Source organism: Flavobacterium sp. NRK1 (assembly GCF_024054175.1).
Classification (GTDB): domain Bacteria; phylum Bacteroidota; class Bacteroidia; order Flavobacteriales; family Flavobacteriaceae; genus Flavobacterium.
Map to the genome: position 1 here is coordinate 1533772 of NZ_JAMXLA010000001.1, position 57671 is coordinate 1591442.

General features: G+C 37.6%; 48 protein-coding genes and 1 tRNA gene (1 of these 49 running past the window's edge). 19 read left to right on the forward strand and 30 right to left on the reverse strand.

Annotated elements, in window-relative coordinates; genetic code table 11:
• Positions 1-5319, forward strand: a 5319-nt coding sequence (locus NHE85_RS07150; protein WP_252811090.1) for a T9SS type B sorting domain-containing protein, incomplete at its 5' end; no start/stop codon positions are given.
• A gap of 76 nt (positions 5320-5395) precedes the next feature.
• Complete coding sequence (locus tag NHE85_RS07155; RefSeq protein ID WP_252811092.1) at positions 5396-6340, forward strand: type IX secretion system membrane protein PorP/SprF; 945 nt, start codon at positions 5396-5398, stop codon at positions 6338-6340.
• A 124-nt stretch (positions 6341-6464) separates the two neighbouring features.
• On the opposite strand, the gene NHE85_RS07160 is transcribed toward NHE85_RS07155, so the two are convergent.
• The 22 genes from NHE85_RS07160 to NHE85_RS07265 form a co-directional block, all read right to left on the reverse strand.
• Positions 6465-7712, reverse strand: a complete 1248-nt coding sequence (locus NHE85_RS07160) for an MFS transporter (RefSeq protein ID WP_252811094.1) — start codon at positions 7710-7712, stop codon at positions 6465-6467.
• Positions 7693-8721, reverse strand: coding sequence for a cytochrome d ubiquinol oxidase subunit II (locus tag NHE85_RS07165; protein WP_252811096.1), 1029 nt, complete (start codon positions 8719-8721; stop codon positions 7693-7695). Before NHE85_RS07165 ends, NHE85_RS07160 begins: the two co-directional genes overlap by 20 nt.
• A 5-nt stretch (positions 8722-8726) precedes the next feature.
• Positions 8727-10028: a cytochrome ubiquinol oxidase subunit I gene (locus NHE85_RS07170; RefSeq protein WP_252811098.1), complete on the reverse strand. Its 1302-nt coding sequence runs from the start codon at positions 10026-10028 to the stop codon at positions 8727-8729.
• Positions 10029-10145: 117 nt separating this feature from the next.
• Positions 10146-10598 (reverse strand): LexA family transcriptional regulator, encoded by a 453-nt coding sequence (locus tag NHE85_RS07175; RefSeq protein ID WP_252811100.1) that lies wholly within the window; start codon positions 10596-10598, stop codon positions 10146-10148.
• The gene (locus tag NHE85_RS07180; protein ID WP_252811101.1) at positions 10589-11860 is read right to left on the reverse strand and encodes a Y-family DNA polymerase; all 1272 of its coding nucleotides are present in this window, start codon (positions 11858-11860) and stop codon (positions 10589-10591) included. The genes NHE85_RS07175 and NHE85_RS07180 overlap by 10 nt, the downstream gene beginning before the upstream one ends.
• A gap of 129 nt (positions 11861-11989) precedes the next feature.
• Positions 11990-13363, reverse strand: coding sequence for an NADH-quinone oxidoreductase subunit N (locus tag NHE85_RS07185; RefSeq protein ID WP_252811103.1), 1374 nt, complete (start codon positions 13361-13363; stop codon positions 11990-11992).
• A gap of 12 nt (positions 13364-13375) precedes the next feature.
• The gene (locus NHE85_RS07190) at positions 13376-14818 is read right to left on the reverse strand and encodes a NuoM family protein (RefSeq protein WP_252811105.1); all 1443 of its coding nucleotides are present in this window, start codon (positions 14816-14818) and stop codon (positions 13376-13378) included.
• Between the two features lie 10 nt (positions 14819-14828).
• Entirely contained in the window at positions 14829-16709 is a 1881-nt protein-coding gene (gene nuoL, locus NHE85_RS07195) for an NADH-quinone oxidoreductase subunit L (RefSeq protein WP_252811107.1), read from the reverse strand.
• 6 nt (positions 16710-16715) lie between these two features.
• Positions 16716-17036: an NADH-quinone oxidoreductase subunit NuoK gene (gene nuoK, locus NHE85_RS07200; RefSeq protein ID WP_252811109.1), complete on the reverse strand. Its 321-nt coding sequence runs from the start codon at positions 17034-17036 to the stop codon at positions 16716-16718.
• A gap of 1 nt (position 17037) precedes the next feature.
• Positions 17038-17541: an NADH-quinone oxidoreductase subunit J gene (locus NHE85_RS07205; protein WP_252811111.1), complete on the reverse strand. Its 504-nt coding sequence runs from the start codon at positions 17539-17541 to the stop codon at positions 17038-17040.
• A gap of 1 nt (position 17542) precedes the next feature.
• Positions 17543-18088, reverse strand: coding sequence for an NADH-quinone oxidoreductase subunit NuoI (nuoI, locus tag NHE85_RS07210; RefSeq protein WP_252811112.1), 546 nt, complete (start codon positions 18086-18088; stop codon positions 17543-17545).
• A 39-nt stretch (positions 18089-18127) separates the two neighbouring features.
• Positions 18128-19168 carry an NADH-quinone oxidoreductase subunit NuoH gene (nuoH, locus tag NHE85_RS07215; protein ID WP_252811114.1) on the reverse strand — a complete coding sequence of 347 codons (1041 nt, stop codon included), beginning with the start codon at positions 19166-19168 and terminating at the stop codon, positions 18128-18130.
• A gap of 2 nt (positions 19169-19170) precedes the next feature.
• Complete coding sequence (locus NHE85_RS07220; protein WP_252811116.1) at positions 19171-20214, reverse strand: 2Fe-2S iron-sulfur cluster-binding protein; 1044 nt, start codon at positions 20212-20214, stop codon at positions 19171-19173.
• Positions 20215-20301: 87 nt separating this feature from the next.
• The gene (gene nuoF / locus NHE85_RS07225) at positions 20302-21669 is read right to left on the reverse strand and encodes an NADH-quinone oxidoreductase subunit NuoF (RefSeq protein ID WP_252811118.1); all 1368 of its coding nucleotides are present in this window, start codon (positions 21667-21669) and stop codon (positions 20302-20304) included.
• A 25-nt stretch (positions 21670-21694) separates the two neighbouring features.
• Positions 21695-22219 (reverse strand): NAD(P)H-dependent oxidoreductase subunit E, encoded by a 525-nt coding sequence (gene nuoE / locus NHE85_RS07230; RefSeq protein WP_252811120.1) that lies wholly within the window; start codon positions 22217-22219, stop codon positions 21695-21697.
• 5 nt (positions 22220-22224) lie between these two features.
• Entirely contained in the window at positions 22225-23460 is a 1236-nt protein-coding gene (locus NHE85_RS07235; RefSeq protein WP_252811122.1) for an NADH-quinone oxidoreductase subunit D, read from the reverse strand.
• A gap of 30 nt (positions 23461-23490) precedes the next feature.
• Positions 23491-24012, reverse strand: coding sequence for an NADH-quinone oxidoreductase subunit C (locus NHE85_RS07240; RefSeq protein ID WP_252811124.1), 522 nt, complete (start codon positions 24010-24012; stop codon positions 23491-23493).
• A 7-nt stretch (positions 24013-24019) separates the two neighbouring features.
• Positions 24020-24571: an NADH-quinone oxidoreductase subunit B gene (locus tag NHE85_RS07245; protein ID WP_252811126.1), complete on the reverse strand. Its 552-nt coding sequence runs from the start codon at positions 24569-24571 to the stop codon at positions 24020-24022.
• A gap of 59 nt (positions 24572-24630) precedes the next feature.
• Entirely contained in the window at positions 24631-24996 is a 366-nt protein-coding gene (locus NHE85_RS07250; protein ID WP_252811128.1) for an NADH-quinone oxidoreductase subunit A, read from the reverse strand.
• A 295-nt stretch (positions 24997-25291) separates the two neighbouring features.
• A complete protein-coding gene (locus NHE85_RS07255; RefSeq protein ID WP_252811130.1) occupies positions 25292-25486 on the reverse strand; it encodes a cold-shock protein in 195 nt (64 codons plus the stop codon).
• Positions 25487-25745: 259 nt separating this feature from the next.
• Positions 25746-26984, reverse strand: a complete 1239-nt coding sequence (gene odhB, locus NHE85_RS07260; RefSeq protein ID WP_252811132.1) for a 2-oxoglutarate dehydrogenase complex dihydrolipoyllysine-residue succinyltransferase — start codon at positions 26982-26984, stop codon at positions 25746-25748.
• A 56-nt stretch (positions 26985-27040) separates the two neighbouring features.
• Positions 27041-29836: a 2-oxoglutarate dehydrogenase E1 component gene (locus NHE85_RS07265; RefSeq protein WP_252811134.1), complete on the reverse strand. Its 2796-nt coding sequence runs from the start codon at positions 29834-29836 to the stop codon at positions 27041-27043.
• 116 nt (positions 29837-29952) lie between these two features.
• Between NHE85_RS07265 and NHE85_RS07270 the strand changes: the two genes are divergently transcribed.
• Positions 29953-30489: a hypothetical protein gene (locus NHE85_RS07270; protein ID WP_252811137.1), complete on the forward strand. Its 537-nt coding sequence runs from the start codon at positions 29953-29955 to the stop codon at positions 30487-30489.
• 145 nt (positions 30490-30634) lie between these two features.
• Positions 30635-31009, forward strand: a complete 375-nt coding sequence (locus NHE85_RS07275; protein WP_252811138.1) for a hypothetical protein — start codon at positions 30635-30637, stop codon at positions 31007-31009.
• Between the two features lie 63 nt (positions 31010-31072).
• Here the strand turns inward: NHE85_RS07275 and NHE85_RS07280 are convergent, their stop codons facing one another.
• Together NHE85_RS07280 and NHE85_RS07285 are read right to left on the reverse strand one after the other, a co-directional pair.
• Positions 31073-31426, reverse strand: a complete 354-nt coding sequence (locus NHE85_RS07280) for a hypothetical protein (RefSeq protein WP_252811141.1) — start codon at positions 31424-31426, stop codon at positions 31073-31075.
• Positions 31426-32400 carry a polyprenyl synthetase family protein gene (locus tag NHE85_RS07285; protein ID WP_252811143.1) on the reverse strand — a complete coding sequence of 325 codons (975 nt, stop codon included), beginning with the start codon at positions 32398-32400 and terminating at the stop codon, positions 31426-31428. Before NHE85_RS07285 ends, NHE85_RS07280 begins: the two co-directional genes overlap by 1 nt.
• Before the next feature lie 139 nt (positions 32401-32539).
• On the opposite strand from NHE85_RS07285, the gene NHE85_RS07290 reads away from it, so the two are divergent.
• The 7 genes from NHE85_RS07290 to NHE85_RS07320 all read left to right on the forward strand — a co-directional run bounded on the left by NHE85_RS07290 (position 32540) and on the right by NHE85_RS07320 (position 43543).
• Positions 32540-33139 (forward strand): TetR/AcrR family transcriptional regulator, encoded by a 600-nt coding sequence (locus NHE85_RS07290; RefSeq protein WP_252811145.1) that lies wholly within the window; start codon positions 32540-32542, stop codon positions 33137-33139.
• Between the two features lie 80 nt (positions 33140-33219).
• The gene (locus NHE85_RS07295; protein WP_252811150.1) at positions 33220-33816 is read left to right on the forward strand and encodes a TetR/AcrR family transcriptional regulator; all 597 of its coding nucleotides are present in this window, start codon (positions 33220-33222) and stop codon (positions 33814-33816) included.
• Between the two features lie 27 nt (positions 33817-33843).
• Positions 33844-35220: a TolC family protein gene (locus tag NHE85_RS07300; RefSeq protein WP_374676555.1), complete on the forward strand. Its 1377-nt coding sequence runs from the start codon at positions 33844-33846 to the stop codon at positions 35218-35220.
• A gap of 5 nt (positions 35221-35225) precedes the next feature.
• Positions 35226-36284 carry an efflux RND transporter periplasmic adaptor subunit gene (locus NHE85_RS07305; protein WP_252811153.1) on the forward strand — a complete coding sequence of 353 codons (1059 nt, stop codon included), beginning with the start codon at positions 35226-35228 and terminating at the stop codon, positions 36282-36284.
• Positions 36285-36346: 62 nt separating this feature from the next.
• On the forward strand, positions 36347-39526 hold the full coding sequence (locus tag NHE85_RS07310) for an efflux RND transporter permease subunit (protein ID WP_252811155.1): 3180 nt from the start codon (positions 36347-36349) through the stop codon (positions 39524-39526).
• Between the two features lie 290 nt (positions 39527-39816).
• Positions 39817-42264: a TonB-dependent receptor gene (locus NHE85_RS07315; RefSeq protein WP_252811157.1), complete on the forward strand. Its 2448-nt coding sequence runs from the start codon at positions 39817-39819 to the stop codon at positions 42262-42264.
• Between the two features lie 94 nt (positions 42265-42358).
• Positions 42359-43543 (forward strand): PepSY domain-containing protein, encoded by a 1185-nt coding sequence (locus tag NHE85_RS07320; protein WP_252811160.1) that lies wholly within the window; start codon positions 42359-42361, stop codon positions 43541-43543.
• A 52-nt stretch (positions 43544-43595) separates the two neighbouring features.
• On the opposite strand, the gene NHE85_RS07325 is transcribed toward NHE85_RS07320, so the two are convergent.
• Positions 43596-43955: a toxin-antitoxin system YwqK family antitoxin gene (locus NHE85_RS07325; protein ID WP_252811162.1), complete on the reverse strand. Its 360-nt coding sequence runs from the start codon at positions 43953-43955 to the stop codon at positions 43596-43598.
• A 298-nt stretch (positions 43956-44253) separates the two neighbouring features.
• Positions 44254-45243 (reverse strand): TlpA disulfide reductase family protein, encoded by a 990-nt coding sequence (locus NHE85_RS07330; RefSeq protein WP_252811164.1) that lies wholly within the window; start codon positions 45241-45243, stop codon positions 44254-44256.
• Between the two features lie 118 nt (positions 45244-45361).
• On the opposite strand from NHE85_RS07330, the gene aspS reads away from it, so the two are divergent.
• On the forward strand, positions 45362-47110 hold the full coding sequence (gene aspS / locus NHE85_RS07335) for an aspartate--tRNA ligase (protein ID WP_252811166.1): 1749 nt from the start codon (positions 45362-45364) through the stop codon (positions 47108-47110).
• A 65-nt stretch (positions 47111-47175) separates the two neighbouring features.
• Here aspS and NHE85_RS07340 read toward each other — a convergent pair whose 3' ends face one another.
• The 4 genes from NHE85_RS07340 to NHE85_RS07355 all read right to left on the reverse strand — a co-directional run bounded on the left by NHE85_RS07340 (position 47176) and on the right by NHE85_RS07355 (position 51408).
• Positions 47176-48207: a hypothetical protein gene (locus NHE85_RS07340; protein WP_252811168.1), complete on the reverse strand. Its 1032-nt coding sequence runs from the start codon at positions 48205-48207 to the stop codon at positions 47176-47178.
• 310 nt (positions 48208-48517) lie between these two features.
• Entirely contained in the window at positions 48518-50224 is a 1707-nt protein-coding gene (locus NHE85_RS07345) for a T9SS type A sorting domain-containing protein (protein WP_252811169.1), read from the reverse strand.
• Between the two features lie 218 nt (positions 50225-50442).
• Positions 50443-50826, reverse strand: a complete 384-nt coding sequence (locus NHE85_RS07350; RefSeq protein WP_252811171.1) for a hypothetical protein — start codon at positions 50824-50826, stop codon at positions 50443-50445.
• Between the two features lie 144 nt (positions 50827-50970).
• On the reverse strand, positions 50971-51408 hold the full coding sequence (locus NHE85_RS07355; protein ID WP_252811176.1) for a retropepsin-like aspartic protease: 438 nt from the start codon (positions 51406-51408) through the stop codon (positions 50971-50973).
• A gap of 98 nt (positions 51409-51506) precedes the next feature.
• Here NHE85_RS07355 and NHE85_RS07360 point away from each other — a divergent pair, with 98 nt between their 5' ends.
• The 7 genes from NHE85_RS07360 to NHE85_RS07390 all read left to right on the forward strand — a co-directional run.
• The gene (locus tag NHE85_RS07360; protein ID WP_252811177.1) at positions 51507-52274 is read left to right on the forward strand and encodes a TatD family hydrolase; all 768 of its coding nucleotides are present in this window, start codon (positions 51507-51509) and stop codon (positions 52272-52274) included.
• A gap of 68 nt (positions 52275-52342) precedes the next feature.
• A complete protein-coding gene (locus tag NHE85_RS07365) occupies positions 52343-53479 on the forward strand; it encodes a 1-acyl-sn-glycerol-3-phosphate acyltransferase (protein ID WP_252811179.1) in 1137 nt (378 codons plus the stop codon).
• The gene (locus NHE85_RS07370; RefSeq protein ID WP_252811181.1) at positions 53469-54497 is read left to right on the forward strand and encodes an asparaginase; all 1029 of its coding nucleotides are present in this window, start codon (positions 53469-53471) and stop codon (positions 54495-54497) included. Before NHE85_RS07365 ends, NHE85_RS07370 begins: the two co-directional genes overlap by 11 nt.
• Positions 54498-54550: 53 nt before the next feature.
• Positions 54551-54638: transfer RNA gene (locus tag NHE85_RS07375), tRNA-Ser, on the forward strand.
• Positions 54639-54919: 281 nt separating this feature from the next.
• The gene (locus NHE85_RS07380; RefSeq protein WP_252811183.1) at positions 54920-55075 is read left to right on the forward strand and encodes an Arm DNA-binding domain-containing protein; all 156 of its coding nucleotides are present in this window, start codon (positions 54920-54922) and stop codon (positions 55073-55075) included.
• Between the two features lie 820 nt (positions 55076-55895).
• The gene (locus tag NHE85_RS07385; RefSeq protein WP_252811185.1) at positions 55896-57419 is read left to right on the forward strand and encodes a hypothetical protein; all 1524 of its coding nucleotides are present in this window, start codon (positions 55896-55898) and stop codon (positions 57417-57419) included.
• Positions 57420-57429: 10 nt separating this feature from the next.
• Positions 57430-57671, forward strand: partial view of a hypothetical protein gene (locus tag NHE85_RS07390; RefSeq protein ID WP_252811187.1) — the start only. It continues 316 nt past the right edge of the window; 242 of the gene's 558 nt are visible here — the first part of the coding sequence; it begins with the start codon at positions 57430-57432; the stop codon falls past the right edge of the window.

A 57671-nucleotide genomic window follows, 5' to 3' on the forward strand; every position in this document is an offset into this window, starting at 1 on the left:
TCAACTGACGAGATCTGTATCAATGCTAATGATGGTAGTATTACAGTAACCCCAACAGATGGTACAGGCCCTTATGCTGTAAGTCTAAACGGAGGTACATTTACAACACCGCCATCTGCAGGCCCTATTACGATATCTAATCTTTCGGATACTACTTACACAATTGATGTAAGGGATGCTAACGGATGTACTTATACTTTACCTGCAGCTATAACAATTGCAGAGGGTGTGGATATTCAGGGTGATTATCAAATTTTCCCGACATGTACTAATAATGTAATTGGTAATATAGTATTCCCTACAGTTAATCCTAATATTCCTGCTAGTGATTTTGAGTGCGCTTTAGACGGAGGTATTTTTGAGCCTGCTGACAGTACTTTCTATCAGGATCTTAGTGCAGGCTCACATACTATTACTTTCAGATATATAAACGGATGTACACAGGATGTAACTTTTACAGTCCCGGCTCTGTTGCCAATATCAGCTTCGATAGATTCTCAAACTAATGTACTTTGCTTTGGCAATATCACAGGAGAGATCACAGTAATGGCTACAGGCGGTACAGGCACATTAAGCTATGCAATTTCAGATCAGACACCGCCTGTATTTGGTACATATCAAAGCACAGGAGTATTTACAGGCCTTGCAGCAGGAGATTATACAATCAGTATAATGGATGATAATGTTGGATGTGAAACTCAGTTAACAACAACTATTACTGAACCAACAGCAGCATTAACCGCTACAGCGAGTTCAACTAATGAGATCTGTATCAATGCTAACGACGGTACTATTACTGTAGTCCCTGTAGGCGGTACAGCACCATATGAAACAAGCCTTAACGGTTCGGCCTTTGCATCGCAGTTAAGCTACACAGGCCTTGCAGATGCTGCTTACACAATAAATGTAAGGGATGCTAACGGATGTACTTATACTTTACCGGCAGCTATAACAATTGCAGAGGGTGTGGACATGCAGCCTGTAGCAACGGTAACTCCAACGTGTGTATCAAACACACCGGATAACGATGTTACCATTGCCATTAATCCGGCAGTAGCTGTATCTGATGTAACGTACTCAATAGACGGAACGAATTACCAGGCATCGAACACCTTTACAGGGGTTAATCTTGGCGGAGGTACTTATACCGCTTATGCACAGTATGTAAACGGCTGTATCCAGACCACTACGTTCACGATCATCGACAGACTGCCTGTAACAGCTACCGCAGCAGTAACAGCAGATGTGTTGTGTTATGGTACTACAACAGGAGAGATAACGGTAACGGCATCGGGCGGTACTACACCACTTGAGTATGCTATCTCTACTGCTACACCACCGGTATTCACAACTTACCAGCCATCAAATGTATTTGCAGGCCTTGCGGCAGGCGATTACACGATCAGTGTAAGAGATGCTATAGGCTGTGAGGTTGTAACAACAGTGCTTACGGTAACCCAGCCAACAGCAGCATTAACCGCTACAGCGAGTTCAACTAATGAGATCTGTATCAATGCTAATGATGGTACAATAACCATAGTCCCTGTAGGCGGTACAGCACCATATGAAACAAGCCTTAACGGTTCGGCCTTTGCTGCACAATTAAGCTACACAGGCCTTGCGGATGCTGCTTACACAATAGATGTAAGGGATGCCAACGGATGTACTTATACTTTACCGGCAGCTATAACAATTGCAGAGGGTGTGGACATGCAGCCTGTAGCAACGGTAACTCCAACATGTGTATCAAACACACCGGATAACGATGTTATTATTGCCATTAACCCGGCAGTAGCTGCATCTGATGTAATGTACTCAATAGACGGAACGAATTACCAGGCATCAAACACCTTTACAGGAGTCAGCCTTGCAGGCGGTACTTATACCGCTTATGCACAGCATGTAAACGGCTGTATCCAGACGACCACATTCACGATCATAGACAGACTGCCTGTAACAGCTACCGCAGCAGTAACAGCAGATGTATTGTGTTATGGCAATACCACAGGAGAGATCACGGTAACAGCAACCGGCGGTACTACACCACTTGAGTATGCTATCTCTACTGCTACACCACCGGTATTCACTGCTTACCAGCCATCGAATGTATTTGCAGGCCTTGCGGCAGGCGATTACACGATCAGTATAAGAGATGCTATTGGCTGTGAGGTTATAACAACAGTGCTTACGGTAACCCAGCCAACAGCAGCATTAACCGCTACAGCTACTTCAACTAATGAGATCTGTATCAATGCTAATGATGGTACAATCACTATAGTCCCTGCAGGCGGTACAGCACCATATGAAACAAGCCTTAACGGTTCAGCTTTTGCAGCACAGTTAAGCTACACAGGCCTTGCAGATGCTGCTTACACAATAGATGTAAGGGATGCTAACGGATGTACCTACACTTTACCGGCAGCTATAACAATTGCAGAGGGTGTGGATATGCAGCCTGTAGCAACGGTAACCCCAACGTGTGTATCAAACACACCGGATAACGATATTACCATTGCCATTAACCAGGCAGTAGCTGCATCAGATGTAACGTACTCAATAGACGGAACGAATTACCAGGCATCGAACACCTTTACAGGGGTTAGCCTTGCAGGCGGTACTTATACCGCTTATGCACAGCATGTAAACGGCTGTATCCAGACGACCACATTCACGATCATAGACAGACTGCCTGTAACAGCTACCGCAGCAGTAACAGCAGATGTATTGTGTTATGGTACTACAACAGGAGAGATCACAGTAACGGCATCGGGCGGTACTACACCACTTGAGTATGCTATCTCTACTGCTACACCACCTGTATTTACAACTTACCAGCCATCAAATGTATTTGCAGGCCTTGCGGCAGGTGACTATACGATAAGTGTAAGAGACGCTATAGGCTGTGAGGTTGTAACAACAGTGCTTACAGTAGCCCAGCCAACAGCAGCGTTAGCAGTTACAGTATCTAAAACAGATGAACAATGTCTTAATGCCAATGATGGTACAATTACTATAGTTGCAACAGGCGGTACAGCACCATATCAATCAAGAATAGATTCGGCTGCAGCCTTTACAGCTCAGATGAATTATACAGCTCTTGCAGATGGTATATATGATGTAGAAGTAGTAGATGCTAACGGATGTTCTTACACAGAACAGATTACCATTGCAACAGGTATACAAATTCAGCCATCACTGCTTGTAACACAGCAATGTACTGAAACTACAATTGAAGTAAGTGTTAATCCTGCAGTTGTTACAGATGTAATGTATAGCCTGGATGGTGGAACGCCACAGTCATCAAATACTTTTGTAGTAGATGGTCTTGATCCTGCGGTTACACATACAATTACGGTTACGCACATTCAGGGATGTAGTGAAGCGGTAGACTTTAACATAAATCCTGTTATTCCGATTGTAATGAGTGCACCAACAGTAACAGATGTTGCCTGTCACGGTAAAGCTGTTGGAGCTATTCAGGTTAATGCAACAGGAGGAACCGGACCATTACAGTATGCGATTACCTGGAATATCTGGCCAACACCTATTTATGGGCCGTCAAATAACTTTACCGATCTTTTAGCGGGTCAATATACTCTTTGGGTAAAAGACGCTATGGGTTGTGTGGTTACTACAACAGTAGATGTTTCAGAACCGGCCGAAGCTTTAACATTATCTGCTGTGGCAACAGCCGAAAGCTGTATTAATGCACATGATGGTACTATTACTATAACGCCACAAGGCGGAGTAGCGCCATATTCTACAGCGATTGTTTCGGCGGTTAACTTCCAACAGGATGTACTAACATATTCAAGCCTGTTTGGTGGTACTTATGATGTGTATGTAAGAGATGCTAATGGCTGTTATGCAAAAACAACTGTTACTATAGAAAAAGGTGTTAACCTTAACCCTTACATACAAACAACCTTAAGCTGTGATAATAACAATCCGGTAAATACAGTAACTGTACTGCTTAATCCGGTTGTTCAAAACCTGGAGTATTCATTAACAGGTGCAACGGGTTCATATACGGCTAATAATGTATTTGATATTGCCCCAGGCTCTTACACAGTATATGTTAAGCACATAAACGGATGTACAGCACAATTAGACTTTACAGTTCAGGATCGTCCTGCGGTTGTAGCAACAGCATCGTCTGAAGATGCAACATGTAACGGCGTTAATAACGGAAGTATAACAGTAACGGCTTCAGGAGGAACAGGAACTCTTAAATATGGTATATCACCAGACTTTGCAATGACCCAGAATCCGGTGTTCAATAATCTGTTGGCAGGCAATTATACCATAAGGGTAGAAGATGCTTACGGGTGTTATACAGAAGTTCCTGTGGTGGTAAATGAGCCTACAGCTATAGCTGTAACAGTTGTAGATGTACTGCAGGAAATATGTGTTAATGATGACAACGGTGTTATAGAAATAGGCATAACAGGAGGTACAGGACCTTATGCTACGAGTCTTACGCCTAATGGTGTTTTCGTAGAAGATCAGATCTTGTTTGATAATCTTGACGGAGGTGTTACTTATACTATTTATGTTAAAGATACTAATGGATGTACCACAACAATTGATGTTCCGCTTGATGCGCCAATGGACATTAATGCAACGTCACAGGTAGTATATAATTGTAATGAAAATACAGTAACTATAGTAACAGATGGTAATATAGATCCTACTGAGCTTACGTATACTATAGAAGGTCCTAAAGGGAATAATCCTCCACAGACATCTAATGTATTTGCTAATCTTCAGGATGGTACCTATACTGTAGAAGTACTTCATATATCCGGGTGTACTGATACAACTTCATTTACAATCGAAAGTACGGACGAATTAACCCTTTTACTTGCAGAAAGCGGACTGAACCAGTTCAAAGCATCTACATCGGGTGGTAAAGGACCTTATACTTACACTTTTGAAGGTAATGATATGGGAACCAAAAACACCTTTGTGTATGACCATAGCGGAACATATGTGGTAACTGTAACTGATAGCAGGGGCTGTACTACAGAAGCATCTATAGAAGTTAAGTTTATAGATATTATAATACCGGATGTTATTACTCCTGGTGGAGACGGACAAAACGATACCTGGTCACCGGGCAATACCCAAAACTATCCTAATATCAATACCGATATATTTGACCGTTACGGTAGAAAAGTGGCAACACTTAGACAAGGTCAGGTATGGGATGGTAAGTATGAAGGAAATGAACTTCCTACGGGAGATTACTGGTACCTGATTAAGCTGGGAGATGCTGACAACAGGGAATTTGTAGGACACTTCACTATTTACAGATAAAAATTAATAACGGCCACGCCTGTTAAGGTGTGGCCTGCATTAAAAAAATCAATTTGGACAAAAACACACGCACAAAATGAAAAAAATATATACCCTGTTAGTATTAGTTTTAGCTTTTCCATACTTAAATGCGCAGGAGCTTAACATTCCTACATTTACACAATACCTTGCAGATAACCCTTTTGTTATTTCTCCCGCTTATGCAGGTATCGGAGACCACGTTAAAATAAGGGCTAACGGACTTACGCAGTGGGTAGGAATTAAAGATGCACCTGATAACCAGTCGCTCGCTGCAGATATGAGAATATCAGCAAATAGCGGTATAGGAGTATTTTTATATAATGATAAAAACGGCTATACAAGGCAGTATGGTGGCAGGCTATCTTATGCTCACCATATTATTCTTGATCCTTACTATGATCAGTACCTTTCATTTGGTATATCCTATAACCTTAACCAGTTTAAAATTGATACGGAAGATATACAAACTCCCGATCAGTCTATTACAAATAACAGATATACAGTAAACCATAACTTTGATGTGGCATTGCTTTATCGCTTTGAAGATTTTTATGCCAGCTTTACGGCGGGTAATATACTAAACAAGAATATAGACCTTTTTGCTACTAATGAACCTAAGCGGCTTAGAAATTACCAGTTATATACAGGTTATGTTTTTAAAAGCGGTGATGCTCTTGAAATAGAACCGTCGGCTTATGTTCAGTATTTTGAAAGTGACGGAAGGTCCAGTACCGACTTTAATATGAAGTTTCGTTTTCTTGATGGTGAAAACTATTACTGGGCAGGTATAAACTACCGTTTTCTTAACGACCAGTTTGGAGACCCATTAAATATTGGGCCAATGGTAGGTTTAAAAGTATCTAACTTTTATTTTGCTTATTCATATCAAATAACTACTAACGAATTACTGGCTACAAACAGCGGAACCCACATGGTAACGCTTGGTATTGATATATTCCAGGGTGTAAGTGACTGTCCTTGTACACACGGAGCTCATTAAGATATTTATGATTCCCCTCTGAGCTTACTAATCTAAGCTCGTCACATTGTTGTGATTGTTTGTAAAAACCCTTAGGATGCCAATACTAAGGGTTTTTTGTAGATATGTATATTTGAAAAGTTCATTATTTTTCCTTCAGGCCCCAAACGGCAATTGCTAAACAGAAGATACCCCATGATAGTAATTGCCAGGTAACAAAATGCCACCCTCCTGCCTGCCAGCATTGTATGCCTACAAATGTACCCAAAGCGCCACCAATAAAATAACTGGTCATATAAGCTGTGTTAATACGGCTGTGGGCTGTGGCATCAAGCGTATAAATAGTTGCAACATTAGTAACCTGTGTTGCCTGTACACCTACATCAAGCAATAATACGGCTACTGCAAAAGCAACAGTAGAAAGCGGATAAATTTGCACCAATACAATGCCAACCAATACAAGTGTTACAGAGAAAACCTGTGCACGGGCAGGACTGCCTTTATCGGCCAGTTTTCCAAAAAGGGGAGCCAGTAATGCGCCACCAATAGCTAATAAACCGAAAAGGCCAATAACATCTGAGCCATAGTTAAACGGTTCTCCGCTTAGGTGGAAAGTAAGCGTTGTCCAGAATGAACAGAAGATACCAAAAGCAAGGCCGCCTAAAAGTGCTGTTCGGCGTAATAAAGAAAAGCGTCTTAATTGTTGTAATGATGAGCCGAGTAAGCGCAGATAATTACCTTCAAACATTACCTGCTGTTTATCAGGCAATGTAAAATATAATAATAGCGAACTTATCATTACCAAGCCTGAAGATATACCATATACATAACGCCAGTTAAACCATTCGGCAATAAGCCCGCTAAAAACCCTTGCGGCCAATATGCCTACCAGTATTCCTGTAAAAATAATGCCCACATTATGCCCGCGTTTTTTACTGTCTAAACTGGCTGCCAATGGCAGTATAACCTGGGCGGCAACACTAAGCAGTCCCATAATAAGGCTAAATGTACACATCCAGAAAAAATTCTGAACGAATGTAGTGCCTACAAGGGCCAGTACTAATATTATTTGTAACGCCAATATTAATTTCCTGCGGTTTATTTTATCTCCCAAAGGAGTAATAAAAAATAAACCGAGACCATAGCCTGCCTGTGCAAGTACAGATATTATGCCCGCACGGCTTTCGGTAACGCCAAAATCAAGGGCAATATCTTTAAGTATGGGCTGGTTATAGTAAATGTTGGCAACACAAATTCCGGCAGCTGCCGACATAACGGCTATCTGTGTCTTTGTAATAGGGATATCCTGCATGAATGAGAATGTTTTTGGAAATGTAAATTTCGGAATTATTCTTTTACGCTGATCCAGCTTCTTAGTTCCTTTCGTCCTCAAGAATTTTGATCATTTTAAACGACTTTAATAAATGAAATAACCCGGGTATAATAAGCAATCCGCCAATTATTAATGATATGCCAAGTACATCAATAACACTATCGGGTGCTTTGCCGTCAAGAAGGCTGATAGGGCCATTTTGTGTAATGATAAGATTAGGAAAATGTGTACCTACAGCAGCCCATAATATTAGTATCACCTGTATTCCTGCATATAAGCGACAGGTTATGGTATATCCTTTTTTAATGCTTTGCCAAAGTGGAAATAACAACAATCCGGATAATATTACTGATCCGACAGCATAGTAGTTATGCAAAAAATCGTTAATAAATTTCATGTTTTCCACATATCCGGTAATAAGTACTGCCATACCTAATATAACTACTGCAAATGTGGCTATTCCGGCTTTACGCATATACATACGTTTTTCATATGTTGTAGCCTCGCCAATTAAAAAAGTAGCTGAAAGAAAAACACATAGCGCACTAAAAAAGCATCCTGCCAAAATAGGGAAGGGCTGTAACCATGTATGAATGTATATGTCGGCAAAACTGGCAGTAGTAAGTTCTTCGGGAATAATGATATTGCCGCTAATAAGTGTACCAAAGCACATTCCTAAAAAGATGGGGGTTACAAGACAGGAAAATTCGAACATACGATCGTAAAGTAACTGCGATTTATCTTTTACAGCATCATAATGTCTAAAAACAAAAGCCACACCGCGCAGGGTAATGCCAAGTAGCACAAGCGTTAAAGGGATATGCAGGTAAATAATGATAATATTATAAAAGGCAGGAAATGCAATCCATAAAATTACTATTAGAATTATGATCCATATATGATTGGCCTCCCATACGGGTCCCATAACACTATATACTGTTTTCTTGATCGATTTTTTATGCTCGGCAGAAGAAAATAACTCCAGTATGCCGGCACCAAAATCGGCACCACCTAGCAGTACATACAGGAAAAATGAAAACACGGTAAAAAACAATACTACATACAGCATAGGGCTTAAATTTTAGTACGGTTAAGCGTTTTTATCTGGCGTACCATAAGCCAAGTTACCGCTATTGAAAGTGTTATATAAAGCAAAACATACATATAAAAACTATATACCATTCCGGGCATAGGGGTAACAGCATCTTTAGTACGCATTACATTATATATTATCCAGGGCTGGCGGCCTACTTCGGTTACAATCCAGCCTGACTCCAATGCGAGGAAACCTACAGGACTTAATAAAGCAAAGTAGAGCCAGAATTTTTTGTTTTCCTGCCAATGCTTCTTTTTTATGCTTATAAAATATACAATTGCCGAAAACATAAGTAGTGTGCCTAACCCTACCATCATTTGAAAAGCGTAGTGGGTAATTGCTACAGGAGGGCGGTCTTCTTCAGGAAAATCATTTAGGCCTTTAACTTCAGCATTAAAATCGCCGAAAGAAAGGAAAGAGAGAGCTTTTGGTATTTCTATTTTGTGGGTCACTTCTCTTTTTTCTTCGTCAACAATACCTGCTATATAAAGAGGCGCGCCGCGTTCGGTTTTATAATGCGCTTCCAGTGCGGCAAGTTTTGCAGGCTGGCGTTGTGCAATATCTTTGGCCGATAGGTCACCGCTTAAAGGTTGTAATACGGCTGCAATTGCTCCAAAGAGTATAGCAATTTTAAAAGCCTCTTTATGTAAAGGTGTATTCCTATTTTTATAAATCTGCCAGGCATGAATTCCTGCTACCGCAAACGATGTGGCTGCAAAAGCAGCAAGTGTCATATGCAAAGCCTGTGTAAACCAGGCGGGATTGAGAAATGCTTTTACAGGATCTATATTCAGGAATTCGCCATTTACATAGTCAAAACCGGAAGGTGCATTCATCCAGCTATTGGCTGAAACGACTAATATGCCGGATAGTATTCCTGATACTCCAACAATGATTCCTGTTGCAAGGTGAAATTTTTCATTAAGTTTATTCCATCCGTACAGATAAAAACCTAATGCTACAGCTTCTATAAAAAAGGCTGCTCCCTCCAACGAAAAAGGCATTCCTATAATAGGGCCGGCATGCAGCATAAACTTTGGCCATAACAATCCTAGTTCAAATGAAAGTGCCGTGCCCGATACTGCACCCGTAACAAAAAATATGGCTACACCTTTTTGCCAAGATTTAGTAAGCGTTAAAAAAACAGGGTTTTTGGTTTTGAGCCATTTATAGTGTGATTTTACCATAAAAAAGGGCATTACCATACCTATACAGGCAAATACAATGTGAAAAATAAGGGTGAATGCCATCTGCATTCGTGCTGCATCTAAATTATCCATAGTACGGTCGTATTTAGGCCTATCAAAGATACTTCACAAACGCCGGATAACCGCATCTATAAGGCTAAAATATGAACGGAATATTTTAATATTTCCTGCAGTAAAAACTTTATAAATTTAGCCTATCTTTTTTATTATATAGGTAACAATTGCCCAAATAACAAACTGATTATCTTCGGTTACTTTTATTGGATGGTAAGCCGGGTTTTCGGGCATAAGATAAAGGCAGTCAGTTTGCATTTTCAGTCGCTTAACGGTAAACTCACCATCAATAAGGCATACAGCGATTTTGCCGTCTGTTGCTTCCAGACTGCGATCTATAACAAGTATATCGCCATCATCAATACCTGCATCGGTCATAGAGTTACCTGCCACTTTTATATAAAATGTTGCTAAAGGATTTTTTTCGGCAACTACCTTGTTAAGGTCAATTTTATATTCCATAAAGTCCAGTGCCGGCGACGGAAAACCAGCCTTTACTTCATGTGTAACAAATGGAAGTCCTGTATTGTTATCCAGGTCGGGACTATAAAAAGTAAGGTTTGGCTTATTGTTTTTCTTTACTGGCATTGTACTACAAGTATATCATTAATATCTGTGGTATACCTTGGCGAAAGCATATTCTGGTTCATATCCCATGTTTTTTTTGCCTGTGCCGCCAGGCGTATTTTGCGTCCGCCCAGCTTTTCATTCATCTTATCCATAGCTTTCATAAGAGCAATATGCTTGGGATTTTCGTCATTAAACAAATTAAATTGTTTAGCATCTTCAGGAATCAGTTCGGTTACTATTACGCCTGCTTTTTTAAATTTAATGGTATCGGTATCTGCAAGTAATTCTTTAAGCAGCTGTACAGCTGCATTGCTTATGGTAATAGCAGAATTTGTAGCAAACGGAAGCGTTATGGCTTTGCTGTAGTAATATTTAGGATTGTTTATACTATGCTTATCTGCTACAAGCATTACAATTACAGTATAACAGCATGATTTTTGTTTTCGCAGTTTTTCGGCACTAACAGTAGCAAATGTAGAAACCCGTTCTCTTAGCAGATCATAACTGGTTAGTTGTTTAGGGAAACTACGGGTTGTAGCAATACTTTTTTTCTTTTCGGGTACCTGTCCATCGCCTATTGCGGGGCTGCCTTCAAGTTCACATTTTATACGCATGCCTATAACACCCATTTCATTTTTAATCCATTGCTCCATATGGGGTTGAATGAAATCATAGGCAGTAACTATATTTCTGGCTTTAAGTTTTTTTACTGTTCTGTAGCCAATACCCCAAACATCTTCAATTTTTAACCATTTCAGGGCTTTTATACGTTTTTCATCAGTATCCATTACATAGACGCCCTGTGTTTTATCCTGAAATTTTTTGGCAATACGATTGGCTGCCTTAGCAAGTGTTTTAGTTGGAGCTATACCTACGCATATCGGCATGCTTAACCATTTCCAGGTGCGTTGTTTTATCTCAAGTCCGTATGCATTATAATCAGGGATGGTTACTCCATTAAAGTCAAGGAAAGCTTCATCTATACTATATTCCTCCACATTAGGAGTATATAATCGCATAATGCCCATTACGCGCTGGCTTAAATCGCCATATAGTGAGTAGTTGCTCGAAAATACTTTTACATTTCCTGCTTTTAGCTGTTCCCTTATTTTAAATTCGGGTACGGCCATACCTATACCTAATGCTTTAGCCTCTTCGCTTCTCGAAATAATACAGCCATCATTATTAGATAAAACCACAACAGGTTTGCCCTGCCATTGCGGCTGGAATACCCTTTCACAGGATACATAAAAATTGTTGCAGTCAATAAGGGCATACATAAATGCAAAATTAGTTATTATGGAATTATGAAATGATAGTATTATGTAAAAAGCTGTAATTAAAGATATACTCCTGAATAACAAAAAAAACCACCGTGATGAGCGGTGGTTTTTTTTGTTATTTCTTGTTTATCCTAACCTGCCTAAAACAAAAGAAGGGTAAAGCCCTATAGCAATGTTAAGTAATATGGAAAGTACTGCTACAATGGTATACATAACAGGTACCGATTGTTTTTCACTTGTATCTTCTTTGGTATACATAGCAAGTATAAGTTTAAAATAGTAGCCTACACTTATAATAGAATTTATTATTGCAATAATTACAATAGCTACGTGGTTTGTACTTAATACTTCCTGAAACAGGAAGAATTTTCCAAAGAAACCTGAAAATATAGGAATACCTGCCATTGATAAAAGCGAGCAGGTTAATATCGCGGCCATTAAAGGATTTTTTTTGCCAAGGCCGTTAAAATTATAAACCTCTTCATTTCCTTTATCTCCGCAAACAGCCAGTATGACAGCGAACGCCGCTATACCTGCAAGTGCATAGGCTGTGGCATAATATAATAAAGTACCTGCCGTATGCGTAGGGTTAAAGAAAACCATAAGCATAAATCCTGCGTGTGATATACCCGAAAAAGCAAGCATACGTTTTACATTAGTCTGTACTAAAGCTGTAAGATTACCTACAGTCATAGAAAGAATAGAAACAATACTTATTACAGTAATGTAACTTCCCGGCACAGTACGGTTAATGCTTACCATAAGTTTAAAGAAGGCTGCTATTGCAGCAACTTTAACAAGTGTACTCATGGTTGCTGTTGTTAATGCAGGAGAACCTTCATAAACATCAGGAGCCCAAAAATGGAAAGGAACGGCAGCAATTTTAAATAAAAGCCCAATGCTTAGCATTACAATACCTATAAAAAACCATCCCGGCACATTAGTGCCTTCAAGAAGGGTTCCATATATAGCATGTGTATCAAATGAGCCAGTAGCTCCGTAAATAAGAGCTATTCCAAACAAAATAAAGCCTGAAGCAAAAGCCCCCATAAGGAAGTACTTCATACCTGCCTCATTGCTTTTTATATTTTTTGGCTGGCTTGCAGCCAATACATAAAGCGCTATAGATAATATTTCTATACCAAGAAAAAACATTGCCATGTTGCCAAAAGATATCATAGCAATAGCTCCTGTTAAAAGGAAAAGCTTTATAGCTATAAAGTCTGATATCTTGGCCTTATGTTCTTTATGAAAATCGCCTGAAAGGGCTACAAGAAAAATAGTAAGCACAATAAACAAGCATGAAAAAGAAACAGAATAATTATCTGTAATTATCATGTTGTTATAGTAGGTCTGAACTTTATTATAATCAGCCACAGTAAGCGCCAGTGTACCAAACAACCCTAAAATGGTTACCGGTATAATGGCTTTTCTTAAATTAAAAATTTCAGCTATAAGGCATATAATCCCTAATCCTGCAATAGCTATTAATGTATACATCTTATATCGGGCTTAATTAATTCTGTTTATAGAAACTAAAATTCTCTGTAGTTCCGGAGTAATAAAATCTACTATTGGTTTAGGATATAAACCAAAGAATAGAAGTACCGCTATTATTGTTACAAAAACAAATCCTTCGCCAAAAGTTACATCGGCAAATGGTTTTGCATTCTGCTCTCCAAGCATTACCTGCTGGAACATTCTTAGCATATAGAAAGCACCCAGTATTATTGTAGTACCTGCTATAACTGCAAACCATATACTGGTTTGTGCCATACTATAAAGTAATTCAAATTCTCCAACAAAGTTAAAGGTTGCTGGCAATGCTACAGATGCTAATACTAGTATCATGAACATTGAAGTAAATTTAGGTGACTGAGATCTGATGCCTCCCATTTCACTTATTTCACCTGTATTATAACGGCGCTCTATTATTTCAGCAGCATAAAAAAGGCCTACTACTACAAAACCGTGAGCAATCATTTGCAATACTGCACCACGAAGTCCGTCAAGAGTAAGGGTATAAGCACCGGCTGCTATTAGTCCTACGTGAGCAAGAGATGAATATGCCAGTAATTTTTTAAGGTCAGTTTGTTTTAATGCCAGTATAGATCCGTATATAACGCCGGCAATACAAAGGCCAACAAATATGTACATAAGGTCTGCAGCCGGTTTTGGCGCTATTGGCAGCTGCCATCTGATTATACTGTATATTGCCATTTTAAGCATTATACCGGATAGCAGCATTGTACCTGCCGTTGGCGATTTTTGGTAAACATTAGCCTGCCATGTATGAAATGGTATAATTGGAATTTTTATAGCATATGCCAGGAAAAAGGCTAAGAATATAAAAAACTGCTCATTAGGCGTTAAAAATGCCCTGTAAAGGTGTATGTTAAGGAAAGATCCTGTTCTTTGATACAGGTAAATAAATGCTACAAGCATAAACAGTGAACCTGCAAAAGTGTAAATAAAGAATTTTATAACAGCTTTTTTTCTGCTTTCCCAATCGCCTTTACCCCACACAAGAGATATAAAGTAAATAGGGATTAGCGAAAGTTCCCAGAAAATATAATACACAAAGCCATCTACACTAATAAAAGTACCTGCCATAGCAAATGCCATGAACATAATAAGCGCGTAAAAAGCTCTTGAGTTTTTAATAGTATTTTTAAATGTAGAAAGTATAATGATAGGAGTAAGCGCTGTTGTTAGCAATAACATTATCAGCGAGAGCCCGTCGGCCTGAAAAGCAATTAATACACGTGGTTTTTCTATCCAGGTTTGTATAAAGCTTACAGGTTCTCCCTGACTGAACAGGCAGGTAACATAAATAGCTGCTGCAAATGCTGCAGTACTAAAAATAAGCGCTGCTTTTGCAGCCCACTTGTTGCCTACAAAGTAAGTGGCTGCTGCCCCGAATAATAAGATAATAAGTACAAATGATATGTCCATCAGTTATGAATTATTTTGCCAGAAATATAAAAACAATTATTGAGCAGATACCCAGAACAAAAGCAAACAGGTAAAAGCCTACGCTTCCGTTTTGCAGCGTCTTTCCTTCGCTTCCAAGTATATTGGCTACTTTGCCCAAACCAAAAATAAAGCCCGAGAAAGCAGCTTCGGTTACATCTCTAAAGAAGCTTCCTATAGCATAAATTGGGTTTACAATTATGGCGGTGTAAATCTCGTCTACATAAAATTTGTTATATAATACTTTTGCAAAGCCTGTTATTTCACTGTCCTGACCCGGTACAGCCGATTGTTTAATGTATTTGTAGTATGCAATACCAATTCCTATTAACGCTCCGGCTACGGCAAGTCCCATAAGCATATATGCAGAACCATCTAATGCATGGTGTTCTGCCGGTTTAGCAATAACAGGAGCAAGATAATGGTTTAACCAGTTGCTGCCGGGCAGGTTTATAATACCACCTACAAGAGCAAGTAGTGAAAGCACAATAAGCGGGAATGTTATAAGTCCCGGAGACTCATGCAAATGATGTTTTTGCTCTTCTGTTCCTCTAAAATCTTTATAGAAAGTAAGGTATAATAGTCTGAACATGTAAAATGCTGTCATTAACGATGCTAATGCTGCAATTGCCCAAAGTGCTTTGTTATGATGGAAAGCAGTCATCAGTATTTCATCCTTAGAGAAGAAACCTGAAAATGGCGGAAGTCCTGAAATAGCAAGTGTTGATATAAGGAAAGTGATAAAAGTAACTTTCATTACTTTTCTAAGTCCGCCCATATTGCGCATATCCTGCTCACCATGCATTGCATGGATGACAGAACCTGATCCTAAGAAAAGACAAGCCTTAAAGAAAGCATGTGTTATTACGTGGAAAACAGCAACTTCATAAGTACCAAGACCAAGAGCAAGGAACATTAATCCTAATTGTGATACCGTAGAATATGCAAGCACTTTTTTGATGTCGTTTTGTACCAGTCCGATAGCTGCCGCTACAAGAGATGTTACTGCGCCAACTATGGCAATTACATTTTGAACATCCGGAGCAAGATTAAACAAAAAGTTCATTCTTGTTATCATAAATATACCTGCTGTCACCATGGTAGCAGCGTGTATAAGTGCCGATACAGGCGTTGGTCCTGCCATTGCATCCGGTAACCATGTATATAATGGTATCTGAGCACTTTTACCACAGGCACCTATAAACAGGCACAGTGCAGCGGCGCTTAACCAAACCATGTCAACTTCTGTCCCCGATGCTATTGCCGAACTGATAGTTGTATAATCTACTGAATGGAATAAATAACCGATGATAAAAATACCTATAAGGAAACCAAGGTCGCCAATACGGTTCATTATAAATGCTTTTTTTGCTGCATCGTTATAATCCTGATTTTTATACCAAAATCCGATAAGAAGGTAAGAACAAAGACCGACACCTTCCCAACCAATGAACATTATAAGCAGATTGCTGCCCATAACAAGCGTAATCATAAAGAATACGAAAAGATTCAGATAAGCAAAAAATTTATACAGATTCTCATCATCATGCATATAGCTTATAGAGTACATATGAATAAGTGTACCTATTCCGGTAACAAACATTAACCATAACAATGAAAGCTGATCCAGCTGAAAGCCAAAGTTTACCTTAAAGTTAGCAAGTGTAAGCCACTCACCAAGGTCTATCATAACCGGTGTTCCGGTATTAATAACCTGAAGGAAAAAAGTAAGCGTTACCACAAAAGAAGTGGCTACTGCAAGAGTTCCTAATGTTCCCGATGCACCTTTGCTTAGCTTTTTTCCAAAGAAAACATTAAGCAAAAATCCTGCAAACGGAGCAAATAATAATAGTAAAGCCAAATTTGTATCCATTAGGCGCTATCCTTTTAAATTTTTTAAATTATCTATATCAATATTGTTCAGGTTTCTGTAAACCGCTACCAGTATGGCAAGCCCTACTGCAACTTCTGCTGCTGCAACCGCCATAGAAAAGAATACGAATACCTGTCCCTGTGCATCCTGATGATATGTTGAAAAAGCCACTAAAAGCAGGTTAACTGCATTTAGCATTATTTCTATAGACATGAACATTACAATGGCGTTTCTTCTGTAAAGAACTCCAAATACACCCACACAAAACAATAATGTAGAAAGATAGATGTAGTTCTCAATACCTATTTGTTGTAATATATTTTCCATATTAGTTGTTAATGTGTTCTTTTTTAGATAACAATACAGCACCTATCATAGATACTAAAAGCAGTACCGATGCAAATTCAAACGGAACCATATATTCATTAAGCAATACCTGTCCCAATACTTTGATAGACTGGTAGTCCTGCCCTGAATTTTTATATTCCAAAAATGCAGGCTGAGCTTTAATAAATGTTGCTAAAAGTACAAATGCTACAAGGCAGAAAGATACTGCTGCTGCCACACGGGTAAGCATAGATTTATTTTTTTCATCTTCCTTGTTGAGGTTCATGAGCATTATCGTAAAGAGCATTAATATCATAATAGCTCCCGAATAAACGATAATATGTACTATTGCCAGAAACTGGGCATTAAACATTAAATAATGGCCGGCAATAGAGAAAAAACATAATACCAGGTAAATAGCACTATGAATAGGGTTTTTGCTCAAAATAGTCAAAAACGCAGTAGCTAATGTAATGGCCGATAGAATATAGAAAGTTGTAAGCATCTTAGTTCGCCATTTGTGGTTTAGTGTTGTTAATAGCAATATCAAGAGGCATAACAAGTTTGTCTTTACCAAAAATAAAGTCTTCCCTGTTAGTGTTTGATTTTACCATAACTCTTGATTTAGTAAGGTAAATAGCCTGTTTAGGACAAGCCTCTTCACATAATCCGCAAAAAATACAGCGAAGCATGTTTATTTCATAAATAGAAGCATATTTTTCTTCCCTGTATAAATGCATTTCATCAGGTTTTCTTTCATCAGCTTTCATAGTAATAGCTTCAGCAGGGCAGGATAAAGCACAAAGTCCGCAGGCAGTACAGCGCTCACGTCCTTCTTCATCGCGCATAAGCATATGCTGTCCTCTGTAAACCGGGCTAAGCTCCCTTGTCTGCTCAGGATATTTAATGGTTACTTTCCTTGTAAATAAATGTCGGATCGTAATAAACAACCCTTTAAAGATCGCTACAAGGTAAAGGCTTTCCAAAAAGGTCATCTTTTTATTAGATACCTCCTTTTTCCTTCCCGATAATGATATGGTTTCTATTGACATTTTCTATTCGTTTTGCCTCTTAGGCGTTCTTACTTAAAATTATAGTGTTCCGTCACTTAGCAGTATTACTATACCCGTAATTATAATATTTGCTATTGCAAGAGGGATCAGCATTTTCCATCCCAGTTTCATTAGCTGGTCGTAACGGAATCTTGGTATTGTCCAGCGCACCCACATATAGAAGAATATAAAGGCACATATTTTAATAAACAGGACAAATATACCTATTACATTTGCCACATTTGCACCTGCATTTTCTGCCATCCAGTCCATGCCCGGATAGTTATATGCACCAAAATAAAGCACTGCTAAAATTGTAGATGATATAAACATACTTGCATATTCTGCAAACAGGTAAAAGCCCATTTTCATTGATGAATATTCAGTGTGGTAACCACCTATAAGTTCTGCTTCACATTCTGCAAGGTCAAACGGTGTACGATTCGTCTCTGCAAAAGAACATACCAGGAAAATAAGGAAACCCACCGGCTGATAAAATACATTCCAGTTCATTCCATGCTGTCCGGCAGCCATTTCGCGTAAGCTTAATGATTCTGTCATCATAATGAGGGCAATAAGGGCAAGACCCATTGCAACCTCATAAGATATCATTTGCGATGAAGCACGCATGGCACTCATCAGCGAGAATTTGTTATTAGAAGCCCATCCCCCAATCATGATGCCATATACACCTACAGATAATACACCGAAGATGTAAAGCATAGCAACATCAATATCAGTTGCCTGAAGAATAACATCACGGCCAAAAATATGCAGTTTATCTCCCCATGGTATTACGGCACTCGTCATAAGTGCAGTACTCATAGAAATAGCAGGCCCTGCAATGAAAAGAAATTTGTTTGGGGTGTTAGGAAAAAACTCTTCTTTAGAGAAAAGTTTTAATCCATCTGCCAATGGCTGAAGAATACCGCCTTTACCCGCACGGTTAGGACCTATACGATCCTGAAGCCAGGCTGCAATTTTACGTTCGGCCAGTGTTTCATACATGGCAAAAAGCATGGTAATAGCAAAGATTACCACGATAAAAATACCTTTTTCTATTATTATTGCCTGATCCATAGCTATATATTACCGTCTTTAAATACCTCTATTTCTTCTTTCTTTAATGGAATAGCAGGCATACTGATTTTTTTCCTGTCCTGCTCACGACCCAGTAATATCTGTTTTTCAGTTTCAATGGTAACAGTATCAAGTTTTCTTGTATAGTTATTCTGATTGATAACAGAGTCTTTTTCAAATTTCCTTGGTCCTTCAATAACCCAGTCTTTAGGGTCTTTATGGTCGAAGCGGCATTCATTGCAAATAAATTCCTCCACTTCGTGGTATTCGTCTTTACGTGCAGTAACCCTTTGTATTTCGTTGCCAAACATCCAAAGTGTGGTTTTACCGCAGCATTTGTCACAATCTCTATGTGCATTGTAAGGTTTGTTAAACCATACTCTTTGTTTGAAACGGAAAGTTTTATCGGTAAGAGCACCTACAGGACATACATCGATCATATTTCCTGAGAACTCATTATCTATAGCTTTAGATATGCAGGTAGAGATTTGTGAATGGTCACCTCTGTTTACCACACCGTGTACACGGTTATCAGTAAGCTGGTCTGCAGTCATAACACAACGGTAGCAAAGGATACAGCGGTTCATGTGAAGCTGAATCTTGTCACCAATATTTTCCGGTTCAAAAGTACGTTTGTCTTCAATAAAACGTGTTTTAGCAGAACCATTCTTAAAGCTAAGATTTTGTAAGTCACACTCACCGGCCTGGTCACATACAGGGCAATCCAGCGGGTGGTTTATTAAAAGAAATTCTGTAACCGATTTACGGGCATCCACAACTCTTTCCGAAGTGATGCTTTTTACTTCCATACCATCCATAACACCCGTAACGCACGATGCCATTAGTTTTGGCATTGGCCTCGGATCGGCTTCACTACCTTTAGAAACCTCTACAAGGCAGCAACGGCATTTACCACCGCTTCCTTTAAGTTTAGAATAGTAGCACATTGCCGGCGGTACTGATTCACCGCCTATCATTCGCGCAGCCTGCAGGATGGTGGTCCCCGGTTCTACGTGTATCTCCTGTCCGTCTATTGTTACTTTCATTATACTATTGTTTGAAAGTTATAAGTTGAATTTTGAATACAAATGTTTTTTCAACTGTTGACTTTCGGCTTTAAACTTTATAACTCCTTACACTACTTGTTTGGCCACTAAATGCTTCACCTTTTCAAAAGGCTCGGCAACAAAGTGATCTCTGTTTTTTACTTTTTCAGGAAAACGAACATGGTATTCAAACTCGTCCCTGAAATGGCGTATAGCTGCTGCCACCGGCCATGCTGCCGCATCACCAAGAGGACAGATTGTATTTCCTTCAATTTTACGCTGAATATCCCAAAGCAGTTCAATGTCTTCTTCGCGGCCATGGCCGTTTTCTATACGGTGAAGTACTTTTTCCATCCATCCTGTACCTTCGCGGCAAGGGGAACATTGTCCACAGCTTTCATGGTGATAAAAACGGGAAAAGTTCCAAGTGTTTCTAACGATGCATGTTGTATCATTATACACAATAAAGCCACCTGATCCCAGCATAGACCCTGTAGCAAAACCACCTTCAGAAAGTGATTCATAGCTCATTAATCTATCGCCGCCTTCAGCATTTTTGTAAATAAGATGAGCAGGAAGAATTGGCACCGAAGAACCTCCCGGAACCAAAGCTTTTAAAGGCCTGTCATCCATCATACCGCCTAAGTATTCATCTGAGTTCATAAACTCATCAACACTAAGGCCTAATTCTATTTCATATACACCCGGATTTTTAATATGTCCTGATGCAGATATTAATTTTGTTCCTGTAGATCTTCCAATACCTATTTTAGCGTATTCAGCACCTGTGTTATTTACAATCCATGGCACAGCAGCAATAGATTCTACATTATTAACCACTGTAGGATTAGCCCAAAGTCCGCTTACAGCAGGGAATGGAGGTTTAATCCTTGGATTACCCCTTTTTCCTTCAAGCGACTCAATAAGTGCAGTTTCCTCACCACAAATATATGCACCTGCACCGCAGTGCACATGAAGATCAAGATCGTAACCTGTACCAAGTATGTTTTTACCTAACCATCCGGCAGCGTAGGCTTCTTTAATTGCATTCTCCAATATGCGGAAAACCCACATATACTCGCCACGAATGTAGATATATGACAAATTACAGCCAAGCGCAAAACTGGAAGTGATCATTCCCTCTATCAAAAGGTGAGGAATGTACTCCATAAGGTAGCGGTCTTTAAACGTTCCCGGCTCAGACTCATCTGCATTGCAAACCAAATGTCTTGGCTTACCTGATTTTTTATCAATAAAACTCCATTTCATACCCGTAGGGAAACCTGCCCCTCCACGGCCTCTAAGTCCTGAAGTTTTAACCTCTTCCACAATTTCATCCGGGGTCATGCTTTTCAGCGCTTTTTCTACAGAGCGGTAACCACCATTCTGGCGGTACACTTCATAGGTTTTTATTCCCGGTACGTTTGCGTGTTCTAATAATATTTTCATAGCCATTGTTACTTGGTATAATGGTCTCTAATTAGTGTAAATTAACCTGCCCGTTTCGGCACTCATCAATAAGAGCGTCTACTTTTTCTTTCGTCAGGTTTTCCCTGTAATAATCGCCTAACTGCAGCATTGGTGCATAACCGCACGCGCCCAGGCATTCAACACCAACAACGGTAAACATACCATCAGGTGTAGTTTCACCTTCTTTAATCCCCAGTTTTTCACAGGTATAATCCATAAGGTTTTCGGCACCGCGAATAGCACAGCATGAAGTCCTGCAAAACTCAAACATATATTTACCAATAGGTTTTTGGTTAAACATCGTGTAAAACGATACTACCTCATATACCTCAATTGGCTTAATGTTTAATATCTCAGCAACCTTGTCCTGTAGTTCTATGCTCAGCCAGTTGTCATGAGCATCCTGTACCTCGTGAAGCACAGGCAGCAAAGCCGACTTTCTTTTATCTTCAGGATAGTGGCTTATCAGCTCATTAATGCGCTCTGTAAGCTTAGCATCTATATTTATAACCTGTTTAGCGTGTGAAATTTCCATAAATCTTAAGCGTCTAATTCGCCTGCAATAACGTTGAGGCTTGATAATGTTGCAATGGCATCAGACAGCATTTGTCCTCTTACCATATCGTTAAAGGCCTGGTAGTAAATAAAACATGGCCTGCGGAAGTGCAGCCTGTAAGCAGTACGGCTTCCGTCAGTTATAAGGTAAAAGCCAAGCTCTCCGTTACCGCCTTCTACCGCATGATACACTTCGGTTTTCGGTACCGGCACTTCGCCCATTACAATTTTAAAATGATATATAAGCGCTTCCATGTTGTGGTAAACATCTTCTTTTGGAGGAAGGTAATAATCAGGAACATCTGCATGGAAAGGGCCTTCCGGCAGTTTGGCAAGTGCCTGCTTAATGATGCTTAAACTTTCCCAAACTTCTGCATTACGCACACAGAACCTGTCATAAGTATCACCTGATTTCCCAACAGGAATATTAAATTCAAAATCTTCGTAAGAACTGTATGGCTGCATAACGCGTACATCATAGTCTATACCTGCTGCACGAAGGTTAGGGCCTGTAAAACCATAGCTCATTGCTTTTTCTGCAGAAATAGGACCTACGTCTATAGTACGGTCCATAAAAATCCTGTTACGTGTAAGAAGGTTTTCAAATTCTGTCCAGATAGGAGGGAACTCCTCAAGGAAAGTATTTAATTTTTTAAAGGCTTCAGGGCTCCAGTCTCTTTCAAAACCGCCAATCCTTCCCATATTAGTGGTAAGGCGTGCACCGCAAATTTCTTCGTATATCTCATATATTTTTTCCCTGTACTGAAATACATAAAGGAAACCTGTAAGCGCTCCCGTATCTACACCCAATACCGAGTTGCATATAATATGGTCTGCAATACGCGCCAGTTCCATAACTATTACCCTAAGGTACTGCACTCTTTTTGGTACTTCTATATCCAGCGCTTTTTCTAATGTCATCCACCATCCCATATTATTAATAGGGGCGGAGCAGTAATTCATCCTGTCTGTAAGCGGTGTAACCTGATAAAAAGGCCTGTTTTCGGCTATTTTTTCAAAAGCGCGATGTATGTATCCTACAGTACCTTCACCATCAAGTATTCTTTCACCATCCATAAGCAGGATATTCTGAAAAATACCATGGGTAGCAGGGTGTGTTGGCCCAAGGTTTAGTATTGAAAGCTCGCTGCCATCTTCATTCTGCTTCTTTTCGATCATCTTGGCATAACGATGCTCCGGTGGTAATAACAAGTCTGACATTTTATATAGAAATTTATTCCTTGTTCATTATTAACAATTATCGGGTGTACGCCCAAAGAAACGGTCATCTTTATCAGTTCTTCCGCCGTCTTCCAGAGGAAACTCTTTTCGCATTGGGAAAGATACCATCTCATCCATATTAAGAATTCTCTTTAATTGAGGATGCCCTTTAAATATAATTCCGTAAAAATCATAAGTTTCGCGTTCCTGCCAGTTAGCACTTAAAAAATGGTCTGTAGCAGTAGCTATTTCCGGATTATCTCCGTTAAGAAAACATTTAAAGCGAATCCTCACATTATCGTACCAGTTGTGCATATGGTATACTACGGCAAACTGCCTGTCTTTTTCAGAATCAGGATAATGAACGCCGCAAACATCTGTAAGGAAGTTAAAACGAAGTACTGGGTCATTCTTAAGGTACCCCATTACCTCAGACATAGCGTAGGGAGCTACTTCAAAAGAGAAGATATCGTGTTGCTGGATAAAACCGCTAACTTTTTCGCCGAATGTATCGGTTAGCTTATTTTGTATTACTGTTGTTTCTAAAGCCATTTTTAACTTATGAAATATTATAAGAAGCTAATAGTTCTTTGTATTCTTCCGAGCTTCTTCTGCGTACAGATTCTGTTCTTACAATGTCCTGAAGCTTCATAATGCCATCCAGTATCTGTTCCGGTCTTGGAGGGCATCCCGGTACGTAAACATCTACAGGTATAACTTTATCTATACCCTGTAAAACTGAATAGGTGTCAAAAATACCTCCTGATGAAGCACAGGCTCCTACTGCAATAACCCAGCGTGGCTCGCTCATCTGCTCATATACCTGGCGTAAAATTGGCGCCATTTTTTTAGCAATGGTTCCCATTACCAAAAGCATATCTGCCTGACGGGGTGAAAAGCTCATACGTTCTGATCCAAATCGTGCCACATCATAATGTGAGGCCATAGTAGCCATGAATTCAATACCGCAGCATGAAGTAGCAAAAGGTAAAGGCCAAAGCGAGTTCGCTCGTGCCATACCTACAACTGTATCCAGTTTTGTTGCAAAAAAGCCTTCTCCTGAATATCCTTCGGGAGCGTCAACTATTTTTATATCTGATGAATTGCTCATTGTAATTTAATTTTGATTATCAGGTATTTAATCTCAAAAATCATACCTGCCTCCTTCATTTATTCCCACTCTAAACCTTTTTTCTTCATTACATAGAAAAAACCTACGATTAGAAGAAGCATAAAGATTCCCATTTTTATAAGTCCTTCAGTTCCCATTGCACGGAAGTTTACCGCCCACGGATACATGAATATTACCTCAACATCAAATAATACGAATAGAATAGCTACAAGGAAATATTTTACCGAAAATGGTATACGGGCATTCCCTACTGATTCTATACCGCATTCAAAGTTTTTGTCTTTATTTACCGAATGCCTTTTAGGCCCCAATTTGCCTGATACGAATATTGTACCGGCTACAAATCCTACTGCAAGAAGCGTTTGCATTAAAATTGGGAAATAATCTGCCTGAGTTGTATGCATATCTTGTGTTTAATTTATAAAACAATTCACAAATATACACGTCACAGCTGAACAAACTCAACGTTTTTTGGAGAGAAAAGGAATAAAACCTTAATTTTTATTGGTTCTAAATAAAAAGATATTTTATAAAGTTTATAAGAGTATGAATAATTAATATGATAAATTTTTATGCGTTAATAAATTCTTAAAAAAAAGCATAAAAACAGATACTAAACACCATTAAATAAAAAAACCGCTCTAAAAATAGAGCGGTTTGTCCGTTAAGAGGTAATCGATAATATTTATTGTATATATATTATATAGCTGCTACCTGAGCTGCTACTTTACCTTTTTTGCCTTCTTCTTCTACATAACTTACTTTGTCGCCTTCACGCAGATTTTCTGCGTTTAGACCTGTAGCATGTACGAAAATGTCATTTCCTGTTTCGTCGTCAGTTATGAATCCATAACCTTTGGATTCAATAAAAAATTTAACTTTGCCTGTTCGCATTCTGTAATAAAAAAATAATTAATAATGTTTCAAAGATAAACTTTATTATGATATTACAAAATTAAACGTTAAAAATATTCATAAACATAATTGATTACATGAAGGTTATGCTCTTTTGTTAACAAAATGATTTTTATTTTAAATAAAACTGAAATGTAACTTTTCCCCTTTGTATAACTGAAAATATTACACTCTTAATTATAAAAGCAGAGCCCCACAATTGTGGGGCTCTGCTTTTATAATTATATAGTAAACTGAACTATAGTTCAAGCGCTTTTTTAGGATTATTATCCATAAGCAGTTCTACAGGATTTTCTAATCCTTCTTTAACTGCTACAAGGAAACCTACAGATTCACGTCCGTCAATAATTCTGTGGTCGTAAGAAAGAGCCACATACATCATTGGATGAATTTCAACTTTCCCGTTTACGGCAATAGGGCGTTCTATAATATTGTGCATGCCAAGAATACCGGATTGCGGAGGGTTGATGATAGGTGTAGATAACATACTACCGAATACACCACCATTGGTAATTGTAAACGTACCACCGGTCATATCATCTACAGTTATTTGTCCGTCACGAGCACGAAGTGCAAGGCGCTTAATTTCTGCCTCAATACCACGGAAAGTAAGTGCTTCGGCATTTCTTACCACAGGAACCATAAGGCCTTTAGGACCTGATACTGCAATAGAAACATCTACAAAATCAAAAGATTGCTTATAGTCGCCATCCATCATAGAGTTAACATCAGGATATAGCTGTAATGCTCTTACTACTGCTTTAGTAAAGAATGACATATACCCAAGGCTCACACCACCGTGTTTTGCTTTGAATGCATCCTTGAATTCATTTCTTACATTGTTTATAGGTGTCATGTTTACTTCATTAAATGTAGTAAGCATGGCTGTTTCGTTTTTAGCTGATACTAAACGTTCTGCTACTTTTCTGCGAAGCATAGAAAGTTTTGTACGCTCAGATCCACGGTTGCCGCCTGTAGGCGTACCCATAGAAGGTTTTGCGTTGGCATTTACAGCATCATCTTTAGTGATCCTGCCGCCTTTGCCTGTACCTGATACATCTGAAGCATCAATATTTTTCTCGTCTAATATTTTTCTTGCTGCCGGAGACGGAGTGCCTGTAGCATATGTTTTCTCAGGAGCAGGAGCCGCTTTTGGCTCTTCTTTCTTAGGTTCTTCTGTTTTAGGAGCTTCTTCTTTTTTCTCCTCTTTAGCAGGAGCAGCAGCACCGTCTGGTTTGGCAGCGCCTGTATCTATAAGGCAAACTACCTGGCCTACCTGAACAGCATCGCCTTCTTCTGCTTTAAGTGTAATAACACCGCTAGCTTCAGCAGGAAGCTCAAGGGTTGCTTTATCTGAATCAACTTCGGCAATTGCCTGGTCTTTTTCTACATAATCTCCGTCTTTTACCAACCAGGTTGCAATTTCAACCTCTGTAATAGACTCCCCCGGTGAAGGGACTTTCATTTCTAAAATCATGTCAGTATAATTTTATTGGTGTTGCTATCTTTTTTGAAAAATCAAAAGTACGATAATTAATTAAACAAATTCTTGTCAAAAACCATTGCAATAGCTGCTGCGTGACGTTTTTTAGCACGCGTATAACTACCTGCTGCCGGTGCGCTGTAAGCCTTTAATGCGGCTAACCTTAGTTTCACTTCGGTAAAGTTCATAAGCATATAGCTGTATGCTCCCATATTTCTTGGCTCTTCCTGTGCCCATACATAATCATCGGCATTAGGGTATTTAGCGATAATTTCTTTTAGCTGATCTACAGGTAAAGGGAATAATTGCTCTATTCTTACAAATGCTACATCGTCGCGTTTAAGATTTTCTCTTTCGGCAATAAGATCGTAGTAGAATTTACCTGTACAGAATACAAGTGTTTTTACTTTCTTAGCATCTGCTGCAGGATCATCCAGTACTTCACGGAAACTGCCTTCTGCAAATTCATCTACTGTAGAAACTACAAGTGGATGACGTAATAAACTCTTAGGGGTAAATACGATAAGCGGCTTGCGGAAAGTTGTTTTCATCTGCCTTCTTAAAAGATGGAAGAAGTTAGCCGGAGTTGTACAGTCTGCAACATACATATTGTGGTTTGCACAAAGCTGCAGGTAACGCTCCATACGTGCAGAAGAGTGTTCTGCACCCTGGCCTTCATAACCGTGAGGCAATAGCATTACAAGTCCGTTTTGATTGTTCCATTTGTCTTCGGCTGCAGAAATGTACTGGTCTATCATTATTTGGGCACCGTTAGAGAAATCTCCAAACTGTGCTTCCCATATTGTTAGTGTTTTTGGGCTCGCAAGGGCATAGCCATAATCAAAACCTACAACGCCATATTCTGAAAGTAATGAGTTATAAATATGGAATTTGCCTTTTTGATCTTTCAGGTTGTTCAGTAAAACCACTTCTTCTTCAGAGTCTTCTACTTTAACTACAGCATGGCGGTGAGAGAAAGTACCTCTTTCTACATCCTGTCCTGACATACGTACATCATAACCTTCGGTAAGTAATGAACCGTAAGCAAGCAATTCAGCCATAGCCCAATCCAGCTTATCGGTTTCAAAAAACATTGACTTCCTGTCGTTTATAAGCTTTTGGATTTTTCTTATAAATTTCTTGTCTGACGGAAGTTCAGTGATAACTTTTGCTATATCAGTAAGTATTTCTTTAGAGAATGCTGTGTTTACTTTTTGCAGCATTTCCTGTTCGTCGGCCTGTTTAAAGCCTTCCCATTCATTTTGCATGAACGGGGTAATGATTGTAAGCTCTTTTTTTCTTGAAGCCTCAAGATTTTCCTCAAGTATGGCTTTATACTCAGCTTCAAGCGTACCTACATATTTATCGTCTATAATTCCGTCAGCAATTAATTTATCTGCATAAATATCGCGCGGATTTCTGTGCTTAGCAATTATTTTATACAGCTTAGGCTGTGTAAAGCTTGGTTCGTCACCTTCATTGTGTCCGTATTTCCTGTATCCTAAAAGGTCGATAAATACATCACTGCCAAATTCCATTCTATAGTCAAGTGCAAACAGCATAGCATGTACTACAGCTTCTGCATCATCAGCATTTACGTGAAGTACAGGAGAAAGTGTTACTTTGGCAATATCAGTACAATAGGTAGATGAACGGGCATCTAGGTAGTTTGTAGTAAAACCAACCTGATTATTTACTACAAGATGTATTGTGCCTCCGGTTTTGTAACCGTCAAGTTTCGCCATCTGAACAATTTCATATACAATACCCTGACCTGCAACTGCGGCATCGCCGTGAAGTGCAATAGGAAGTACTTTTGAGAAATCGTCGGCATAATGCCTGTCCTGTTTAGCTCTTGCTATACCTTCTATAACTGCACCTACAGTTTCAAGGTGCGAAGGATTTGGCGCAAGGTTAATGTTTATTTGTTTACCGTTCCTTGTTTTTTTATCAGCCGTAAGGCCAAGGTGGTATTTTACGTCGCCATCAAACAGTGAGTCGTCATCATAATCTTTACCGTCAAACTCGCTGAAAATATCTGAAGTTGATTTTCCAAAAACATTAGCAAGTACGTTTAGGCGGCCTCTGTGCGCCATTCCCATTACAAATTGCTCAACTCCTTTATCTGCAGCAGCTTCAATAAGCGCATCAAGTGCAGGTATAAGTGTTTCTCCTCCTTCAAGTGAGAAACGTTTCTGGCCTACATATTTTGTATGAAGAAAGTTTTCAAATGAAACGGCTTCATTTAGTTTGCCAAGGATATTCTTTTTCTGTTCAGGGGAAAACTGCGGCTCATTGTTATTAGCAGACAGTCTGTTCTGGATCCATTTTCTTACTTCCGGATCACGGATATACATATATTCAATACCGATATGCTGGCAATATACATGTCTTAAATGATCTATTATCTGGGAAAGTGTAGCATTTTGAAGTCCAACTTCTTTACCTGCGTCAAAAACGGTTGAAAGATCGGCATCAGAAAGCCCGAAATTGTCAAGAGCTAACGAAGGTGTAAATATTCTTCTGTCTCTTACCGGATTTGTTTTAGTAAAAAGGTGGCCGCGTGTTCGGTAACCTTCAATAAGGTTAAGAACCTTAAATTCTTTTTGAAGTTTTTCGGGAAGGCCCGAGTAGTCTGATACGGGCTGGCTTGCTGTTGTAGCTGCCTGCCTTGGCACATCAAGAGTTTCGAATCCTGCACCATATTCAGAACTGGCGCCAAAGTCAAACCCCTGGAAAAAACTTCTCCAGCTTGGTTCTACACTGTCCGGATTCTCTATATATTGATCGTATAAATCTGCAAAAAAAGCAGTATGTGCTGCGTTTAAAAAGGAAAACCTGTCCATACTTATGTCTTTATGACCTATGTTTTTAAAAAATTTTATGCAAAAGTACAATAAATGTAATAATCTTTCAGCGTTTTTTATACATTTATATTTATAACTATTTACTATTATTCAACATGAAATCAGGCATCTTCAGTTTTTTAATAAAACGGGCTTTTGTTGCATCTTTTTTAATGGTTTTTTCGTTAGCCAATGCACAGGATAGTGATTTTTGGAGCAGGGTACGTTTTGGTGGTGCGCTTGGGCTTGGTTTTGGTAGTGGTTATACCAATATTGCCGTAGCTCCGCAGGCTATTTATCAGTTTAACAACTATGTTGCTTTGGGCGCCGGAGTGCAGTTTAGTTATGTTGACCAAAAAAACTGGTATTCTTCTATGATGTATGGCCCCAATGCTATAGCATTGTTTAATCCGATACCTGAAGTACAGCTTTCGGCAGAAGTTGAGCAATTAAGGGTAAATCTGGATGTAGATAACGATCCTTATGGAACGGAAAAGGCATACAGCAGGGACTTTTGGAACACGGGTTTATTTTTAGGTGCGGGCTATAGTATGAATAATGTTACTATAGGCATACGTTATAATGTACTGTTTAACGATAATGACATGGTTTATAGTGAAGCCTGGATGCCGTTTATAAGGGCTTATTTTTAAGACTTCGTGAGCATAAAATAGTCAAGCAAAGACGATGATAATTTGACGAGAATAGTTTCATTTAACTGCCATAAGCAACTCAAGTATTTAACATAATTTTCTCATGCAATTAAAAATGAATAGATGTCTAACTTTTGTAGTGTTTATGGTAATCAATGTAATTATAATAGGATGCAATACAAATGAACCCAAGCCTCTTAAATTATCAAAATATAATAGACAAAAGTTACTTAAATCAGGAGAATGGATTAGTAATAAAGACTCAATGTCAGGAATCAGTATCCGAGCAAACAAATTTGTTTTTTTTAATAAAATGAAATTCTCAACAAAAAATGTTTATGAATATGAAATGATAGATTCCATCTATAAATTTTCGAATAGAGAAGATAAAGTTGGACAGTATATACTGCTTAGAGGTCTTAAAGACACTATCTATTACAAGATTATTAATAAAACTGACAATAGCCTGATTTTAAAAATCAATAATAAAAATCAAACTTTTAATCTTAAAATAAATTAAGTACAAAACATAGCCTTATGTTTAATCTTATTTACGATGCAAATAAATAAGCCTAATAAAAGATTAATACCTATTCCTAAACCATACTTTTTGCCATTCCCTTTTTAAAACAAGAAATGCTACCTGCTCTGCAAGTTCTCCAATATCGTTTCCGTTTAAGGCTTTAATATCTTTCTCGGGTACATCTATTATGTAGAGGAGGTTAAGATATTCGGCAAACTTATGCTGAATAAGATTGTAAATTTTATCCTGAATGCCCAGTTTTAAATTAATAGGGGTTATATCGGTTTCAAAATCTACCGATTCGTTTGCCAGTGTGAAATCTTTATTAAGCTGTTCAACCAGTTTAATATAAAGCTGTTCTTTTTGTGCTTCAGAAAGCAAAAGGTCGGTGTTAATGGGTGCCGTAAATGTCATTATACATTTCTTTGCATAAGGCTTTCGCCAAAGTTTTTCAGTAGTGCTTTTTTATCTTCGCTTATATCCAGTTTTTCAAGGGTAGCAAAAGCTTTAAAAGTATATTCTTCAATTGCTTTTTTTGTTGCTTCGTCAGCGCTGGTATGTTTAAAAATATTTTTTACGGCTGTAACTTTATCATCATTATCTTCAGGCTGTACGGAGAACCATTGCAGTAAATTCTCTTTTTCAAACAGGTTGGCTTGTTCAAGGGCTTTAAGATAAAGATACGTTTTTTTATTTTCAATTATATCGCCGCCTATTTGTTTGCCAAAAGTGGCAGGGTCTCCAAAAGCATCAAGATAATCATCCTGAAGCTGGAACGCAATGCCGAGATTAAGCCCGAAATCATAAATAAGCTCACAATTTTTTTCTGATGTCTGCGCTACAATACCTCCCATTTTCATGGCTGCAGCCACAAGTACTGCCGTTTTGTATTCTATCATTTTAAGGTATTCCGGCAGGGTAACATCTTTACGTTGTTCAAAATCCACATCCCATTGCTGGCCTTCACATACTTCAAGTGCTGTTTTACTGAATAATTTTGCTAAAGAGCGGAAAGTAGACGGCTCATATTCCTCAAAATACTGATACGCCAGTATTAACATGGCATCACCGGAAAGAATGCCGGTGTTTATATCCCATTTTTCATGCACCGTTTGGTTGCCACGTCTTAAAGGGGCATCGTCCATGATATCATCATGTACCAGCGAAAAATTATGAAACATTTCTACCGCAATGGCAGCGGGCAATGCCTTGCTGCAATCTGCGCCAAAAATATCGGCAGCCATTAGGGTAAGCACCGGCCTCATGCGTTTACCGCTTAATGATAATATATATTGTATTGGGCGATAAAGATTTAAAGGTTCTTTTTCTATTGAAGTGTTTGCAAAATATTCTGAAACAATTTGCTGATAGTGCACTATAGACTGCATGAATAATTTTTTTGCTAAAGTACCCCTTTTTCTTTTTTCCTTCAAAAGTTTATCAACCAAAAAATAATAAATAAAAACTTTGGAAACTTTTTTGGTTTTAAAAGTTTCCTGTATTACTTTTGCTTCGAAATTTGACTTTATGAAAGAGACTATATTACAGAAAGCCAATGAAATGTATCTTAATTTAGGATATAAAAGTGTGACTATGGATGATATTGCGGCTGAGCTGGGTATTTCTAAAAAAACTATTTATCAGCATTTTGCCAATAAAAATGAATTGGTAGAGGCAAGTACGCTCGATCTTTTTTATAAAATATCTGCGGGCATAGATAGTATTACTGAAATGGGATATGACGCTATTGAAGAGATTTTTATGATTAGAAATTTTTTGAAAAAGAATCTCAATAATGAAAGTACTTCGCCTTTTTATCAGCTTCAGAAATTTTTTCCAAAAACCTTTATCTGTTTACGAGCGCGCCAATTTGAAAAAATGCATGGCTGCATGATTTGTAATTTACATAAGGGTATTGCCGATGGGCTTTACAGGCAGGATATAGATATCGACTTTGTTTCCCGTATTTATTTTACAGGCCTTACAGGTATAAAAGATTCTGATATATTTCCGTCTGATGCTTATGAAATTAATACGGTTACAAAACAATATCTCGAATATCATATAAGAGCAATTGCAACAAAAAAAGGTTTGAATATTCTAACTAAATCACTTAGTAAATATTAACAAAAATTTAACATTAGTGAATTTAATAAAGATGCTAAATTTGCATTGACAAAAATGTCAAACAAAATAGTTAAACAAATATGTCAGCTAAAGTTACAGATCAGGATACTGAAAAACTGATAAAGGATACAGCCAAAAGAATTTTTTTTGGTGAGGGGCGATTTAATGCCACCACGCAGGAAATTGCAGATGCAGCAGGAGTAAACAGAACACTGATAAATTATTATTTCAGGTCAAGGGATAAATTATTTGAAATTGTATTTGAAGATGCCCAGAGACAGGAAAATGAATTAACAGAGCAGATTGTTTTTTCTGATTTACCTCTTAAAGAGAAAATAGCCCGCCATTTAGATAGTTTTTTTGAGCAGTGCAAACAGTATCCTTACTTGGAAATATATATGGTTACACAAATGAACCAGGGCTGCGCCTTTAAGGATATGGATAAAATGAGTTCGCTGCTTGATAAATTTTACCTTGAAATAGCACTTGAGATGGAAAGAGGTACTATAGAACGAATGAGGCCGGAGCAGTTTGCCTTAAATTTTATATCGCTTATGTCGTTCCCGGTTTCTATGAGGCCATTATTACAGGAAACTATGGGCTTTACTAAAGAATACTATGATCTGCTTCTGGAAGAGCGTAAAGAAATTATACTTAAAACACTTTTTAAACAATAATCATCAATCAATAAACACAGTTAAACTATGAGAATCATCTTTGATTTTAAAAGCTTTACTGCAAAAGCACCTGCTTTGCTGATGGTACTTTTGGCAACATTTTCCTTACAGGCACAAACGCCGGCACAGGAAATTACGCTTAAAGATGCTATTAATTATGCACTGCAAAACAAGGCCGATGCACAAAAAGCAAGACTTCAGGTGGAGAACAGCCAGTACCAGATAGAAGAGGTGCGCGCCCGGGCTTTACCTACTATTACCGCTAACGGAAGCGTTACTTATAATCCTATATTACAGGAAAATGCTATTGATGTAGGTGCTTTTTCAGGCGGCCCGTCTATGGTACAGCTTGTAGCATTAGGTCAGAAATGGAATTCTGTTGCAGGTGTAAACCTTACGCAGAACCTGTTTGACCAATCGGTTTTTACAGGGCTTAAAGCTGCTAAAACAACACGTGAATTTTATAAGATAAACCAACAGTTAACCGAAGAGCAGGTTATAGAGCGGGTGGCTAATAATTATTATCAGGTATATGTTCAGCGCCAGAAACTTGTTGTTATAGACAGCAATTATGTGAACACAAAAAAAATAAGGGATATTATAAAAGGGCAGTTTGATAACGGCCTTGCCAAAAAGATAGACCTCGACAGGATGAATGTAAACCTTACAAACATCAGTACTCAGCGTCAAACGCTTATTAACCAGGTGCAGTTGCAGGAAAACACACTTAAATTTTATATGGGTATGCCAATAGAAACTCCTATAGTGCTGCCAAAAAATGATTTTCAGGTTACGCCGGTGGCTGTTAATGAAGCTGTAGATGTTACACAGCACACACAATATCTTCTGCTTAAAAAACAGGAAGAATTGAACATTTTTAACAAGAAGGCAAAAATGGCAGAATACTATCCAAAACTTACTCTTACTGCCGGTTATAACTATTTAGGTCAGGGGCCGGAACTCCCATGGTTTAAAAAACCAGCTGATGATGTGTACTGGACAGATTATTCGGCTATAGGGCTTAACCTTAGTGTACCAATTTTTAATGGATTTGGAACAAGGGCTAAAGTAAGACAGGCTGATGTAGATATAAGAAAGATACAGGAAGACCTGAAAGATACTAAGCTTTCACTTGACCTGGCATATGAAAATGCTAAAACGCAAATAAACAACAGTATAATCACTATTAATAACCAAAAGGAGAATGCCACGCTGGCTCAGGAAGTGCTTGATAATACCCAGAACAATTATCAAAACGGCCTTGCAACACTTACTGATCTTTTGGATGCGGAGAATGCCTATATTGAAGCACAAAACAATTATACATCTGCCCTGCTTGATTTTAAACTGGCAGAAATACAATTAATAAAAGCTAAAGGAGAATTAAAAACCTTAACAAACTAATTACAATGAAAAAAGTATTATATATAGTAATAGGTGTAGCCGTATTAGGACTTGCATATTTTTTACTTACTAAGAATAAAGAAAAGAATCAGGCCGAATCTGATATTGTTGCAAAAAAGAACAATTCTGTAGCAGTAAGGGTTGATACAGTTAAAACTGAAGTGCCAAACCTTGATTATGTTGCTAATGGTAATTTTGCCCCTTCACAGGAGCTTAGCTTCCCTGCAGAAAATTCGGGCAGGGTAGTGAAGGTATTAGTAGATGAAGGAAGCCCTGTGCGTATTGGGCAGACACTGGCTATTATTAAAGGAGACCAGCTTTCTATTGAGGTATCTAATACTCAGGCTGCATATCAAAATGCGCTTACCAACAGTCAGCGTTATGAGAATGCTTATAAAACAGGTGGTGTAACCAAACAACAGCTTGACCAGGCAAAACTGGATCTTGTTAATGCAAAAGCTAGGCTTGACCAGGCGAAAATTAATTATGGCGACGCTACTATAAAATCAAGTATTAATGGGATTGTAAACAAACGTAATATTGAGCCGGGATCTGTAGTGTCTCCGGGTACGGTGCTGTTTGAACTTGTAAATGTTAGCACGCTTAAGTTTAAAACTACGGTTGATGAAAACCAGATAGCGTCTTTAAAAGTAGGAAGCCCGATTAAAGTTAAAGCAAGTGTTTTTCCTGATAAGGAATTTACAGGTAAAATAACTTTTATAGCTCCTAAAGCTGATGCATCATTAAATTTCCCTATAGAAATAGAAATTGCAAATAATCCTAACGGCGATCTTAAAGCCGGTATGTATGGTTCTGCTATATTTTCTACTGCTACAAATCAAAAACCAATTATGGCTATAGACAGAAATGCCTTTGTAGGCGGTGTAGGAAATAATCAGGTGTTTGTTGTTAAAGACAGTGTGGCTCATTTAACAAAAATTGTATCAGGACGTATTCTTGGTGAAGAAGTAGAAGTTTTAGACGGACTTAAAGAAGGTGATATTGTTGTTACCAGTGGACAAATTAATCTTTCTGACGGCGCTAAAGTAGAGCCTATAAAATAATTAGGTTAAAGTAGGGCAGGCAAAGCCTGGACTGGCTTTAAACTTTAAACAAAAGACACAGAATGAAAATAGCAGAAATATCCATAAAACGGCCAACGCTTATTATAGTGTTGTTCATAATACTTACGTTAGGAGGGCTTTTTAGTTACAGTAACCTGAGCTATGAACTTATTCCTAAGTTTGAAATGAATGTGGTTACCATATCTACAGTATATCCGGGAGCTTCTCCTGGTGAGGTAGAAAATACGGTTACCAAAAAAATTGAAGACGCAGTATCATCATTGGAGCTTGTAAAAAAAGTAGAATCTAAATCATACGAAAGCCTGTCGCTGGTGATGGTTACGCTGGAGCCGGAGGCCGACGCAGATTACTCACTAAATGATGCTCAGCGTAAAATTAATGCCATAGAGAAGGATTTACCTGAAGATGCAGATCCGCCGGCACTGGTAAAGTTCTCATTAAGTGACCTTCCGGTTATTACTATCGGGGCAACTTCTAAAATGGATGAGGTGGCATTTTATGACCTTCTTGATAAAAAGATTGAACCTATTCTTGCACGTGTAAACGGTGTTGCCCAGGTAACACTTGTAGGTGGGCAGGAAAGAGAGATACAGGTTAACCTTGACCAGGATAAACTTAAAGGATATGGTCTTTCCATCCCTGAGATACAGTCTGTAATATTAAGCAGTAACCTTGACTTTCCTACAGGTAGCGTAAAAACCAGGGAAAACAGTATGCTTGTACGTCTTTCAGGTAAATACCGTACGGTTGAAGAAATGCGTAATCTGGTTATATCATCCAAAAATGGCATACAAATACGTCTTGGAGAAATTGCCGACGTTCAGGATTCACAAAAAGAAGCTGAAAAAATATCACGTGTTCAGCGAAAAAGTGCGATTGCGCTTCAGATAACCAAACAAACCGATGCAAATGCCGTACAGGTTAGTGAACTTGTGCGTGCTGAAGTAGAAAAGATAGAAAAGAATTATGCTAAGGAAGGCTTAAAGCTGGAAATAGCTAATGATACTTCTGAATTTACACTTATTGCTGCCGATGCGGTAATACACGATTTATTCATTGCAGTATTCCTTGTAGCCTTTGTAATGCTGTTTTTCCTTCACAGTATACGTAATGCGTTTATTGTAATGGTATCAATACCTGCATCGCTTATTGCTACATTTATTGGTATCTACCTAATGGGTTATACGCTTAACCTAATGAGTTTGCTTGGACTATCGCTGGTGGTAGGTATTCTTGTGGATGATGCCATTGTTGTACTTGAAAATATTTACAGGCACATGGAAATGGGTAAAAGCAGAATACGTGCTGCTTATGATGGTACTGCCGAAATTGGATTTACCGTAACCGCTATTACATTGGTAATTGTTGTGGTGTTCCTTCCAATTGCAATGAGTTCCGGGCTTGTGTCTAACATTATTACACAGTTTTGTGTTACCGTGGTAATTGCAACATTATTATCATTGCTTTCATCTTTTACACTTATTCCGTGGCTTTCATCCCGATTTGGTAAACTGGAGCATGTTACAAACAAATCATTTTTTGGGCGCATTATATTAGGGTTTGAAAAGGGTCTTGATATTTTTACACACTGGGTAACAGATATTTTAAAATGGTGTATAGATACTGTTTGGCATAAAGTTATTACGCTTGTAATTGTAATTATATTGTTTATAGGTTCTGCCATGTTCCTTTTTGGAGGCGGCTATATTGGAGGGGAATTTTTCCCTAAGCTTGACAGGGGGCAGTTTATGGTGCAGTTAGAGCTGCCTAAAGATGCATCTATTGAAAAGACAAATGCCCTTACCCAGAAGGCAGAAGATTTTTTAAGCAATAAAGAAGGTGTAAAAAGTATTATTACTACTGTCGGGCAAACCAGTGAAGGTTTTGCCGGGGTGCAGAGTACAGCATATAAAAGTGAAATTACTGTTACACTTGTAGATGCTGAAGAGCGTGAAGATAACTCGTTTGTATTTGCTGCAAAAACAAAGCGTGAGCTTGAAAAAATACTGGTGGGTGCCAAAATTAAAACGGTACCGGTAAGTATAATGGGTGGTGCAGATGAAGCCCCACTGGCACTTACTATAACAGCTAATGATCTTGACAGTGCACTTGATTTTGCTAATAAAGCTGCGGCTGAACTTGCAAAAATAAATGGAGCAACAGAGATTAAACTAACATCTGAATCGGGTAGCCCTGAAGTAAATGTTCAGGTAGACAGAGATAAAATGTCTGCCTTAGGATTATCGCTTCAAACCGTTGGTTTAACCATGCAGACGGCATTTAACGGTAATACTGATGGTAAATTCCGTGCTGGGCAGTATGAGTATGACATTAATATCCGCTTTGGAGAATACAACCGTTCTAATATTAACGATGTAAAAGATCTTGTATTCATAAACGATCAGGGTCAGCAGGTAAAACTTTCCCAATTTGCAACAATCAGCGAAGGCTCCGGTCCAAGTTTGCTTGAAAGACGTGATAAGAGTACATCTGTAACAATTCAGGCACAAACTATAGGTCGTCCTGTAGGTGATGTTGCTACTGAATGGGAAGGCATATTCTCTAAAATGAAGCGCCCTGCCACAGTAGATTATGTTTGGGGTGGTGATATGGAAAATCAGTCAGAAGGCTTTGGTACACTTGGTATTGCATTGCTGGCTGCAATTATATTAGTATATCTTGTAATGGTGGCGCTTTATAATAGTTTTGTATATCCGTTTGTGGTATTATTCTCAGTACCGCTTTCATTTATCGGAGCATTATGGGCGCTTGCACTTACCAACAATTCAATGAATATTTTTACCATATTAGGTATTATTATGCTTATTGGTCTTGTTTGTAAAAATGCAATTCTATTGGTCGACTTTGCCAACCACAGGAAAGAGCATGGTGAAAGTACTAACAGTGCACTTGTTCAGGCTAATCACGCACGTTTACGTCCTATTCTTATGACGACAATTGCGATGGTGTTTGGTATGATTCCTATTGCATTGGCAAAAGGTGGTGCTGCAGAGATGAACAATGGTCTTGCATGGGTAATTATTGGAGGGCTTATAAGTTCGTTATTCCTTACCCTTGTTATTGTTCCGGTGGTATATTCAATATTTGACAGTATTATCAGAAGAGTATCAAAAGGAACACCTGTTGATTATGAAAAAGAGATGGTAGCTGACTATGAACACAGAGAACTTAGTGAAGATGGCTTTACCACGAAACACTAAATTATAGAACTCAATTTTTCTTATTAAAGCCCTGCAATTTTATTGCAGGGCTTTTTTTGTAAATTTTTTTTGTGAAATAGTAAAGTACTAATTGCAGTAAAATTAGATAGATTCTAAATAATGATTAATTGAGATGGCTTAAAATTTTATTATCCTGAAAAAACATCCTAAAAATATAGTTATGTATTATTTTTCGGCAAGTATTATATTTATTTAGAATAAGTAAAAATAATTTGCATAGTAAAAAAGTGGCGCTTACTTTTGCCTCCGAAAAATAATCACCAATACAAATGAACACAATTACATTTAAAAAAGTTTTATTCTGCTTAATGTTCTTAAGCTCATTAACAATATGGGCTCAGGAACGTGGCAAAATAAATGGTAAAATATCTTTAAGCGGTAATACACCCGCAGAGAATATTTCTGTAGCTCTTAAAGGAACTGCTTATTCTGCAGTAACTAACCAGCAGGGTTATTATGAAATAAAAAATATTAAGCCGGGAAATTATACTATGCGTATTTCTGCAATAGGTATTAATCAGGTTGAAAATGCTGTAACTGTTGTTGCAGGAGAAACTATTACTAAAGATTTTACATTATCTGAAAGCCAGGAACAGCTTAACGAAGTAATGATAGAAGGCAACACTAACAAATTTGCACGTAAACAAAGCGATATTGTTGCTAAGATGCCATTAAAGGATATTGAAAACCCACAGGTTTACAATACGGTAACTGCTGAACTTTTAAAAGAGCAGGTTGTAACCAATTTTGATGATGCCCTTAAAAATGTACCTGGTTTAGATAAGCTATGGGAATCTACAGGACGCGGAAGTGATGGAGCAGGTTATTTTACCCTTAGAGGATTTGCTGTACAGCCTACAATGGTTAACGGACTGCCAAGTTTAACAAATGGAAGCCCTGATCCACAAAATGTAGAAAGGATTGAAGTTATAAAAGGCCCTTCGGGCACTCTTTTTGGCAGTACAATGACTTCATACGGAGGATTAATAAATATTACTACTAAAAAACCTTACGATGCTTTTAGAGGAAATGTTTCTTATACCGGAGGTACATACGGACTAAACAGATATACTGTTGATATTAACACGCCTCTTGATAAAGACAAAAAATCGGCTATAAGGCTTAATGCTGCTTATCATACCGAAAATAGTTTTCAGGATGCAGGTTTCAGAAAATCTTTATTTGTAGCTCCATCTGCTTTTTATAAAGTAAATGATAAGCTTACCTTTTACATTAATACTGAATTTTACAACAACAGGGGTACAAATACCGCTATGTTATTTGTAGATAGAGGAGCTCCTTTAAGAGTCCATAATATTGATGAGCTTGGCTACAATACGTACCGTTCTTACACAGGTAACGATCTTTACATAGATACGCCTACTTTTAGCACGCAGATACAAATGAATTATAAAATATCCGATCAGTGGACATCGCAAACGGTTGTTTCTAAAAGTTCTGCAAAGTCTGACGGATACTATTCATATCTATATGAAGGAACACAGTATTATCCTGGTGTGACGGAAGGAATCGTTCTTGGGCGTTATATCAGCAAACAAAATTCTGAAACGTACGGAACCGATATTCAGCAAAATTTTATTGGTGATTTCCAAATTGGTGATTTCAGAAACCGTATTGTAGCAGGTCTTGATTATTTCAACAGAAATACTGTAAATAACAGTAGTGCTTATGTTGGTAATGGTGCTGTTTATATTGGTAATAACCTTGATCAGTTTAATCAATTTGTTTTAGGTGTCACAGACCCTGCACTTTACACAGATGATTCGGGTGTACTTAATCAGGCGGGTGTAGATGCATTAATTTCCGGAACTCCTATAACACCTACTAAAACAAAAGAAGAAATATACAGTGCCTATGCATCTGATATATTTAATATTACTCCTGCTATTTCTGCAATGGCAAGTTTAAGGGTAGACCGTTTTTCTAATAAAGGAGATATTACCGTTAGTAGTGACGATTATAATCAGACAACTTTATCTCCAAAGTTTGGTTTAGTTTATCAGCCTGTACTTGATCAGGTATCAATATTTGCTAACTATATGAATGGCTTTAAAAATGTTGCCCCGATTATAACAGGAGCTAAAACATTTACTTTTGATGCTGAACAGGCTAATCAGTTTGAAATTGGTACTAAGTTAAACCTGCTTAATAATAAAGTAACTGCTACTTTAAGCTATTATGATATTAAAGTATCTAATACGGTACTACAGGTTGCTCCGGATCTTTATACACAGGGAGGAGAGCGTTACAGTAGAGGCTTTGAGGCAAGCTTGGCAGCAAACCCAATTGCAGGCTTAAATATTATTGCAGGTTATAGCTATAATGAAAGCAAGCTGACAAATGGAGACCCTACCGATACTTCTTTTAATAACAGAAGGCCGGAGAGCTCAGGTCCTCAAAATATGGCTAATTACTGGGCAAGCTACAGGTTTCAGAATGGCAAGCTTAAAGGTTTTGGTTTAGGCTTTGGTGGAAATACTGCAAGCACCAACAAAATTTTTAGCAGAAACGGAGCAGGTACATTTATACTACCTGAATACACAGTGCTTAATGCATCAGCTTTTTATACTGTAGATGCGTTTACCATAACACTAAAATTAGATAACATTACAGATAAGGATTATTATAAAGGATGGTCTACAATCAGTGTGCAAAAACCAAGAATTTTTGCAGCGAACCTTACTTATAATTTCTAAAGATATAAAGCATCTCTCTTTTAGGGAGAGATGCTTTTATAATTAAAACGCTACACTTTGCTGTATACACTAAAACCGGGAAATTAGCAGGTTAATGACAAAGACAAAAAAGAAAAAGAAAGGTTTTAAACATTGGGTAGGTAAAGCTCACCTGTGGCTCGGATTAACTTCCGGGCTTATTGTTTTATTTTTAAGTATCACAGGTTGCATTTATGTTTTTAATCAGGAGATACAGGACTGGCAGCGTGCAAATGCTATCTATGTGCCTGAGATTAAAGAAACGCGTGTTCCTTTAAGTGTTATCTGGAAAAACACCAAAATTGCTTTGGGAGATACTATTGTAATGAACGATGTACATGTTTATAAAAACCCTGCAAAATCATTAGAATTTCATTGTTACAAAGCCAGCGAAGAGAAAGCTTTTTGGTACCCGGATGCTATAGATTATTATTATAAAGTATATGTAGATCCTTACACAGGAAAAGTACTTGCAATATATGACGAGGAGAAAGATTTCTTTAATATTGTAAAAATGCTGCACTGGAGTTTAATGATAAGCCACCCTATAGGGCAGCAGATAGTTGGATGGGCTACCTTTATTTTTGTAATAATGCTCATTACAGGTATTATTTTATGGTGGCCTAAAAATAAAGCGGCAAGAAAACAGCGTTTTTCTTTTCAATGGAAAGACTCTACAAAGTGGAGAAGAAAAAATTACGATGTTCATAACATCTTTGGTTTTTATGTAGCCTCAATAGCAATAATAATGGCTTTTACCGGAATGGTATGGGCCTTTACCTGGTTTCAGGCTGTTGTATATGTTGCAGGAGCACAAACCACTACGCCGCCTGTAGCTTTAGCTGAAAAATCTGTAATTTCAAATGGAGGTAGAGATGCCGCTTTTGATAAGGTTTGTGAGTTTGTAAAAGCTAAATACAGCGATGCTGATGCCTTTAGTATTGGTAAACCGGCAGATACTGCCAAAACGGGTGTTATTGATGTTTATGTGCAGCAGTACCCGGGTAAATACTATGTTTATCACAGTGCGCAGTTTGACCAGTACACCGGAAAACTGCTTAAAGAAAGGCTGCATGATGAAAAGAACTTTGGTGAAAAGTTAATTACTGCAAACTATGATATACACGTAGGAGCTATATTAGGTATTCCCGGTAAGATAATGGTGTTTATAGCCAGCCTTATTTGCGGTATGCTGCCTGTTACAGGTTTTGTAATATGGTGGGGGCGCACAAAAAAGAAGAAAATCGGCAAAACAAAATAAAAAAGGCTGTAAGTTTATCTTACAGCCTTTTCCAAAATAAATAATATTGCTATTATTTATTTACTACAACAGCGTCATGCGACCACTTTTTAACTTCAGCAACTCTGCTGTCGGCAAAATCCACTTCGTTTAGTACTACACCGGTCCAGAAAAACCATTTTCCGGTTTTCTTTCCATTCGCATACTCACCCATGGATTGTTTTGTTCCATCTTCGTTATATGCAGTCCAGCTGCCGTGTAGTTTTCCGTCTTTGTAAAAACCTTCCTGTTTAACGTTTCCGTTATCATAATAATAAGTGGCTTTTACTATATTGTTCTCTACAGAGAAATTATGGTCTTTGGTTGTTTGTGCAGTTTGAGCAGATAAAACACCTGCTGATAACAGCAATCCGGCAAATAAAATCTTTTTCATATCAGTTTTGTGTTTAGGGGTTGTATTTAGTATCAATCTCTATAACAAATATAAAAAATAAATTTACATAAAATATACGTTGACTTAACAATTTGGTAACATTGAGCAAAACTTAACATTGGAAAATATTAAAATATTCGGAATGCCTATATTTTACTGATACTTTCAGAAAATGTGTAAAAATATAAATTATCAGGAAAAGTGTTAAAAAAGCGTTATATGTATTTTTTAACAAGCAAAACAATATAAAAAAACCATGCTTAAGCATGGTTTGGTAACATTAAAGTAACATTGAATGTTATTTAAGCAGTTTATCAAGCTGAGTTTGTAACTCAGGATCTGAAGGTCTTTTTGCATTTGCATCTACTACTTTTCCATCAGGGCCAATAAGTATAAATCTTGGTATAGAATTTATATTATACGCCTGAATAAAAGCAGAATTCCAGTCTTTATCAGCAAATAACTGTAAACCTCCAAGTGATTTATCGGTTACCATTTTTTGCCATTTTTCATGATCTTTTTCCTTGTCAACAGAAATGCTTACAAATTCTATTTTTTTACCATGGTATTTGTCTTCTATTTTTTGTAGAAAAGGTATTTGCTGACGGCAAGGCCCGCACCAGGTAGCCCATATATCTATATAAACATATTTACCTTTAAGTTCGGCTAGGCTGGTTGTACCGCCTTTAAAGTTCTCATAATTAAATTCAGGAGATGGCTGGCCTTTCATTTTTTCGGCTTTAGCAGCCTGTTCGGCCATCATTGCCATTTGCTGGCGCTGCGCACCAAATTGCTGTGTAAGTATGGTACGGAATCTTTCGTCCATTGCAGGGTCTTTAAGGTCATTCTCAAATTTACCCATTAAATCTTCAATAAGTTTGAGTTGTTTTGCCTGGTCGGTTTCTTTAGCTAATTTTTCACCAAACACTTCTTGGTCAAGAGCCATTTTGGCAAGAAAGTTATTTTCTTTTTCACCCGTGCCTTTATATTTAATAGTTTCGTCAAACATTTTGGCATCCATAGTTAATGCTAAATCAAAACCATTTTTTAGGTACAGCGAAGTAGTTTCAGTACCGTCATACAGTTGGTAGAAACCCGGTTCAACTGTAAATTCACTTTTAAAGTTGCCTTTGGGGTCGGCCTTCATTACTGTAATTATAGATCTTTGCCCTCTTATAGTAAGAGAGTCGCTATTGCGGTTTTGTATTGCAGCAGTAAATTTAACCTGTTCTGTTTGCCCATATGTTCCTGCAAAAGCTAACAGAAACAGTAATACTATTTTCTTCATAGTTTAAAATATTATTTATCGTAAAAGTAAACTTTTATTCTAAATATTATATATGTAACGTTTTTTGTGCTTTGTAAACATTAGTTGCTAAATTTGCACTCGTAAAATTTATGAAGTAATGTATAGAAGCCATAATTGCGGAGCGCTTAACGCTTCACATATCAACCAGGAAGTAACATTAGCAGGATGGGTGCAAAAATCACGTAACAAGGGTTTCCTTATATGGGTAGACCTTAGAGACCGTTATGGCATAACTCAATTGATTTTTGATGAGGCACGCACACAAAAAGATGTTTTTGAAAAAGCTGCCACTTTAGGAAGAGAATTTGTTATTCAGGTTAAAGGTACTGTTATAGAGCGTGAATCTAAAAACGCAGCTATGGCCACAGGAGATATAGAAATACTGGTAACAGAACTTACTATACTTAATGCCGCAATTGTTCCGCCGTTTACTATAGAAGACGAAACCGATGGAGGAGAAGATATACGTATGAAATACCGTTATCTTGATATTCGCCGTAATCCGGTAAAAAACAGCCTTCTTTTCCGTCATAAAGTAGCAATGGAAGTTAGAAATTATCTTTCTGCTCAGGACTTTGTTGAGGTAGAAACGCCTGTGCTTATAAAATCTACTCCGGAAGGAGCGCGTGACTTTGTTGTGCCATCAAGAATGAATCCGGGGCAGTTTTATGCATTACCACAGTCACCGCAAACCTTTAAGCAGTTGCTTATGGTAGGAGGTATGGACAAATATTTCCAGATTGTAAAATGTTTTCGTGATGAAGACCTTCGTGCCGACCGTCAGCCGGAATTTACGCAGATAGACTGTGAAATGGCTTTTGTTGAACAGGAAGATATTATAGGTGTGTTTGAAGGGCTTGCCAGCCACCTGCTAAAACAGGTTAAAGGTGTAGAAACAGGCAAATTCCCAAGAATGACCTATGACGAAGCAATGAGAAAGTATGGTAACGACAAACCGGATATTCGTTTCGGGATGGAGTTTGGAGAACTTAATGAAGTGGCAAAACATAAAGATTTTGCAGTATTCAATAATTCAGAATTAGTAGTAGGTATTGCTGTGCCGGGTGCTGCTTCTTACACCCGTAAAGAGATAGACGGACTTATTGAGTGGGTTAAACGCCCACAGGTAGGTGCGAGCGGTATGGTATATGCTAAATATGAAGCTGATGGTTCTATAAAATCATCGGTAGATAAATTTTATGATCAGGAAGATCTTAAAAAATGGGCAGATATAACTGCGGCAAAACCGGGCGACCTTATATTGGTGCTTTCGGGAGATGCTCATAAAACACGTACTCGCCTTAGTGCGCTTCGTATGGAATTAGCAACGCGTCTTGGATTGAGAGATCCGGAAGTATTTGCTCCATTATGGGTTGTAGATTTTCCTCTGTTGGAGTGGGATGAAGAAAGTGAGCGTTTTCATGCTATGCACCACCCATTCACATCGCCAAAGCCGGAAGATATTCCGTTGTTAGAAACTAATCCGGGAGCCGTAAGAGCTAATGCTTATGACCTTGTATTAAATGGTAACGAAATTGGAGGGGGATCTATAAGAATTCATGACAAAGCTACGCAGGCATTAATGTTTAAATATCTTGGTTTTACCGAAGAACAGGCAAAAGCACAGTTTGGTTTCTTAATGGATGCATTCCAGTTTGGAGCTCCACCACACGGAGGTCTTGCTTTTGGTTTTGACAGGCTTGTGGCTATACTGGGAGGTCAGGAAACAATCAGGGACTTTATTGCTTTCCCTAAAAATAATTCAGGGCGTGATGTTATGATCGATGCACCATCAACAATTGATAATGCACAGCTTGATGAATTATCTATAAAGCTGAAAAATTAAATAAGTATTTATAAAAACAGAAGCCCCGCAATTTTGCGGGGCTCCTGTTTTTACTGAATTTGGTTTTATGGTAATGCATCAATTGCCGCTATAAGTTCAGCTTTTGTAATACTATCAAGTTCAGCATCTGTAATGGTAATTATCTGGTCTTCTACAATGGTTACTGCTTTAATGGCATAAGTCCATTCACCATCCTGTTCAGAAACAAAAATCACATAACATTCCAACCCTATCGGAATTAATCCGTAATGTTCGCTAAAAAGTCCTGTTTCCTCATCATAAGTGTCCAACAATGCCAATGCACTTCCTTCGCCTACATAAGCAAGGTAAACAGCACTATTGGTATTGTCATAACCTTCCGGCACATCTACATATATAGTGGTTTTAGGTCGTGGGTCATTATAAAAACGATCTACATTTGTCCATCCAAAGTGGTTAAAATAGCAATAGTAATTACCACCTTCAGCTCCTACACCGGCTTCCTGTTGCGGATCTTCATTGTTGTTCTCATCCCATACAATATTGCCGCTCTCATCTATAAGTCCAAACCAGAGTGTCATTGTATTATCTTCGCCACCTGTAAGTGAAGCAGGTACAGTAAGCTGCATTCCACAATTCATTTCAAGCTGTACACCATCCTGGGTAGCATTAATGTAAAATTCACCACCAGATATAAGCAGGCCTTTATCGCCATTAGGCATAAGTCCCATAGTTGGCCTGTTTGCAGTAAGCATGTTGCCCCGGTTAAACAGTTCCACATATTCAAGAGTTACCTCGCCTGTAACGGGATTTCCGTTTTTTGTAAGGCAGCTTGTGTATAAAGATATTGTTACGCCTTTTTCAGAAACAAAAGTTGCAGTTCCGTCGGCACCATCAAAAGTAAATTGCTGTTTCAGGTTTTCCAGTGCTGCGGTATGTAGTGCATTAAATTCTGCCTGAGTAGGAGTATCAGGTGTTTCAGGTGTCTCGGGAGTTTCAGGTACTTCCGGTGTTACCGGGGTGTTATGAACTGGTAATAGTTCCGGTCTTTCATAATCACAGGAAGTAGAAAAAGCAAAAAGCGAAAGAGCAGCTAAGAGTAAAATTCTTCTTTTCATGTTGTTTCATTAATTAGTGGTTAGTCTAGTTTAGTTTAAGTCTTGTATAAAAAACAATTCAATATCTAAATACCCTACTGAAACAATAAATTTTAATGCTGTAAAAAAGCAAAATCCTGTAAGGAGAACCAACAGGATTTTTAAATATATAGAGATGCCTTACGGCAGATGTTAATTTTTATAATGTTAAACATGTTTGATAATTAGATGTTTAAAATGACAAAAAGGTTGCGTGGGTTATATGAAGAAATTGTAAAAAAAATTCCCTCGTTATGAGGGAATGATTATTGATTGCAGATGATTTATTATCTTATTTCTTAATTATATTAATTGTCTTGCTCTTTTCTCCTGATAATATGGTTACAAAGTACATTCCACTATTCAGGTCAGAAAGATGTATTACACATTCATTATTATTTACTGTGTTAGTAAATATGGTTTGTCCGAGCGTATTAGTTACTGTTAAGGAATCTATAGTGTTATTATTTTTAATGTGCATTACATCAGTTACGGGGTTAGGATAATGAATAAGTCCTTCAAAAGAAGTGTCAGCATTGTTTAAAAGTATACTATATACTTGTACGGCAAGTCTTTCGGTGCTTTCTATACCATAAAGTGTTTGTGAGGCATAGTATGTTGTTCCATCGATAAGCAATGTATCGTTTGGCAGTGAAGTTTCAGTTTCTCCCGGCGGTGTCTCGGTGCCGTCAGTAGCATACCAGGTTATATTTTCACCTTCTACAATAAGGTCAGCCAGTGTGCCATCTAATGAATAGCTCTGTATTGATTCTCCTGTAGGTGGAGTAGTAACATAATCTCCCGGTAATACAAGTATTGTAATACTACCTGTAGTAACACATCCTGTTTCAGTATTTCCTATAGAATAATATACATCTGCTGATGTTATTATTACAAAGTCACTTGTCAGAGGTGAATTATTTGCTTCATCACTGTAAAGATTTACTTCAAATTCCGATCCATTATAATCCTCTATCATATCCATTAGGTTTGCATATGACATCGTGATAGTTTCATCGTCAGGATTATTATCTTCATCGTCTATTAGATAAAGGTTTGCCAAAGGACTTAATGGTGAAGGATTAGTGTTGATAGTGAAAGAATTTAAGGCATAGTTATCAGCTTCGTCAATCTTTGTGACTCTGGTATATAATGTTTGGACATTGCTATTTATATTTATATAACTAGCCGGATTTGGAATCGCATTTACATTTGCTTCTGCATCTTCCGGAATTTCGTAGTAGGCTACAGTATAATTATTTGAATCTAATCCTTCTAAAAGTATTTCTGTATTGATCGTTAGATCAAAAGAAGTATAGCCGTCGTTGTTTTCGTCACATATATTCAAGTCATTTGGAGTTCCTGTTTCAAAATCATTTACAACAATATTGAATGGTGCAGTGGATGCGCATCCTGTTACTAAACTTTCAGAACGGATATACAATGTTGCTGAAGTGGTTGAATATTCAAAAGGATTAGCAATAGGATTACTAGCGGTAAGGGCATCGGCTGCAGTGATGTAATAAGTAATTTGTAAATTGTCTGCAGACTCACCGTTCAGAACTATCTCATCCAATTGTGTAAGGTCTATAATAGCAATACCGTCTGAAGGGATATCATTATCAAATACAAATTGTGTTGCTAATAATGGAATCATTGGGCTTGGTTCCACTATAAGTATAAAGTCGGCAATTGCATAATTAGATGAATTGTTTAATTCTTCAACCCTTGCAAATACTGTAGTATTTGAAGAATAATAATATTCAGGTGCCGACAATGGATTAACTCCGTTTTGGGCATCAGTCAGTGTTTCATGATAAGTTACATTGAAATCGGCCGAATTAAGATTCTGAAGTAAAACAGGAGTGTTAAATGTAAGGTCAAAATAACCTGAAATACCGGAATTGTCTGAACATACACTTAAACCATCCGGTTCTCCAATATTCGGTTGGGCATAGGTAAATGTGCTAAAAAGAAATAAAAGTAATAGTTTTTTCATGATAATAATTTTAGATTGGTATTTTAAAGATACACAGATTTACAAAAGGTGCGTAATAATTATGCAGTTTTGTAATTGTAATCTTTTATAATCTAGTGTAATGAATTCAGATTGGAGATGAACAAGATAAATTTACCAGCCTAAGTTATGCCATTTAGGTTATTTCTTTAAAATAACAGGTTAATGGAGAATCCTGAAGAGTATGTTGATTTTAAATTTTAAAAAACAAGGTCATATGTGTTCTTTGTTTCTGTAATCGGGTCAGCAATTATCGTAAAAGATTCTATCACATATTCAGTAGGATTGTTTTTTGAAGTTACCCTAACATAGATAGTTTCTTTTTCAGGTAATATATTGTAATATTTCCAAGGAGTTTCAAAAGCATTTTTATTAGCTATTGCCAGTTTTTCCGACTCAAAATAGTTTACAGTATATTCTGTAATATTCAAACCTTCAAGTACAGCATCATTATTTATAGTAAGGTCAAAAAGTGCTATTCTGTCTTTATCAGGATCTGAAGCTATGATGTTTTTTGGTTTGCTGATATTAAAAGTTGCGGTACAGGTATTTTTGGAGAAAAGTGATTTTAGTAACTTTTTCATTGGGGGTTGAGTAAGATATAGTTGGTAAGATGATTATTTCAGGGATGAACAGGACATCCCGTTATCGATGAACGGGATTTCTTGCGTTTTAGTATGTTATTTCTTAATTATTTTTTAGTTTAATTTTTATTACTGGGGGTGCTGTTATTTTAAATAAACACAATGGTTGTAATAATCTATTATTGCTTTGCCTTTCATTAATATATCTGCGCCAATAATGCCATGTACAGGTTTTGCTTTATATTGGCGTAATGCTTCATTAACGTGAGACATATCAAATATTACCAAACCGAAGTTTTTGCAATTCCATCTGCCAAGTTTCAGTTTGTTTTTTAAAGAGGTTTGGGTCAGCATACCTGTTCCTCCGGCTCCTGCAGCTTTAGTGTCAGAATCCGTTGCCGAAAGTTCAAAATGGGCTATGGCTTCAAAACCGACACAACTGTTAGATGCCCCTGTGTCTAAAATAAAGTTGCCCTCAATACCATTAATCTTTGCTTTAATAAGTAAATGCTGGGTTTTTGATAGCTTGAATTTTATGCGTTTATAACCTTTTTGCTTTAAGGTGTCGTACAGATTTTCCATTTTAGGGATTTGCTTTCCTTCAAAAATACTTAAATTATAACATAATTGAGGTAAAAGCCATATCAACTTTGTAATTTTACACTCCAAAAAAATATTTGATGATTCTTACCGATACCCATACCCATTTATATAGTGAAGAATTTGCCGGTGACCGCAATGCCATGATGCAGCGTGCTTTTAATGCAGGTGTTAGGAGGCTCTTTGTTCCGTCTATAGATTCATCTTACACGCAGCAGATGTATGAAATTGAAAAGGAATATCCGGATAACGTGTTCCTGATGATGGGGCTGCATCCTACCTATGTAAAAGAAAATTATAAAGAAGAACTTGAGCATGTTGAAAAGCAACTAGCTAGCAGAAAGTTTTGTGCTGTAGGAGAAATAGGAGTAGATCTATATTGGGACAAAACCCGCCTTGCCGAACAGCAGTATGCATTTAAGTACCAAATACAATTGGCGAAAAAATATGGGCTTGCCATAAACATTCATTGCCGTGATGCTTTTAATGAAGTTTTTGAAGTGCTGGAAAGTGAGAAAGGCGACGACCTGTTTGGTATATTTCATTGCTTTACCGGCGATTTTGAGCAGGCTCAAAAAGCCATTTCATACAATATGAAATTGGGTATTGGCGGTGTTGCTACCTTTAAAAATGGTAAAATAGACCAGTTTCTTGCTGAGATAGATTTGAAAAATATTGTATTGGAAACAGACTCTCCTTACCTGGCACCGGTGCCGCACAGGGGTAAAAGAAACGAAAGCAGTTTTACTTTACTTGTAGCTGAAAAACTAGCTGCAATTTATGGCGTAACAGTTGAAGAAATAGCTGCTATAACTACTCAGAATTCTAAAGATATATATGGGATTTAAAAAAGAAATACGGGTAAATTGATAAATTTTTTGTTCTTTTGTGAATTGTTTTAACCATTAAGAAGTACATGTCGAAATTTGACCATATAAGGCCTTTTTATGATAGTGAGGTTAACGAGGCTATATGCAGCGTAGTGCACCACCCTATGATGAAGGCGCTAATGAGCTTCGCATTTCCTGATGTTGAAGAATCTGTTTGGGTTGGGCAACTTGAAAAAACGCACTCTAAGCGTGATTTTCAGGTTAATTTCATTTATCCGGCAGTACAAAAAGTACTTGAAAAGAGTTCTGACGGACTTACTACTTCAGGTTTCGAAAAGCTGGACAAGCATACTCCTTACCTTTATATATCTAACCACAGGGATATTATTTTAGATACATCTTTAATCAATGTATCATTATATGACCACAGACTTATCATGACGGCATCTGCCATAGGTGATAACCTTGTGCAAAAAGCTTTTTTACATACACTTTCACGCCTTAACAGGAATTTTTTAGTGCAACGAAGCCTAACCCCCAGGGGTTTGCTGCAAAGCTCTAAACTGATGTCAGAATATATCTGTCAGCTCTTATCGCGCGAAAACCGTTCGGTCTGGATAGCACAGCGTGAAGGACGTACTAAAGATGGTAATGATATGACCCAGCAAGGTGTGCTGAAAATGCTGGCAATGGCATCTGATGAAGAAAACCTGATGGATTATTTTAAAAAGATCAGGATAGTGCCGGTATCTATTTCTTATGAATATGACCCTACCGATATGCTAAAAATGCCGCGCCTGGTAGCTGAAGCTAATGATGAGGTGTATATAAAAGAAAAGAATGAGGACTTTATGACGCTTATCAGTGGGATAATGGGGCAAAAAAAACGTATACACATTCATGTCGGTGATGTGCTTGAAAATGAACTTGATGCTATAAAAGAAGAGTTTGATAATCAAAACAAGCAAATTCAGGCTTTGGCACAGGTAATTGATGATTCTATACTTACAGGTTATAAATTATGGCCTACCAACTTTATTGCTTACGATTTATTGAACAATACTAAACGTTTTGCATCGCATTATACCGAAAAAGAGAAAATGCTGTTTGAAAGAAGGCTTGAAATGCGCATAGATATAGAAAACAAAATTGTAAGAGAAGGATTTCTGGCTATGTATGCTAACCCGGTGGTTAATAAAATGAAATACGAGAATGCAGTCTAAGCCTAATATTCTACTGGTTTATACAGGAGGTACCATTGGTATGGTAAAGAATTTTGAAACAGGAGCCCTTAAGGTATTCGATTTTAAGAAACTCCTGCAACGTATACCCGAATTAAAACTCCTTGACTGCAATATAGAAACAGTATCTTTTGAAAAACCTATAGATTCGTCTAATATGGACGCTTCTAAATGGGTTAAGATCGCTGCTATTATAGAAGAAAACTACGATAATTTTGATGGTTTTGTTATCCTTCACGGATCCGATACCATGTCATATTCAGCATCAGCATTAAGCTTTATGCTTGAGAATTTAAAAAAACCAGTGGTTTTTACTGGTTCTCAGCTACCTATAGGTGATTTGCGTACCGATGCAAAAGAAAATCTTATTACAGCAATTCAAATAGCTTCACTAAGGCATAAGCATCTTCCGGTAATACAGGAGGTATGTCTTTATTTTGAATATAAGCTGTACCGTGGTAACCGTACAACAAAAATAAGTGCCGAGCACTTTAATGCCTTTACATCGCCTAATTATCCTGCACTTGCAGAATCGGGTGTTCACTTAAAGGTAAGTAATGATTTATTGCTGACCCAAACATCTGAAAATGATTTTAAGGTTAGCAAACAAATGGATGCTAATGTTGTTATAGTAAAAATGTTTCCCGGTATAAGTGAAGCAGTATTATCTGCTATAGTTGCTATACCCGGTTTAAAAGGTATGGTACTGGAAACTTATGGTAGCGGCAATGCACCATCTGAAGACTGGTTTATAAATATTCTTAGAAATGCAATTGCTAAGGGTTTACATGTGGTTAATGTAACGCAATGTTCCGGCGGCAGCGTAAACATGGGGCATTATGAAACCAGTACAATGCTTAAGGAAATTGGCGTGATTTCGGGAGCAGATATTACTACCGAGGCTGCCATAACCAAGATGATGCACCTGCTGGGGCAGGAAGTGCCGCATAATGATTTTAAATTATTATTTGAGACTTCACAACGTGGTGAATTGTCTTAATTAAATTTTTTTATATCCATTAATAAATCCTATTTTTGCCCGCGCAATAATTTAGAGAGGTGGCCGAGTGGTCGAAGGCGCACGCCTGGAAAGTGTGTATGCTCCAAAAGGGCATCGAGGGTTCGAATCCCTTCCTCTCTGCTGAAATGATTTTTTTAGCTTTTCAAAACAAAGCAAAATTTTCAAAAAGCTAAGTAAAGCCTGCATAATCAATGATTTGCAGGTTTTTTTATTTTTGATCATTGCTCAAAATTTGCAAAAGTGGACAAATAGTTTGTGGCAAATCTGTGGCAATTTTATTTTCAGAAAAAATTGCCACAAAAACGAGGTTAACTTGTTGATTTAAAACATTTAAAGCTCCTTAACGATTTGAATTGAAGACACTATAATTCGACCTTTATTAACTTTAAAATTGTTGAATTATGTTAGAAAACAGTTTTGGATTAACCTTCTTTTTGAAGAAATCCACAAAGAAAAACGAGAAGTATGTTTATTTAAGGATCACCGTGGACGGGATTCCCAAGGAGGTTTCAACGAAACACAAGTGGGATCCTGAACGATGGAATCAAAAAACCTAGAGGGCGGTAGGTATCAAAGAAGATGCAAAGACCCTAAAACTTTTACATTGAGACGCTTCAGGTAAAAATCCAGCAGTTCAAGAATGATTTGATCTTGAATGATGAAATAATCACGTCACAGAAAATTATGGATTTTGTGAAAGGTAAGTCCCCTCTACAGCGAAACTGCTCGAGGAATTCCAGAAGCATAATGATGAAATGCTCGCACTAGTTCCAAAAGAATACGCAAAAGGTACGCACTGCTCCCACTTACGTCAGGTATAGAATTTGTATCTTTGCAAGTATCAGATATATTAGACAACATGAAAGAAACAGCATCAGGATTGATTAAGAGTCTCCACGGTGGGAGCACCCTTCCAAAGGCAGCATTAATTATATTTCAAACTATTTGCTTAATTGGTATCAATTCTCCCAGCTATTCATAAATAGCAGGCGATATTTTATAAAACGTGCACCAATAAATGTTTCGTCATAAAGGCAAAAGAAGATAGGCATAACCTAAGGTTGGCATCTATCTTATCTTTTGTGGCAGGGGATTGTAAACATTGTAGGGCTCTTGTTGATTTAAGAAATTTCTGTATAACACTTGAATATTATATATTTAAAATAACGTAAATCTTAAATAATGTGGTGTAAGAATATTTATTATTAGATTATTTATTGTAGGAAAGTGTTAAATATCCCAAATTAATTAGTGATTTTATTTTTTAAGCGATTTATAACCAGTAGGTTTGCCCCTCCTGTTAGCGCTAAAGGAAAATCACTGATAGGGAAAAATGTCAAGAAACCCTTTAAATATTTGACTCAATCAAATATCTAAATGAGAAAAATCTTTATAACCTGTTTAGCCAGTTTATTTATTTTATCGTGTGCTAAGGATGAATTACCATCTGATTCTGTTAAATCACTAACTACTAAACATCTGGACGGTAAAAATGATAATTATGAGATAAAAAAACAGTTCGCTTTAGCTTTACATAAAGCATTTGTAGATTATCCAGAACTGAGAAAATTCATTAAAGATGAGGCGCTTAAAAAATTCGACCTCGACTACGATGTATTGTACAATTTTGTAAAGGATAAGCCAGTTGGAAATACAACTTTCCGAAATATATTATTGGAATATTTTGAAGATGAAAAAGATCTACTGAATATTGAAGAATTAATACCTACCTTAACGATTTATGTTCCGAAACTTCCTAAGAATAGTTTTTCTGCTGAAAGTTGGAATGTAAACTCTGAAGTTCCATTTGTAGCTATACGACTATTGCATACCGATAAAACTCCAATTATAAGCAGTACCGAAAAAAGTTATCTATTACCAGGTAACGCAATTCCAGGATTTCCTGTTGTACTAATAAAGGAGTGTGAGAGAATAGTTACATCAGATCTACCAAGTTTTGGAAGGATTAAAACAAGACACTATACAGCCGGCCGGTTTGATTTCGTATTTAGTGATATTATCTTCGATAATATAAATCCAGTTACTTGGAATAATCCATATGAAGACAATGTTGACGAGCTTGTAAATGCATGGAACGTTAATGGTCAGGAACAGAATTTAGGTTGGCAACGCGATCATGTATATTATGGTATTAATCCCACTAACCCCAATGGTCCTTTCATTAACAATTATCAGGAACAAATAGTTAATTTTAGGATTGCGGGAACTGGTTTAGAAGCCTACGATAATATAGTAGATCCTAGTTCTGTTGATAGTGAATTTAATGACCCTTCACTTTATTGGTACATAATTACAGATAAAGGAGTACCCAGTGCCGCAAGATTTTGGAGAGATGGTGAATTTGATTTTAAGGTTATTTTAGACCATGGGGCAAAAAGCGGAAGTAATGTGCTTACTAAGCCGTTTACAGTTAGTCCTGAAAACTTATTTGATCTTGAATTTGATACTCAGTCAGTTGGTCCATGGCCATGCTATGTACTTACCGATATTATACCAAAAGATTATCAGCCGGATGTTGAACTAGCAACGTGGAGATTAGAAGATTTCAGTAATCAATGGCTTCTTCATATTTATGAAGTTGATTTGGAGGTTGAAAATCAGGAAACTGTAACAAGTAATGTAAAATATAATTCCAACTTTGAGATTGAAGCATCAGCAGAAGTTTTAGCAAAAATAGGAATGAAGTATGGATCAAGTGTAGAGGAAAACCAGTCAAAATCCCTTATTAGAAAATGGATGGAACAATCAAACGATTTGGGTGAATATTTAATTCACTTTGGTGACAATGTAATTATACAAGAAAACAATGAAGATTATATTTATCGTGAATACAATCTGGGTAAATGTATAATCACTACAAGACCAGTTAAAGTCCAGTAAATTTTTTATTATGAATAAACTTCTTTATATATCTATTATTCTTGTTTTGTTATTCGGTTGTGATAAAAGCGACGATGAAAGCCATAGTGGCAATGAATTTTTATTACATATGGAAGGTAGGTATATTTTAAAGGAGATGTATTCTGAAGAACCGCTGGATTTAAATTTTGATGACATATACAATATCGACCTGTTTGAGGAAATGGATTGCCAGGTTGTATACCCATTACAGTTGTATGATGCTAGTGTAGA

Excerpts from the sequence above, each read along its gene's own strand:
- NHE85_RS07165 (WP_252811096.1), bottom strand. The coding sequence starts at position 8,721 with ATGCTGTATGTAGTATTGTTTTTTACCGTGTTTTCATTTTTCCTGTAT.
- NHE85_RS07275 (WP_252811138.1), top strand. The coding sequence starts at position 30,635 with ATGGTAATCAATGTAATTATAATAGGATGCAATACAAATGAACCCAAG.
- NHE85_RS07155 (WP_252811092.1), top strand. The coding sequence starts at position 5,396 with ATGAAAAAAATATATACCCTGTTAGTATTAGTTTTAGCTTTTCCATAC.
- nuoF (WP_252811118.1), bottom strand. The coding sequence starts at position 21,669 with ATGGCTATGAAAATATTATTAGAACACGCAAACGTACCGGGAATAAAA.
- nuoK (WP_252811109.1), bottom strand. The coding sequence starts at position 17,036 with ATGGAAAATATATTACAACAAATAGGTATTGAGAACTACATCTATCTT.
- nuoI (WP_252811112.1), bottom strand. The coding sequence starts at position 18,088 with ATGTCAATAGAAACCATATCATTATCGGGAAGGAAAAAGGAGGTATCT.
- NHE85_RS07175 (WP_252811100.1), bottom strand. The coding sequence starts at position 10,598 with ATGCCAGTAAAGAAAAACAATAAGCCAAACCTTACTTTTTATAGTCCC.
- NHE85_RS07310 (WP_252811155.1), top strand. The coding sequence starts at position 36,347 with ATGAAAATAGCAGAAATATCCATAAAACGGCCAACGCTTATTATAGTG.
- NHE85_RS07305 (WP_252811153.1), top strand. The coding sequence starts at position 35,226 with ATGAAAAAAGTATTATATATAGTAATAGGTGTAGCCGTATTAGGACTT.
- NHE85_RS07320 (WP_252811160.1), top strand. The coding sequence starts at position 42,359 with ATGACAAAGACAAAAAAGAAAAAGAAAGGTTTTAAACATTGGGTAGGT.
- NHE85_RS07220 (WP_252811116.1), bottom strand. The coding sequence starts at position 20,214 with ATGAAAGTAACAATAGACGGACAGGAGATACACGTAGAACCGGGGACC.
- NHE85_RS07285 (WP_252811143.1), bottom strand. The coding sequence starts at position 32,400 with ATGCAGTCTATAGTGCACTATCAGCAAATTGTTTCAGAATATTTTGCA.
- NHE85_RS07295 (WP_252811150.1), top strand. The coding sequence starts at position 33,220 with ATGTCAGCTAAAGTTACAGATCAGGATACTGAAAAACTGATAAAGGAT.
- NHE85_RS07250 (WP_252811128.1), bottom strand. The coding sequence starts at position 24,996 with ATGCATACAACTCAGGCAGATTATTTCCCAATTTTAATGCAAACGCTT.
- NHE85_RS07370 (WP_252811181.1), top strand. The coding sequence starts at position 53,469 with ATGCAGTCTAAGCCTAATATTCTACTGGTTTATACAGGAGGTACCATT.
- NHE85_RS07300 (WP_374676555.1), top strand. The coding sequence starts at position 33,844 with ATGAGAATCATCTTTGATTTTAAAAGCTTTACTGCAAAAGCACCTGCT.
- NHE85_RS07255 (WP_252811130.1), bottom strand. The coding sequence starts at position 25,486 with ATGCGAACAGGCAAAGTTAAATTTTTTATTGAATCCAAAGGTTATGGA.
- NHE85_RS07330 (WP_252811164.1), bottom strand. The coding sequence starts at position 45,243 with ATGAAGAAAATAGTATTACTGTTTCTGTTAGCTTTTGCAGGAACATAT.
- nuoH (WP_252811114.1), bottom strand. The coding sequence starts at position 19,168 with ATGGATCAGGCAATAATAATAGAAAAAGGTATTTTTATCGTGGTAATC.
- NHE85_RS07265 (WP_252811134.1), bottom strand. The coding sequence starts at position 29,836 with ATGGACAGGTTTTCCTTTTTAAACGCAGCACATACTGCTTTTTTTGCA.
- NHE85_RS07290 (WP_252811145.1), top strand. The coding sequence starts at position 32,540 with ATGAAAGAGACTATATTACAGAAAGCCAATGAAATGTATCTTAATTTA.
- NHE85_RS07315 (WP_252811157.1), top strand. The coding sequence starts at position 39,817 with ATGAACACAATTACATTTAAAAAAGTTTTATTCTGCTTAATGTTCTTA.
- NHE85_RS07245 (WP_252811126.1), bottom strand. The coding sequence starts at position 24,571 with ATGAGCAATTCATCAGATATAAAAATAGTTGACGCTCCCGAAGGATAT.
- NHE85_RS07360 (WP_252811177.1), top strand. The coding sequence starts at position 51,507 with ATGATTCTTACCGATACCCATACCCATTTATATAGTGAAGAATTTGCC.
- odhB (WP_252811132.1), bottom strand. The coding sequence starts at position 26,984 with ATGATTTTAGAAATGAAAGTCCCTTCACCGGGGGAGTCTATTACAGAG.
- NHE85_RS07350 (WP_252811171.1), bottom strand. The coding sequence starts at position 50,826 with ATGAAAAAGTTACTAAAATCACTTTTCTCCAAAAATACCTGTACCGCA.
- NHE85_RS07270 (WP_252811137.1), top strand. The coding sequence starts at position 29,953 with ATGAAATCAGGCATCTTCAGTTTTTTAATAAAACGGGCTTTTGTTGCA.
- NHE85_RS07170 (WP_252811098.1), bottom strand. The coding sequence starts at position 10,028 with ATGGATAATTTAGATGCAGCACGAATGCAGATGGCATTCACCCTTATT.
- nuoL (WP_252811107.1), bottom strand. The coding sequence starts at position 16,709 with ATGGATACAAATTTGGCTTTACTATTATTATTTGCTCCGTTTGCAGGA.
- NHE85_RS07325 (WP_252811162.1), bottom strand. The coding sequence starts at position 43,955 with ATGAAAAAGATTTTATTTGCCGGATTGCTGTTATCAGCAGGTGTTTTA.
- aspS (WP_252811166.1), top strand. The coding sequence starts at position 45,362 with ATGTATAGAAGCCATAATTGCGGAGCGCTTAACGCTTCACATATCAAC.
- NHE85_RS07205 (WP_252811111.1), bottom strand. The coding sequence starts at position 17,541 with ATGCTTACAACTTTCTATATTCTATCGGCCATTACATTAGCTACTGCG.
- NHE85_RS07235 (WP_252811122.1), bottom strand. The coding sequence starts at position 23,460 with ATGTCAGACTTGTTATTACCACCGGAGCATCGTTATGCCAAGATGATC.
- NHE85_RS07380 (WP_252811183.1), top strand. The coding sequence starts at position 54,920 with ATGTTAGAAAACAGTTTTGGATTAACCTTCTTTTTGAAGAAATCCACA.
- NHE85_RS07190 (WP_252811105.1), bottom strand. The coding sequence starts at position 14,818 with ATGGACATATCATTTGTACTTATTATCTTATTATTCGGGGCAGCAGCC.
- NHE85_RS07185 (WP_252811103.1), bottom strand. The coding sequence starts at position 13,363 with ATGTATACATTAATAGCTATTGCAGGATTAGGGATTATATGCCTTATA.
- NHE85_RS07240 (WP_252811124.1), bottom strand. The coding sequence starts at position 24,012 with ATGGCTTTAGAAACAACAGTAATACAAAATAAGCTAACCGATACATTC.
- NHE85_RS07385 (WP_252811185.1), top strand. The coding sequence starts at position 55,896 with ATGAGAAAAATCTTTATAACCTGTTTAGCCAGTTTATTTATTTTATCG.
- NHE85_RS07345 (WP_252811169.1), bottom strand. The coding sequence starts at position 50,224 with ATGAAAAAACTATTACTTTTATTTCTTTTTAGCACATTTACCTATGCC.
- NHE85_RS07180 (WP_252811101.1), bottom strand. The coding sequence starts at position 11,860 with ATGTATGCCCTTATTGACTGCAACAATTTTTATGTATCCTGTGAAAGG.
- NHE85_RS07365 (WP_252811179.1), top strand. The coding sequence starts at position 52,343 with ATGTCGAAATTTGACCATATAAGGCCTTTTTATGATAGTGAGGTTAAC.
- NHE85_RS07340 (WP_252811168.1), bottom strand. The coding sequence starts at position 48,207 with ATGAAAAGAAGAATTTTACTCTTAGCTGCTCTTTCGCTTTTTGCTTTT.
- NHE85_RS07355 (WP_252811176.1), bottom strand. The coding sequence starts at position 51,408 with ATGGAAAATCTGTACGACACCTTAAAGCAAAAAGGTTATAAACGCATA.
- nuoE (WP_252811120.1), bottom strand. The coding sequence starts at position 22,219 with ATGGAAATTTCACACGCTAAACAGGTTATAAATATAGATGCTAAGCTT.
- NHE85_RS07280 (WP_252811141.1), bottom strand. The coding sequence starts at position 31,426 with ATGACATTTACGGCACCCATTAACACCGACCTTTTGCTTTCTGAAGCA.